The sequence below is a fragment of the Halovibrio variabilis genome (assembly GCF_007991175.1).
Classification (GTDB): Bacteria; Pseudomonadota; Gammaproteobacteria; order Pseudomonadales; family Halomonadaceae; genus Vreelandella; species Vreelandella variabilis.
The window spans coordinates 1-54,567 of sequence record NZ_BJXV01000003.1 but is presented as its reverse complement, the minus strand read 5'-3'; the positions used below and the strand labels follow the sequence as shown (position 1 = coordinate 54,567).

58 protein-coding genes, 5 tRNA genes and 1 pseudogene (1 of these 64 only partly in view) are annotated in these 54,567 nt (G+C 54.7%); 34 read left to right on the top strand and 30 right to left on the bottom strand.

The window, feature by feature from the left end:
• On the bottom strand, positions 1-675 hold the 5' portion of the coding sequence (locus tag HVA01_RS04145) for a DUF1499 domain-containing protein (protein ID WP_146873267.1). Its footprint begins 93 nt before the window's first position; 675 of the gene's 768 nt are visible here — the first part of the coding sequence; its start codon is at positions 673-675; its stop codon lies off the left edge, out of view.
• 76 nt (positions 676-751) lie between these two features.
• Here HVA01_RS04145 and HVA01_RS04140 point away from each other — a divergent pair, with 76 nt between their 5' ends.
• The gene (locus HVA01_RS04140) at positions 752-1,129 is read left to right on the top strand and encodes a hypothetical protein (RefSeq protein ID WP_146873266.1); all 378 of its coding nucleotides are present in this window, start codon (positions 752-754) and stop codon (positions 1,127-1,129) included.
• On the opposite strand, the gene HVA01_RS04135 is transcribed toward HVA01_RS04140, so the two are convergent.
• Positions 1,126-1,359, bottom strand: a complete 234-nt coding sequence (locus HVA01_RS04135) for a DUF3820 family protein (protein ID WP_146873265.1) — start codon at positions 1,357-1,359, stop codon at positions 1,126-1,128. The two genes, HVA01_RS04140 and HVA01_RS04135, sit on opposite strands and share 4 nt — an antisense overlap.
• Before the next feature lie 215 nt (positions 1,360-1,574).
• Between HVA01_RS04135 and HVA01_RS04130 the strand changes: the two genes are divergently transcribed.
• Positions 1,575-2,000 (top strand): VOC family protein, encoded by a 426-nt coding sequence (locus tag HVA01_RS04130; RefSeq protein ID WP_146873264.1) that lies wholly within the window; start codon positions 1,575-1,577, stop codon positions 1,998-2,000.
• 189 nt (positions 2,001-2,189) lie between these two features.
• On the opposite strand, the gene HVA01_RS04125 is transcribed toward HVA01_RS04130, so the two are convergent.
• On the bottom strand, positions 2,190-3,083 hold the full coding sequence (locus HVA01_RS04125) for an AraC family transcriptional regulator (RefSeq protein ID WP_146873263.1): 894 nt from the start codon (positions 3,081-3,083) through the stop codon (positions 2,190-2,192).
• Positions 3,084-3,359: 276 nt separating this feature from the next.
• Here HVA01_RS04125 and HVA01_RS04120 point away from each other — a divergent pair, with 276 nt between their 5' ends.
• Positions 3,360-4,421, top strand: a complete 1,062-nt coding sequence (locus HVA01_RS04120) for an NAD(P)-dependent alcohol dehydrogenase (protein ID WP_146873262.1) — start codon at positions 3,360-3,362, stop codon at positions 4,419-4,421.
• A gap of 165 nt (positions 4,422-4,586) precedes the next feature.
• Here HVA01_RS04120 and lnt read toward each other — a convergent pair whose 3' ends face one another.
• From lnt to miaB, 5 genes are all read right to left on the bottom strand, one after another.
• Positions 4,587-6,068 carry an apolipoprotein N-acyltransferase gene (gene lnt / locus HVA01_RS04115; protein ID WP_146873261.1) on the bottom strand — a complete coding sequence of 494 codons (1,482 nt, stop codon included), beginning with the start codon at positions 6,066-6,068 and terminating at the stop codon, positions 4,587-4,589.
• Positions 6,069-6,127: 59 nt separating this feature from the next.
• Positions 6,128-7,027, bottom strand: a complete 900-nt coding sequence (locus HVA01_RS04110) for a CorC family transporter (protein WP_146873260.1) — start codon at positions 7,025-7,027, stop codon at positions 6,128-6,130.
• A gap of 249 nt (positions 7,028-7,276) precedes the next feature.
• On the bottom strand, positions 7,277-7,753 hold the full coding sequence (ybeY, locus tag HVA01_RS04105; RefSeq protein WP_246129451.1) for an rRNA maturation RNase YbeY: 477 nt from the start codon (positions 7,751-7,753) through the stop codon (positions 7,277-7,279).
• A 23-nt stretch (positions 7,754-7,776) separates the two neighbouring features.
• Positions 7,777-8,847, bottom strand: coding sequence for a PhoH family protein (locus HVA01_RS04100; protein ID WP_146873259.1), 1,071 nt, complete (start codon positions 8,845-8,847; stop codon positions 7,777-7,779).
• 85 nt (positions 8,848-8,932) lie between these two features.
• A complete protein-coding gene (gene miaB / locus HVA01_RS04095) occupies positions 8,933-10,276 on the bottom strand; it encodes a tRNA (N6-isopentenyl adenosine(37)-C2)-methylthiotransferase MiaB (protein ID WP_146873258.1) in 1,344 nt (447 codons plus the stop codon).
• Positions 10,277-10,469: 193 nt separating this feature from the next.
• Here miaB and HVA01_RS04090 point away from each other — a divergent pair.
• The 4 genes from HVA01_RS04090 to HVA01_RS04075 all read left to right on the top strand — a co-directional run bounded on the left by HVA01_RS04090 (position 10,470) and on the right by HVA01_RS04075 (position 11,495).
• A tRNA-Asn gene (locus HVA01_RS04090) sits at positions 10,470-10,545 on the top strand.
• 93 nt (positions 10,546-10,638) lie between these two features.
• Positions 10,639-10,714: transfer RNA gene (locus HVA01_RS04085), tRNA-Asn, on the top strand.
• Positions 10,715-10,782: 68 nt separating this feature from the next.
• Positions 10,783-10,858, top strand: a tRNA-Asn gene (locus HVA01_RS04080).
• A 274-nt stretch (positions 10,859-11,132) separates the two neighbouring features.
• On the top strand, positions 11,133-11,495 hold the full coding sequence (locus tag HVA01_RS04075; RefSeq protein WP_146873257.1) for a metalloregulator ArsR/SmtB family transcription factor: 363 nt from the start codon (positions 11,133-11,135) through the stop codon (positions 11,493-11,495).
• Between the two features lie 70 nt (positions 11,496-11,565).
• Here the strand turns inward: HVA01_RS04075 and HVA01_RS04070 are convergent, their stop codons facing one another.
• Entirely contained in the window at positions 11,566-13,689 is a 2,124-nt protein-coding gene (locus HVA01_RS04070) for a carboxy terminal-processing peptidase (protein WP_146873256.1), read from the bottom strand.
• A 138-nt stretch (positions 13,690-13,827) separates the two neighbouring features.
• Between HVA01_RS04070 and HVA01_RS04065 the strand changes: the two genes are divergently transcribed.
• On the top strand, positions 13,828-15,144 hold the full coding sequence (locus tag HVA01_RS04065; RefSeq protein ID WP_146873255.1) for a M18 family aminopeptidase: 1,317 nt from the start codon (positions 13,828-13,830) through the stop codon (positions 15,142-15,144).
• Positions 15,145-15,209: 65 nt separating this feature from the next.
• Here the strand turns inward: HVA01_RS04065 and HVA01_RS04060 are convergent.
• The 10 genes from HVA01_RS04060 to HVA01_RS04015 form a co-directional block, all read right to left on the bottom strand.
• Positions 15,210-15,286 (bottom strand) — tRNA-Met (locus tag HVA01_RS04060).
• 146 nt (positions 15,287-15,432) lie between these two features.
• Positions 15,433-16,839 (bottom strand): membrane-bound lytic murein transglycosylase MltF, encoded by a 1,407-nt coding sequence (gene mltF, locus HVA01_RS04055; RefSeq protein WP_246129449.1) that lies wholly within the window; start codon positions 16,837-16,839, stop codon positions 15,433-15,435.
• A 101-nt stretch (positions 16,840-16,940) separates the two neighbouring features.
• Positions 16,941-18,032, bottom strand: coding sequence for a redox-regulated ATPase YchF (ychF, locus tag HVA01_RS04050; protein WP_146873254.1), 1,092 nt, complete (start codon positions 18,030-18,032; stop codon positions 16,941-16,943).
• Between the two features lie 145 nt (positions 18,033-18,177).
• Positions 18,178-18,762 carry an aminoacyl-tRNA hydrolase gene (gene pth / locus HVA01_RS04045; protein WP_146873253.1) on the bottom strand — a complete coding sequence of 195 codons (585 nt, stop codon included), beginning with the start codon at positions 18,760-18,762 and terminating at the stop codon, positions 18,178-18,180.
• Between the two features lie 157 nt (positions 18,763-18,919).
• Complete coding sequence (locus tag HVA01_RS04040) at positions 18,920-19,561, bottom strand: 50S ribosomal protein L25/general stress protein Ctc (RefSeq protein ID WP_146873252.1); 642 nt, start codon at positions 19,559-19,561, stop codon at positions 18,920-18,922.
• 96 nt (positions 19,562-19,657) lie between these two features.
• Complete coding sequence (locus HVA01_RS04035; RefSeq protein WP_174787756.1) at positions 19,658-20,599, bottom strand: ribose-phosphate pyrophosphokinase; 942 nt, start codon at positions 20,597-20,599, stop codon at positions 19,658-19,660.
• A gap of 58 nt (positions 20,600-20,657) precedes the next feature.
• A tRNA-Gln gene (locus HVA01_RS04030) sits at positions 20,658-20,732 on the bottom strand.
• A 147-nt stretch (positions 20,733-20,879) separates the two neighbouring features.
• A complete protein-coding gene (gene ispE, locus HVA01_RS04025; protein ID WP_146873251.1) occupies positions 20,880-21,734 on the bottom strand; it encodes a 4-(cytidine 5'-diphospho)-2-C-methyl-D-erythritol kinase in 855 nt (284 codons plus the stop codon).
• 14 nt (positions 21,735-21,748) lie between these two features.
• Entirely contained in the window at positions 21,749-22,426 is a 678-nt protein-coding gene (gene lolB / locus HVA01_RS04020; RefSeq protein WP_146873250.1) for a lipoprotein insertase outer membrane protein LolB, read from the bottom strand.
• A gap of 112 nt (positions 22,427-22,538) precedes the next feature.
• The gene (locus tag HVA01_RS04015) at positions 22,539-24,368 is read right to left on the bottom strand and encodes a tetratricopeptide repeat protein (protein ID WP_146873249.1); all 1,830 of its coding nucleotides are present in this window, start codon (positions 24,366-24,368) and stop codon (positions 22,539-22,541) included.
• 258 nt (positions 24,369-24,626) lie between these two features.
• On the opposite strand from HVA01_RS04015, the gene hemA reads away from it, so the two are divergent.
• From hemA to HVA01_RS03990, 5 genes are all read left to right on the top strand, one after another.
• A complete protein-coding gene (gene hemA, locus HVA01_RS04010; RefSeq protein WP_146873248.1) occupies positions 24,627-25,940 on the top strand; it encodes a glutamyl-tRNA reductase in 1,314 nt (437 codons plus the stop codon).
• The gene (gene prfA / locus HVA01_RS04005) at positions 25,937-27,025 is read left to right on the top strand and encodes a peptide chain release factor 1 (protein WP_146873247.1); all 1,089 of its coding nucleotides are present in this window, start codon (positions 25,937-25,939) and stop codon (positions 27,023-27,025) included. Before hemA ends, prfA begins: the two co-directional genes overlap by 4 nt.
• Complete coding sequence (prmC, locus tag HVA01_RS04000; protein WP_146873246.1) at positions 27,025-27,885, top strand: peptide chain release factor N(5)-glutamine methyltransferase; 861 nt, start codon at positions 27,025-27,027, stop codon at positions 27,883-27,885. The genes prfA and prmC overlap by 1 nt, the downstream gene beginning before the upstream one ends.
• 73 nt (positions 27,886-27,958) lie before the next feature.
• Positions 27,959-28,459, top strand: a complete 501-nt coding sequence (locus HVA01_RS03995) for an Lrp/AsnC ligand binding domain-containing protein (protein ID WP_146873245.1) — start codon at positions 27,959-27,961, stop codon at positions 28,457-28,459.
• 4 nt (positions 28,460-28,463) lie between these two features.
• Positions 28,464-29,219, top strand: coding sequence for a HesA/MoeB/ThiF family protein (locus HVA01_RS03990; RefSeq protein ID WP_146873244.1), 756 nt, complete (start codon positions 28,464-28,466; stop codon positions 29,217-29,219).
• 23 nt (positions 29,220-29,242) lie between these two features.
• Here the strand turns inward: HVA01_RS03990 and HVA01_RS03985 are convergent, their stop codons facing one another.
• Complete coding sequence (locus HVA01_RS03985) at positions 29,243-29,875, bottom strand: bactofilin family protein (protein WP_146873243.1); 633 nt, start codon at positions 29,873-29,875, stop codon at positions 29,243-29,245.
• A 185-nt stretch (positions 29,876-30,060) separates the two neighbouring features.
• On the opposite strand from HVA01_RS03985, the gene HVA01_RS03980 reads away from it, so the two are divergent.
• Positions 30,061-30,585, top strand: coding sequence for a bactofilin family protein (locus HVA01_RS03980; protein WP_146873242.1), 525 nt, complete (start codon positions 30,061-30,063; stop codon positions 30,583-30,585).
• Between the two features lie 74 nt (positions 30,586-30,659).
• On the top strand, positions 30,660-32,342 hold the full coding sequence (locus HVA01_RS03975) for a methyl-accepting chemotaxis protein (RefSeq protein WP_146873241.1): 1,683 nt from the start codon (positions 30,660-30,662) through the stop codon (positions 32,340-32,342).
• A 281-nt stretch (positions 32,343-32,623) separates the two neighbouring features.
• Here the strand turns inward: HVA01_RS03975 and HVA01_RS03970 are convergent, their stop codons facing one another.
• Positions 32,624-33,391, bottom strand: coding sequence for a class I SAM-dependent methyltransferase (locus tag HVA01_RS03970; RefSeq protein ID WP_146873240.1), 768 nt, complete (start codon positions 33,389-33,391; stop codon positions 32,624-32,626).
• Positions 33,392-33,688: 297 nt separating this feature from the next.
• On the opposite strand from HVA01_RS03970, the gene nfsA reads away from it, so the two are divergent.
• The 3 genes from nfsA (at position 33,689) to HVA01_RS03955 (ending at position 36,311) form a co-directional block, all read left to right on the top strand.
• Positions 33,689-34,420, top strand: a complete 732-nt coding sequence (gene nfsA, locus HVA01_RS03965) for an oxygen-insensitive NADPH nitroreductase (protein ID WP_146873239.1) — start codon at positions 33,689-33,691, stop codon at positions 34,418-34,420.
• 112 nt (positions 34,421-34,532) lie between these two features.
• Entirely contained in the window at positions 34,533-35,498 is a 966-nt protein-coding gene (locus HVA01_RS03960; protein WP_146873238.1) for a zinc-binding metallopeptidase family protein, read from the top strand.
• A 165-nt stretch (positions 35,499-35,663) separates the two neighbouring features.
• Positions 35,664-36,311 (top strand): hypothetical protein, encoded by a 648-nt coding sequence (locus tag HVA01_RS03955; protein ID WP_146873237.1) that lies wholly within the window; start codon positions 35,664-35,666, stop codon positions 36,309-36,311.
• Between the two features lie 70 nt (positions 36,312-36,381).
• On the opposite strand, the gene HVA01_RS03950 is transcribed toward HVA01_RS03955, so the two are convergent.
• The 3 genes from HVA01_RS03950 to HVA01_RS03940 form a co-directional block, all read right to left on the bottom strand.
• Entirely contained in the window at positions 36,382-37,317 is a 936-nt protein-coding gene (locus tag HVA01_RS03950; RefSeq protein WP_146873236.1) for a glycerophosphodiester phosphodiesterase family protein, read from the bottom strand.
• Between the two features lie 138 nt (positions 37,318-37,455).
• On the bottom strand, positions 37,456-39,312 hold the full coding sequence (locus tag HVA01_RS03945; protein WP_146873235.1) for an Lnb N-terminal periplasmic domain-containing protein: 1,857 nt from the start codon (positions 39,310-39,312) through the stop codon (positions 37,456-37,458).
• Between the two features lie 60 nt (positions 39,313-39,372).
• Complete coding sequence (locus HVA01_RS03940; protein ID WP_146873234.1) at positions 39,373-39,876, bottom strand: DUF3015 family protein; 504 nt, start codon at positions 39,874-39,876, stop codon at positions 39,373-39,375.
• Positions 39,877-40,265: 389 nt separating this feature from the next.
• Here HVA01_RS03940 and HVA01_RS03935 point away from each other — a divergent pair, with 389 nt between their 5' ends.
• Entirely contained in the window at positions 40,266-40,895 is a 630-nt protein-coding gene (locus tag HVA01_RS03935) for an SDR family oxidoreductase (RefSeq protein ID WP_146873233.1), read from the top strand.
• A 15-nt stretch (positions 40,896-40,910) separates the two neighbouring features.
• Here the strand turns inward: HVA01_RS03935 and HVA01_RS03930 are convergent, their stop codons facing one another.
• A complete protein-coding gene (locus HVA01_RS03930; protein ID WP_246129447.1) occupies positions 40,911-41,156 on the bottom strand; it encodes an aldo/keto reductase in 246 nt (81 codons plus the stop codon).
• A 6-nt stretch (positions 41,157-41,162) separates the two neighbouring features.
• Between HVA01_RS03930 and HVA01_RS03925 the strand changes: the two genes are divergently transcribed.
• Positions 41,163-41,993: a LysR family transcriptional regulator gene (locus tag HVA01_RS03925; RefSeq protein ID WP_246129445.1), complete on the top strand. Its 831-nt coding sequence runs from the start codon at positions 41,163-41,165 to the stop codon at positions 41,991-41,993.
• 51 nt (positions 41,994-42,044) lie between these two features.
• Here HVA01_RS03925 and HVA01_RS03920 read toward each other — a convergent pair whose 3' ends face one another.
• Positions 42,045-42,317 (bottom strand): Txe/YoeB family addiction module toxin, encoded by a 273-nt coding sequence (locus HVA01_RS03920; RefSeq protein ID WP_146873231.1) that lies wholly within the window; start codon positions 42,315-42,317, stop codon positions 42,045-42,047.
• Positions 42,298-42,570 (bottom strand): type II toxin-antitoxin system Phd/YefM family antitoxin, encoded by a 273-nt coding sequence (locus HVA01_RS03915; protein WP_146873230.1) that lies wholly within the window; start codon positions 42,568-42,570, stop codon positions 42,298-42,300. The genes HVA01_RS03920 and HVA01_RS03915 overlap by 20 nt, the downstream gene beginning before the upstream one ends.
• 180 nt (positions 42,571-42,750) lie before the next feature.
• On the opposite strand from HVA01_RS03915, the gene HVA01_RS03910 reads away from it, so the two are divergent.
• Both HVA01_RS03910 and brnA read left to right on the top strand, forming a co-directional pair.
• The gene (locus HVA01_RS03910; RefSeq protein WP_146873229.1) at positions 42,751-43,014 is read left to right on the top strand and encodes a BrnT family toxin; all 264 of its coding nucleotides are present in this window, start codon (positions 42,751-42,753) and stop codon (positions 43,012-43,014) included.
• On the top strand, positions 43,004-43,264 hold the full coding sequence (gene brnA, locus HVA01_RS03905; RefSeq protein WP_146873228.1) for a type II toxin-antitoxin system BrnA family antitoxin: 261 nt from the start codon (positions 43,004-43,006) through the stop codon (positions 43,262-43,264). Before HVA01_RS03910 ends, brnA begins: the two co-directional genes overlap by 11 nt.
• A gap of 10 nt (positions 43,265-43,274) precedes the next feature.
• Here the strand turns inward: brnA and HVA01_RS03900 are convergent, their stop codons facing one another.
• Entirely contained in the window at positions 43,275-44,180 is a 906-nt protein-coding gene (locus HVA01_RS03900; protein ID WP_146873227.1) for a LysR family transcriptional regulator, read from the bottom strand.
• 119 nt (positions 44,181-44,299) lie between these two features.
• On the opposite strand from HVA01_RS03900, the gene trpB reads away from it, so the two are divergent.
• The 7 genes from trpB to HVA01_RS03865 all read left to right on the top strand — a co-directional run bounded on the left by trpB (position 44,300) and on the right by HVA01_RS03865 (position 49,338).
• Positions 44,300-45,529 carry a tryptophan synthase subunit beta gene (gene trpB / locus HVA01_RS03895; RefSeq protein WP_146873226.1) on the top strand — a complete coding sequence of 410 codons (1,230 nt, stop codon included), beginning with the start codon at positions 44,300-44,302 and terminating at the stop codon, positions 45,527-45,529.
• Between the two features lie 44 nt (positions 45,530-45,573).
• Positions 45,574-46,425 carry a tryptophan synthase subunit alpha gene (trpA, locus tag HVA01_RS03890; RefSeq protein ID WP_146873358.1) on the top strand — a complete coding sequence of 284 codons (852 nt, stop codon included), beginning with the start codon at positions 45,574-45,576 and terminating at the stop codon, positions 46,423-46,425.
• A 372-nt stretch (positions 46,426-46,797) separates the two neighbouring features.
• On the top strand, positions 46,798-47,112 hold the full coding sequence (locus HVA01_RS03885; RefSeq protein ID WP_146873225.1) for a hypothetical protein: 315 nt from the start codon (positions 46,798-46,800) through the stop codon (positions 47,110-47,112).
• A 25-nt stretch (positions 47,113-47,137) separates the two neighbouring features.
• A complete protein-coding gene (locus HVA01_RS03880) occupies positions 47,138-47,788 on the top strand; it encodes a shikimate kinase (RefSeq protein ID WP_146873224.1) in 651 nt (216 codons plus the stop codon).
• Positions 47,789-47,841: 53 nt separating this feature from the next.
• A complete protein-coding gene (locus HVA01_RS03875; protein WP_146873223.1) occupies positions 47,842-48,408 on the top strand; it encodes a pyridoxamine 5'-phosphate oxidase family protein in 567 nt (188 codons plus the stop codon).
• 88 nt (positions 48,409-48,496) lie between these two features.
• Complete coding sequence (locus tag HVA01_RS03870) at positions 48,497-48,928, top strand: GNAT family N-acetyltransferase (RefSeq protein WP_146873222.1); 432 nt, start codon at positions 48,497-48,499, stop codon at positions 48,926-48,928.
• Between the two features lie 113 nt (positions 48,929-49,041).
• Positions 49,042-49,338: a GNAT family N-acetyltransferase gene (locus HVA01_RS03865; RefSeq protein ID WP_146873221.1), complete on the top strand. Its 297-nt coding sequence runs from the start codon at positions 49,042-49,044 to the stop codon at positions 49,336-49,338.
• 277 nt (positions 49,339-49,615) lie between these two features.
• On the opposite strand, the gene HVA01_RS03860 is transcribed toward HVA01_RS03865, so the two are convergent.
• A complete protein-coding gene (locus HVA01_RS03860) occupies positions 49,616-49,975 on the bottom strand; it encodes a hypothetical protein (protein WP_146873220.1) in 360 nt (119 codons plus the stop codon).
• A gap of 656 nt (positions 49,976-50,631) precedes the next feature.
• Between HVA01_RS03860 and HVA01_RS03855 the strand changes: the two genes are divergently transcribed.
• From HVA01_RS03855 to HVA01_RS17615, 4 genes and pseudogenes are all read left to right on the top strand, one after another.
• The gene (locus HVA01_RS03855; RefSeq protein ID WP_174787755.1) at positions 50,632-50,853 is read left to right on the top strand and encodes a hypothetical protein; all 222 of its coding nucleotides are present in this window, start codon (positions 50,632-50,634) and stop codon (positions 50,851-50,853) included.
• 135 nt (positions 50,854-50,988) lie between these two features.
• The gene (locus HVA01_RS03850; protein WP_146873219.1) at positions 50,989-52,038 is read left to right on the top strand and encodes a T6SS phospholipase effector Tle1-like catalytic domain-containing protein; all 1,050 of its coding nucleotides are present in this window, start codon (positions 50,989-50,991) and stop codon (positions 52,036-52,038) included.
• 135 nt (positions 52,039-52,173) lie between these two features.
• Complete coding sequence (locus HVA01_RS03845; protein WP_371860130.1) at positions 52,174-52,320, top strand: PhnA domain-containing protein; 147 nt, start codon at positions 52,174-52,176, stop codon at positions 52,318-52,320.
• Between the two features lie 288 nt (positions 52,321-52,608).
• A pseudogene (locus HVA01_RS17615) lies at positions 52,609-52,845 on the top strand (hypothetical protein); the annotation flags it as partial.
• 119 nt (positions 52,846-52,964) lie between these two features.
• Here the strand turns inward: HVA01_RS17615 and HVA01_RS03835 are convergent.
• Entirely contained in the window at positions 52,965-53,987 is a 1,023-nt protein-coding gene (locus HVA01_RS03835; protein WP_170243467.1) for a hypothetical protein, read from the bottom strand.
• Positions 53,988-54,439: 452 nt separating this feature from the next.
• Here HVA01_RS03835 and HVA01_RS03830 point away from each other — a divergent pair.
• On the top strand, positions 54,440-54,567 hold a 128-nt coding region (locus HVA01_RS03830), incomplete at its 3' end, for a transposase (RefSeq protein ID WP_146873217.1).

Sequence of the window (54,567 nt, the reverse complement as noted above, 5' to 3'; positions counted from 1 at the left end):
CATATCCACCTGCACGCCGTTCTCCAGTTCCGTTAAGCGAATGACCACGTCATCTTCAAAGCCAAACCAGAGCGTCGTCGCGGTGGCTTCTATGCGGTCATCACTAACCCTGGCAATTTGCCAACCATTTTCTTCGACTTGCGCCTGCGCTGCGGCCAGTACCCTGGGCGATGCGGCGTCTACGACCAGCGGCTCAATAGTGGGGTAGGCTGCCTGTTGCTGATCAGCGGTGGCAGTGCCGGGGTAGTCGACCGCATTAGGCGCTGCCTCACGGGCGTCGGCCAAGGCTTCAAAGGTGGGTGGGTTCTGCGTATCGGTGGTGATGTCGTGAATGGCGGGTACCTCTTGGGCGCGTTGCCAATGCTGCCAGGGCACATAAAGTAGCGCTGCGGCGCCCATTATGACTAGGCTCGCGAGCACTGCTGGTTTAAAGCGGCGAGTTAAGGCGCTGACCAACAGCGCTACCAGGCTCAACGCCACGGCGCCGCCAGCGGCATACACCCCGTTGCGCAGAAAATTAAACGCCTCGCCTAGCGAGATAAGCTCCCAACTATAAGCGGGCCCTGAGCCTGCCATCATCAGCGTTGCCGCCGCGAGTAGTAGTATACTCAGCCCCGCTAACAGCGCTGGCCAGAGGCCACCGCGGGGGCGCGTTGGGGTTGATCGGTTTGCCATGTTCGCTCCTTATCACAACGTATTCAGCTATTCTTAGCACACATATCCCGCCAACAGGTTTTTCTAACAGGTTTTTATGAATGATAACGCCATAGCGCTACGACAATTGCTGCTCAGCGCCCCGCGCGAGACACTGCCCATGACCTACCAACAGGTGGCCAGCACGCTTGGGCTTACGCCGCCACGCACTATTGCCCAGGTGACTCAGGCGTTAGAGCAGCTAATGCATGCAGACGCGGCCCAACATCAGCCCTTTATCGCCGCCTTGGTTGTCAGTCGGCGCGGTGAGCAGCTACCTGCTGCCGGTTTTTTTGAACTCGCCGTGGCACTGGGGCGTTTTCCCAAGGACCCGGCGTTACACGCTGAGGCTTATCAATGCGAGTTTCAGCGGGCCTTAAGCGTGCGCGACGACAGCGTCCCTGACGAAAGCGTGCGCGGCAAAGCTCAGCATTAAGCTTCGCCACGCTGGCCAGGTGGCTTTCGCAGCGGGTCCAGCAGTGAGCCTAGCCCGTTGTGATCAATTTCGTGCATTAAATGCAGCAAATGGCCAATCTCTCCGGCAGGAAACCCCTCACGCGCAAACCAGTTTAAGTAGGGGCCGGGAAGATCGGCGATAAGGCGCCCTTCGTACTTGCCAAAGGGCATAGTGCGAGTCACTAGCTTTTCCAAATCCTCTGGTTGCATGGCTGTTGCTCCTTTGATGTTGCCGTAACGCTGTAACACGATGACCAAATCGCCTACTGGCCAGTGCTGATAAGCTAAGCGATTGCTGGGCTCCAAGGCGGCGTCACCTATGTGTTGAACATAGCCCACCTATGCTGAACACAGCCTATGGCAAATACCGCGTGGTAGCATAAAATACTCACCACCTTATCAATTCAAGCAAGGAGAAGACCGATATGAGCCTTTCACCTTTCCATTTAGCGATTCCCGTTGACGATCTGGCCCTGGCACGGGCGTTTTATAACGATGTGTTTGGCTTGGAAGAGGGGCGTTCCAGTGAACAGTGGGTCGACTTCAATTTCTTCGGCCATCAGCTGGTGATTCATGAGCAACCAAAAACGCCTGGCCAGGCCAACGCCCACTCCAATCCTGTGGATGGGCACGACGTGCCTGTCCCGCACTTTGGCGTGATTTTAGCCTGGGAAGATTGGGAAGCGCTAGCCGAGCGTTTGAAAGCGCGGGACATACAGTTTGTCATTGAACCGTATGTTCGCTTTAAGGGCGAAGTTGGCGAGCAGGCCACTATGTTCCTACTCGACCCATGCGGGAATGCGTTGGAGTTCAAAGCGTTTAAAGGCATGGGCCAGGTGTTCGCAAAATAAGGCACTTAGTCGTTTCATGTGGATTTATTATTCATTCGCTATTTAGTGCCTCATGTTTCAGAGTGAAACCGCTAAGCTATCTATATGGTGGGAGGGAGCTTTAGTTATCTGCCTAGCGGAGATAACTCCACACTGAGTGACGAAGAGCCAAAAATAAACGCTGCGACATAAACGTTGCCAAGGAGTAGGTTAGGCCCGTAAGGCCTGCTCTTTACGCCGGTGCTGTAGCGGCGGCTCACCAAAGTAGCGTTTATAGTCGCGGCTAAACTGCGGCACGCTGCGGTAACCCACCGCTGCAGCGGCCTGATTGACGTTATGGTTATCCTGCAGCAGCAACTGCTGCGCTTTGATCAGGCGTAGCCGTTTTAAGTACTGGGCCGGCGAGGAGCGGGTGATCTGCTTAAAGTGCTGATGAAACGTAGACGCACTCATGTTCGCCTGTTGGGCGAGCTGTTCCACGCTAAAGTCATCGGCAAAGTTAGCATGCAGCTTAGAAAGCGCCTGCACGATGCGTGAGTAGTTACCGTGTCCCGTTACCAGCGCCTGTAACGCGGGGCCTTGCTCGCCTTTCAATGCTTCAAATACCACATCGCGAATACGCGCATTGCCCATGGTGCTGCACTCTACCGTATCGTGCAGCGAGTGGGCCAAACGCAGGACCGCGTCCTGCATGCCGTTGGTCATCGCCACTGCGGCCATCGGCAGAGGTGCCTGGGCGTGGTGGCCAAGATGACCCATTGCCGTGACCATCTCGCTTAACAGCGCCGGATCCAGCCGTATCGATATACCCAGCAGAGGGGCAGTGGGGGAGCCGTGAGTTTCGCACTCAAAGGGCAGCGGCAGCGTTTGGACCAGATAATGACCGGGGTCGTAATGAATTTCGCGATCACCCAGATAGCCTACTTTTTGCCCCTGCGCAATGATGATCAGGCTCGGTTCGTAGAGCAGTGGCGTACGTACCTGGTGGCGGCTTAAGCAAAGCAACGATACGCCATATAGCGGGGTTGGCGTCATGCCGTCGACCGCGACGCGGGATTTGATAACATCCGCCAGCGCATTGCCAGCCTGAGCAGTGGAAACCATGGTTGACTCTCTTAATAGCGAATAGCGAATAGCGAATAGCGAATGGCGAAGCAGCGTAACGGGTACTGCCTTGCTGGTTAGTTTACTATTTTAATCGTGATTACATAATTATGACGTTTTTATCGCTATTTTTGTTATTTTATTACATTGGTCTGGATTAATAGGCAAAAATATCGGAGCTTCGTTCATCGCTATCCCTGCCGATTAGGCCAATACTGTTGGCATACCTCGTACGCGGGGAATGATTGTTTATATTGAAGACAAGGAGCCCCATTGATGAGCCAAGCAAAATCCTACGCAGCCTTTGCCGGCGACAAGCCGTTAGCACCGTTTACCTTTGACCGTCGTCAGCCACGCCCCGATGACGTCGCCATTGAGATTCTCTACTGCGGCGTCTGCCACAGCGACCTTCACTTTGCGCGCAATGACTGGGGCATGAGCCGGTACCCGCTAGTGCCTGGCCATGAAATTGTCGGCCGGGTAACCGCTGTCGGTGACAAAGTATCGCGCTTTAAAGCCGGTGACATGGTAGGCGTTGGTTGCATGGTTGACTCATGCCGTACCTGTGCCGCCTGTAAAGATGGCGTAGAGCAGTACTGCCTGGAAGGTTTTACCATGACCTATGGCAGTGACGATCGCCAAGACGGCACCATGACCCAGGGCGGTTACTCCGACTCTATCGTGGTAAGCGAACACTTTGTGCTGCAGATGCCTGATGGCATCGATCTCGCCTCGGCAGCGCCGATTCTCTGCGCCGGTGTGACGACCTATTCGCCCCTCAAGCATCACGGCGTGGGTAAAGGCCATAAAGTGGGTGTGATCGGCATGGGCGGTCTAGGCCATATGGGCGTTAAACTGGCCAAAGCGCTGGGTGCCGAAGTCACGCTATTCACCCGCTCCGACGCCAAAGTTGAAGAAGCTAAGCGTAACGGTGCCGACCATGTCGTCGTTTCCAGCGATCAGGCGCAGATGGATGCAGTGGCTGAAACCTTCGACTTCATGCTCGACACGGTGCCCGTCCAACACGATCTTAACCCCTACCTAGCGTCGCTGAAGTATGACGGTACGCACATCATTGTCGGTCTGCTTGAGCCCATTGAGCCCGCCATTGAAGCGTTTAATCTGGTCTTCAAGCGTCGCGTAGTTGCCGGTTCGCTGATTGGTGGCATTGCTGAAACCGAAGAGCTGCTCAATCTCTGCGCTGATCAAGGCATTACCTGCGATATCGAGATGCTCGATATCAACAAGATCAATGAAGGCTTTGAGCGCATGGAGAAAGGCGATGTACGCTATCGCTTTGTGATTGATATGGCAACGCTGAAAGACACCGCTGCCTAAATGACGGATTGCTAGCTACCTAGCTAGCCACTCAGATAGGTGGCTAGCTTGAGTAAAACAAAACGGCCCGAGTCCTTTTCAGGACTCGGGCCGTTTTTCTAGCAGAATTGGGCCATTTTTCTAGGTAGTCGCTTTAGCACCTATGGCATTAGCACCTATGGCATTTCAGCTTCGCGCCTGGCGCGTAGTTTTGGCTGCCACCACCCCGGGCAATAGCATCAAGCCTGCCAGCAACCAAGCGGGCCAGCTACCCAAGCGGGTAAAAGGCGTTAAGCCGTCCATCGCATAGAATTCGCCGGTGAGCGTTGTGGTTGCAAACTGCGGCGCACGTTCAACAATGCGACCATTTGCATCAATAATCGCGGTAATGCCGTTGCTGGTGGCGCGGACCACATAGCGGCCGTTCTCTAGCGCGCGCAGGCGGGCCATCTGCAGATGCTGGTGGGGGCCAATTGAAGCCCCAAACCAGGTGTCGTTGGACACCGTAATGATAACGCCGCTATCTTGAGCGCGGCGGGCGACCAGCTGTGGGTAAATAATTTCGTAGCAGATCGCATTGCCAATGTTAACCCCGGCGGCTTGCATGGGCGTTTGCTCGTGCTCGCCTTGGGTAAAGGTCGACATGGGTAAATCAAAAAAATTAATCGCCCCGCGTAGCACGCTCTCTAGCGGCAGGTACTCACCAAAAGGCACCAGGTGTTCTTTTTGGTAGCTGCCCGTTACATTGCCCACGCCAATCATACTATTGAAGTAGCGTTCTTCTTCATCGCGCTGAACGATACCGGTTAGCAGGGCAACCTCGGGCGGCAGGTTAGCTTGCACGCGCTCAAGTACCGGGCGGGCTTGAGTTTCCATCATGGGCAGGGCGGTTTCTGGCCATACGATTAGGTCGACGTCATCGGCTACTTCGCGGGTGAGGTCGCTGTAGGTATTGGCGGCCTGGCGCTGGCCTTCCGGTGTCCACTTTGCCAGCTGCGGCAGGTTGCCTTGCAGTAGGGCGACGCGGGTGGGTTCATCCGCCGGCGTGGTCCACTGCTGGGGAAGCGCCAACGGAATCAGCCAAATAGCCGCGAGAGGGGCGAGCGCCCACCAGTGGCGGCGCAGCAATAGTTCAGCGCCGAGTGCGCCACTTAGCGCTACCAGCAGTGAGAGCAGGTAGACCCCGCCTAGGGGCGCCCAGGCGGCCAGTGGCGAGTCCACGTAACCAGACCCCAGCAGCAGCCAGGGAAAGCCGGTAAACAGGTAGGTGCGCAGCACCTCGCCCAATACCCAGGCGCCAGCAAAGCTGATAAACGCAAGCCGGGCAGAGGTGAAGCGCCGGTAAAGCCAAAAGGTGCCAGCAAAGAATAGCGCCAGAACGGTGACGAAAAGGGCGGTGAGAAAGACCGCTAATGGAACGCCGGTATAGCCATAGTCGTGAATGGACACATAGACCCAGGAAGCGCCACTGGCGAACAGCGCCACGCCATACAGCCAGCCTTTTAGCGCCGCTTGGGCGGGGGTTAACGTGTGCAGGCCAACATACAGCAAACCCATCGCCACCGGGCCCAGCCACCAAAGCTCAAACGGGGAGGCGGTTAAGGTGGTGAAGCCGCCTGCCACCAAAGCGGCAAGCAGCTGTAACAAAAACGCGGGGGGGGAACCCATAGCGATAACCTATTGACGGTAAGGAGCGAGGAAGTGGATAGCGCGGTGACAGCCAGCGGCTAGTCGGGCTTGTTCTCCTGATCGTCATCCTCTTCGTCATCACGACGACTGTCGCGATAGGCTTCGAGTAGCCGGATGCGGCGCGTATCGGCGTTGAGAATCACAAATCGCCAGCCGCCCAGCACGGTATGTTCGCCACGCCGAGGTAAGTGACCGAACTGCTGCATCACCAGGCCGCCAACGGTATCGAACTCATCATCAGAAAACTCGGTGTTAAAGCGTTCGTTGAAGTCTTCGATAGGGGTCAGCGCACGAATGGCGTAATGGTCATTCTCCATTTCGCGGATATCGTCTTCTTCGTCGGTATCGTGCTCGTCTTCGATGTCGCCGACGATTTGCTCAAGGATGTCTTCGATCGTAATAATGCCCGCGGTGCCGCCGTATTCATCGACGACAATGGCCATGTGGTTATGGGTATCGCGAAATTCTTTGAGCAGGCTGTTAAGACGTTTTGATTCAGGAATAAACATTGCCGGGCGCAGGATGTCATCGAGTTTAAAGGCATCGCGCTGGGCCTGGGTTTGGGAAAGCAGTGGGAGTAAATCTTTTACCAGTAGAATGCCTTTAATATCATCCAGGTTTTCGCCGATCACCGGGTAGCGCGAGTGGCCGGTTTCCTGAATAAGCGGCAGGTAGCCGTCGCTGGTTTGGTCTAGTGCGATGGCCGAGACCTGTGAGCGGGGAATCAGCACCTCCCGTACCTGCTGGTCGCTGATGTCCAGTGCGCCTTCGATGATCATGATGGCGTCCTGATCCAGCTTTAATTTCCCTGCGGTATGGCGTAAAAACGTCAGCAGCTCGTCCCGCGAGCTGGGTTCGTCATTGTCTCCGGAAAGGGCGCCAAAGAGTTTCTCGAGCCAGGATTTTTGATTAGGGTTGCTCGATCGGTCTTCGCTCATGCGTCAAATCTCTCGTTTGCGGGCGGACAGTTACCATCTTGTTGACTACGTCGTCAGGTAGCCGTTTTATCATTCAAGCAGTGGATGTTACCAGATTAGTTGCTACACGATTTAACGCACCCGTGATTAGATAATAAAGACGCTCAGCATTTAGTCATCATCGCTATTAGTCGCAGGCGTAGCGTTTGAGGTGCCAATGTTTTCAGCGTAATTGTCAGCATGATTTTAAGAATGATTTTAAGCATAACGTTAAGAATAGGGGTCGGGGATGTGCAGTTCGGCCAGCAGCTCGCGCTCGAACTGCTCCATCTCCTCGGCCTCCTGATCATCGATATGATCGTAGCCCATCAAATGCAAGATGCCATGCACGACCATATGGGCGTAGTGGTGCTCAAGCGGCTTGCCTTGCTCGCTGGCTTCCTTGGCGACAACGGCGTGGCAAATCACCAAATCACCGAGTAGCGGTAATTCAACACCCGGCGGGCTCTCAAAAGGAAAGGACAGCACGTTAGTGGTCTTGTCTTTGTCGCGGTAGTCGCGGTTGAGCGTCTGGCTCTCAAGCTCATCCACAAAGCGAATCGTCACTTCAAGGCGCTGATCATCAGGGTGATGCGCAAACACACAGCTCACCCAGTGGGTGAGCTGTGAAAGCGTGGGCAGCTGGGGTTCGTTGATCGCCGCCTGGCGATCAACGATGACCTCATTAACCATTCTTGAGTTAACCATGCTCGTATTAACCGTGCTCGCGTTCATCGGCTGCCTTCGCGTGCTTGCATGCGCGCATCACGCTCTTGCTGACGCGCTTCGCGCTGGGCGCGTTCTTCCACTTCTTGTTGAGACTCGAACATATCGTAAGCCTCGATAATGCGCTGAACTAACGGGTGGCGGACCACGTCTTTGGCGGCAAAGTGGGTGACGCCGATGCCTTGTGTGTCTTTCAACACGTCGAGCACTTGAATCAGCCCCGAACGCTGCCCTTTGGGTAGGTCGACCTGGGTGACGTCGCCGGTAATCACCGCGGTGGAGCCAAAGCCAATCCGGGTCAGGAACATTTTCATCTGCTCCGGGGTGGTGTTCTGGCTTTCATCCAAAATGATGTAGGAATTATTAAGCGTCCGGCCGCGCATATAGGCCAGCGGGGCGATCTCAATCACCTGGCGCTCAATCAGCTTTGCCACCTGCTCAAAACCGATCATCTCGTACAGGGCGTCGTAAAGCGGGCGCAGGTAGGGGTCGATTTTCTGGGCCAGGTCGCCGGGCAGGAAGCCAAGCTTTTCACCCGCTTCAACCGCCGGGCGCACGAGCAGAATGCGCCGCACTTCCTGCTGATTCAGCGCCTCGACCGCGGCCGCGACGGCGAGGTAGGTTTTACCCGTACCGGCGGGCCCAATGCCGAAATTGATGTCGTGCTCGCGGATGCTGGAAACATAGCGCTGCTGGTTGAGCCCGCGGGGTTTGATCATGGTGCGCGGGGTGCGCATGATCACTTCGTCACTGCCGCCGCCGCTGCCGTCGTCTTCCTCTTCCAGCGCTTCAAGCCCCGATTCCTGCAGGAAAAGGTGCACCGTATCGGCGTCAAGTTCACTCGCCGCGGTTTCGCGATAGAGGTGTTCCAACACGTTGGCGGCTGCTTTGATGCGGTTGGCAGGGCCGGCAAGCTGAAAGACATTGCCCCGGTTACGCAGCGTCACGTCCAGGCGGCTTTCAATCAGCTTCAAATGCTCGTCCTGCTGGCCGCAAAGGCTAGCAAGGCGCTGCGGATCATTCGGTTCAAGGCTTAAGGTGATGATGCGATTGGCCTGAGGTGTTGGCTGGCTCAAGAGTGGGGAACCCCGCGTTAGTGTGTGTATCGCTCAGCTTACTGCCCCACCTGAAGCGGGGCAATGATCTGTGATAAGTGAACGGTCAATAGCGTTCGGGTGAAGCAAGCTCACCGCGCAGCGAATTGGGAAATGCCTCGGTGATTTCCACATCGACAAAGTAGCCGATCAGCTCGGTGGGATTAGCCGCACGGAAGTTAACCACCCGGTTATTTTCGGTGCGCCCGGAGAGCTGGCCGGGGTCACGCGGCGAAAAGCCGTTAACCAGTACGCGTTGCGTGCTACCCACCATGCGGCGGCTAATTTGCGCGGTTTGCTGGATGATCCGCTCTTGTAAAATCGCCAGGCGCTGCTTTTTGACACTTTCCGGCGTTTCATCCGGCAGGCCAGAGGCGGGGGTGCCGGGGCGTGCGGAGTAAACGAAGCTAAACGAATGATCGAAGCCGATCTGATGAATCAGGTCCATCGTCGCCTCAAAATCCTCTTCAGTCTCGCCTGGGAAGCCGATAATGAAGTCGGAAGAGAAGCTGATATCCGGGCGATTGGCGCGAATGCGCTCCATCTTTTCGATGTACTCGGCCGCGGTATGCCCCCGCTTCATGGCGGTTAAAATGCGGTCTGAACCCGATTGCACCGGCAGGTGCAGGTGGCTCACCAGCTCGGGAATATCCGCGAAGGCGTCGACCAGGCTATCGGTAAATTCCACCGGGTGGGACGTGGTGAAACGAACACGATCAATCCCTTCGACCGCCGCCACGCAGGCAATCAGTTCGGCCAAATCAATCTCATCGCCTAGCTGGTTCTCACCACGGTAGGCGTTGACGTTCTGGCCGAGCAGGTTGACTTCACGCACGCCCTGGTCGGAAAGGTGGATGACTTCATCCATCACTGCCTCAAAGGGACGCGACACCTCTTCGCCACGGGTATACGGCACCACACAGAACGTGCAGTACTTGGAGCAGCCTTCCATAATCGACACGAACGCCGTCGCGCCATCGGAAGTGGGCTTGGGCAAGTGGTCGAACTTTTCGATTTCAGGAAACGTAACATCCACGGCGGCAATCTGGTTATTGCTACGGGCATCCAGCATGGAGGGCACGCGGTGGAGGGTTTGCGGCCCGAATACCATGTCCACATGGGGCGCTCGCTTGCGTATGGCTTCGCCTTCCTGGCTGGCCACGCAGCCACCTACGCCAATCACCAGGTTGGGGTTGGCGTCCTTGAGTTTTTTCCAGCGTCCCAGCTGATGAAACACTTTTTCCTGCGCCTTTTCGCGAATCGAGCAGGTGTTTAACAGAATAACATCGGCTTCACGCTCATTATCAGTGAGTTCGAGCTGGTGAGATTCGCCGAGCAGATCCGCCATGCGAGAGGAGTCGTACTCGTTCATTTGGCAGCCGTGCGTTTTGATGAAGAGCTTCTTCGCCATCGGTACCTGTCATCTATGAGTCGTCTGGGGGGACGAGGATGAATGTAATAGTGTCGAGCGGCTAGGCCATCGGCCGCTCTATCGTGAATAGCCGCATTATACGGACACAACCAACAGGCGGCTAGCATTGACGCGGAATCGATACTTGACCGCCACATTTCTATGAGTATACTACGCACCGTGTTTGAGCAGTTCCTCGATAGCTCAGTTGGTAGAGCAAATGACTGTTAATCATTGGGTCGCAGGTTCGAGTCCTGCTCGAGGAGCCAACCGCTAAAAGCGTTTTAGTGGCTCCATCTCATACACAGCAGCAAATGAGTGCTATCCTAATTTAGCATTGCGTCGATTTAGTATTGCGTTGTTCCTCGATAGCTCAGTTGGTAGAGCAAATGACTGTTAATCATTGGGTCGCAGGTTCGAGTCCTGCTCGAGGAGCCAAATTGCTGTTCTGCTTTTTATAGTGACCGCATAGCTCGGTAATGCAGTGCGGTAAATGTAGTTAACGTTCCCCGATAGCTCAGTTGGTAGAGCAAATGACTGTTAATCATTGGGTCGCAGGTTCGAGTCCTGCTCGGGGAGCCACTATATTTTCTACATACTAAGCTTCTACATGCTAAGCTTTTACATACCAAGTTTTTCTTCCTACCAGCTTTCAGTAGCCTGCATCAGTAAATTTTTCCTGTCTATTGCTGTTCAATGTCTGCCTTTATCTACCCGCTGCCATTAGGTACCTTGGGTGATTTTGCGTGCCCGATTGATGTATAGCTGCTTACGGTTGGCGCCTTGAGTGGCGTAAACTAGCTAGCTCATAATGCAATAACGATGTAGAAAATGACTCATTTTAGGAAGGCTATCCGTGGGCAAAGCAAACACACCCCAAGCACTTCAGGTGTTTAAGTGTTTAAGCGATGAAACGCGTTTGATGCTGGTGCTCTTGATCGCTCAAGAGCAGGAGCTGTGCGTGTGTGAAATGACCTACGCGCTGCAGGAGTCGCAGCCTAAGGTATCGCGTCACTTGGCTCAGCTGCGCCAGTGCGGGCTGTTGAGTGACCAGCGCGAAGGGCAGTGGGTGTATTACCGGCTTGCGCCGCAGCTGCCGAGCTGGACTCAGGAAATTATTCGCGCGGGCAGTCAGGGCAGTGCGGTGCAGCTAGCGGCGCTCACGCAGCGTTTAACCAAAATGGGCGATCGACCGGCACGTCTTGCCGCGCTGTGCTGAAGACCAAAAACGCCGCCCCTTGTGAAGTAGGGCGGCGTGAAGAGGGCGGCGTTTTTTTAGCTCAGCGTGTTTAGCGCTTTGCGGCTAGCCGTTGGGTCTCTTGCAAATGGGCGTAATCGAGCAGGATTTCAGCCGATTCAAGCACGTAGGCACGATCCACTTCCAGTGCCTCATCGACTTCACTGTCGCCTTCATTAGCTTGTGAGGCATCGTCGTCCTCTATGCCTTCCGCTACGCCCGCGGTGGGATCTGTCCGGGCATCCATCCACTCGTCAAGCTCTTCCATACCCAGTGCACGGCGGCGCTGGTTTTCCAGCGAGAGTTGCTCGGCTTCCCGGGCTTCCATCTCACGCTGCCGCTGCTCGCGATTTAAGCTGACGCTGGTGTGTTCCTCGCGAAGCTGACGGGCGAGGGTGGACTGGCGCTCCAGGTAGCGGAAGTTCGGGTTGTCCTCGGCGCGCGCGTCGTGCTGAGTAATTAGCCTATCCAGCACGTTTTCCGGCTCGCCATAGCGACGATACTGGACGTTCTGAACGGTGTCCCATTTCAGCGCGTTGTCGAGGCTGCTTTCGCCAATGCGTTCGGGGTCGATCAGGCTGGGGAAGGCGATATCCGGTTCAACGCCGCGGTTCTGGGTGCTAGCGCCGGAAATGCGATAAAACTTGGCACGGGTTAGCTTAATTTGCCCATGGCTCAGTTCATTAAGCGTTTGCACGGTACCTTTGCCAAACGTCTGCGTACCCAGCACCAGGCCGCGGCCATAATCCTGAATCGCGCCGGCAAAAATCTCTGAAGCGGAGGCGGATAGGCGGTTTACCAGCACGCCAAGCGGGCCGTCGTAGAGCGTGCCTGCTTCGCTGTCGCCATACAGTTGGATGCGGCCTTGTGCGTCGCGTACTTGAACAGTGGGGCCGCGATCAATAAACAGGCCGATAAGCGAGTTGGCTTCCTGCAGCGCACCGCCGCCGTTGTTGCGCAGATCGAGCACAATGCCTTCCACGCCTTCTTCTTTCAGGCGTTCAACTTCTTTAGCGACATCGCGGGTGGTACTGCGGTAGTCATCGTCACCGGCTTGCCAAGCGTCAAAGTCGACGTAGAAAGTGGGCACTTCGATAACCCCAAGACGGTGCGATTCGCCGTTGCGTTCGACTTCAATTACTTCGCTCTGAGCGGCCTGGTCTTCAAGATTTACGGTATCGCGGGTGATTTCGACGACTTGCGAGCGAGTCATATCGACCGCCTGTGCCGGTACCACGTCAAGACGTACCACCGAGCCTTTAGGACCGCGAATCAGGTCGACCACGTTGTCCAGGCGCATGCCGATCACATTAACCATCTCGCCATCTTCCTGACCAACCGCGATGATGCGATCAGCCGGTTCCAGAACACCCGCACGCTCTGCCGGGCCGCCCGGGACAAGGCTTGAGACTTTAACGTACTCACCATCTGATTGGAGCAGTGCACCAATGCCTTCTAGCGAAAGGCTCATTTGAATATCAAACGACTCGCTTTGGCGCGGGGAGAGGTAGCCAGTATGCGGGTCGATGGTGCCAGTGACCCCTGCCATCAGCACGCCAAACACGTCTTCAGGCTCGGTTTGCTCTATCCGAGTTAGCTGACCTTCATAGCGCTGGCGTAAATTGGTTTCAATCTGTTCTTCATCCTGGTCGGTTAGGGCGAGCGTCAGCGCATCGTTTTTGAGACGTTTGCGCCATAGCTCATCCAGTTCGCTTTGCCGGGTAGCCCATTGCGCATCTTCTCGGTCAATTTCTAAGCGCTCGTTGTTATCAAAGTCAAAGTCGAGTCCTTCATCAAGCTGAGCCAATGACCACTCGGTACGATTACGCTGGCGCTCACTGAAGGTGTTATACAGTGCGAATAGTTCATCCAAATCACCGTCGAAGATAGCGTCTGCCATGCCGGATTCTAAGTGACGGTAGGGTTCGATATCGCTGCGTAACAGGTAGGCGCGTTGACCATCAAGAATATCCAGATAGCGTTGGAAGGCATCCTGCGACCAAGCGTCATCAAAATTAATATCAGCATAGTGGCCATAGCGGAGTGAATCCGCAATTTCCACTGACGCCTGGCGTTGTTCGTTAGTCGGCTCAAGTTGCGCTAGTGCTGCTGGGCTGGTAATGACCAGCATCACAGCCAGGGCGACCGAACGCGAAAGCGTTGCAAACAAGCTCATCAGTCAAGCTCTCCCGGTTTTGTGTACACTCATTCTTCCCTAGACCCGCATTTGAACCATGAGTTGCGTAGGCCGAGGAAGTATTGTAGCAGGTCACCTGCGCTATGAGACTCAATCATTACTGTTACGAGGATTTCCATGTCCGAGATTTTTAACGCAGAGCGTTTAACGCGTCTATGCGATTTTCTACGCCAATCCCCGACCCCATGGCATGCCGCACATAATATGGCCGCGCGATTGGAGCAAGCCGGTTTTCAGCGCTTGGAAGAGACGGCAAATTGGCAGCTAACGCCGGGCAAGCGCTACTACGTTACGCGTAATGACTCGGCGTTGATCGCCTTTCAGCTGCCGGCATCTGAATTAACCGGGCTGCGTATGATCGGTGCCCATACCGATAGCCCTGGGCTGCATCTAAAACCCAATGCGACGCAGCGCTCAGCTGGCTGGTTGCAGCTCGGTGTGCAGGTATACGGCGGCGTGATGCTAGCGCCGTGGTTTGACCGCGACCTTGGCTTGGCCGGCCGAGTGCATGTGCGCCATGGCGATGGGAGCTTGGAAAGCGTATTGCTCAATGTTGACCGACCCATCGCGATGGTGCCGAGCCTGGCTATTCACCTTGACCGTGACGTGAACAATGGGCGGGAGATTAACCCGCAGACCCAGATGGCGCCGGTGCTGATGCAGAGCGAGTCGGCGACGTTAAACGAGCTGGTGGCCCAGTGGCTACAAGAGCAGCACGGCCTGCGGGCGGTGGACGTGGTCGACTTTGAATTAGGGTTTTACGATGTTCAGCCGCCATCGCTGGTCGGTGTTAAGCAAGAGCTGGTGGCCAGTGCCCGGCTGGATAACCTGCTCTCCTGCTTTATTGGCTTAGAGGCGCTGCTGGATTGCGATGGTAGTCAAGGCGCTTTGCTGGTCGCCAATGACCACGAAGAGGTGGGCAGCGCCAGCGCCTGTGGCGCCCAAGGTCCGTTCTTGGCGGACGTGCTAACGCGTATTAATGGCCAAGTAGGCAAGGGGGGCGAAAAGGGTAGTGAGGAGTCGCTGATTCAGTTGATTCAGTCATCGCTGATGATTTCTTGCGATAATGCCCACGCCTTGCACCCTAACTTCCGCGATAAGCACGATGAGCAACATGGCCCGGCGCTTAACGGCGGCCCGGTGATCAAAGTGAATGCGAGCCAGCGCTACGCCACTAATAGCGTCACCGGCGCCCTGTTTCGCGATGTATGTCGCGAGGCAGACGTGCCAGTGCAGTCGTTTGTCACCCGCGCGGACATGGGTTGCGGAAGCACCATAGGCCCCATCACCAGCACGGAAGTTGGCGTACCCACCATTGATGTCGGCGTGCCCCAGTGGGCGATGCACTCGATTCGGGAGACCGCAGGTACTAACGATGTGGAGTATCTAACCCGCGCGCTGGTGGGATTCTTAAACCGTGAAAGGTTAAGCTGATTCCGCACACAAGCAAAAAGCCCGCTGACGAATCAGCGGGCTTTTCTGTACTGCTTGAATGCGCTTGGTGGCTACGCCCTGATTTGAACAGGGGACCCCATCATTATGAGTGATGTGCTCTAACCAGCTGAGCTACGTAGCCTTTAACGGAAGCGCATAATACGCATCCGCTATTGCGTCGTCAAGCCTGCCGCTGACGTTATCCGGGCGCCATTTGAAGGACATTGCCTTGAAGGACACTGCCTTGAAGGAGATTGCCTTGAAGGACGCTGTCTTTAGTATTCTTGATCAGCGCTCTTCCAGTGGTAACCATTCGATGGCTGGCCTAATCACGTCCTGGTAATTGCGGATTCGCTGTACGTAGTGCACTGGCTCGTAGCCCCGGGCATAGCCATAGCGGGTCTGCGGGTAATAGCGCTTGTCGGCTTTGAGCGGCAGCACCTCTTTCATGTCTTCCCAGGAGTTGGGGTCTTTGCCCAGCTCGCGGGCCAGCTGCTGGGCGTCCAGCACGTGACCGCGGCCAATGTTGTAGCTTGCCAGGGCCAGGTAGGTGCGATCCGGTTCGGGCAGTGTGTCGGGCAGGCGCTCATGGCGATCGGCAAGATAGCGGGCGCCGCCGTCAATGGCCGCTGCGGGGTCAAGACGATTATCCACCCCCAGCGATTGGGCGGTGTTCTGGGTCAGCATCATAATGCCGCGCACGCCGGTCGGTGAAACCGCCTGCGGGTCCCAATGCGACTCCTGGTAGGCGAGAGAGGCTAAAAGATCGGCGGGCATGCCCGTCTCGTCCTCGGCCTGCAAAAAGAGTTGGAGGTAGGCAGGCAGGCGCTCGTCGATGCGTTGGTTGAGCGCACGTAGGTCAACAAAATCGAACTCGCTGATATAGGCGTAGTAACGCTGGTTGACTGCCGTGATGCTGGCCTGCCCCTCGGTGCTGGCCATCCATTGGTCGGCCCTCTCGGCGAGTGGCCGTTGTCCGGCGGGTAAATACCAGCCGAGGCGATCACCGCTGGTGAGGTTCATAGCGACTTCGAGATGCGGGAAATGGCGGCGCACTGTGCGCACTATATTGGAGTCGGCCAAGGTACAGTCGATACGCTTTTCGGCCACTTCGGTCAGCAGCATCTCAGTGGTGCGAGAATCCTCCTCGAAGGCGATGCCGGTGTACTGGTTGACCAGGCTCTGGAGCTTTGCTGCGTAGCTAGAGTCTGCTGTGACGTGGATGTCGATCCCAGCCATTTCCTCTACTTGGCGTGGCAGCGGGCGCATGTCGCGGTGGCAGACTAATTGCTCGACGATATCGGTATGGGTAGGCCCACGGTGGAAGTGTTCATCGCGGGAAGGGAGGTGGGTTAAGCCGGCGGCGGCGAGCTGTACCTTGCCCGCCTTCAAGGCTTGAAGCACCTCGGCAGTCGACGCTAGCAGTGTCCATTCGACCTGCCAGTCGTGGGCGTCGGCGAAGGCTTCAACCAAGTCATGCTCCGGTCCGGCTGGCTCACCATCTCGATCGAGAAAATAAGTGGTGGCGCTGTTGCGGGTAGCCACCTGGAGCGTCCCACCCGGTTCGGGCGGGTCGACCTGGGTAGCGGTCGATTCGCTGGAGTCGCAGCCCGAGAGCATGGTTAGCGCCAACAGCATAACGGCGAGCTTCAGGCGGGATCGGGACACTAGGCGATAGGGTTGAAATAAAGGCATTTATTAACCTTAGCAGGCTTTTACGCTGCCAGTAAGGCAGCGTTTAAACGCTCTAGGGACGCCTGTAGGTTGCCAAGCCTGGTTAGTGACGCATCGACTAGTTACACATTGAAACGGAAGTGCACGACATCGCCATCTTTGACAATGTAGTCCTTGCCTTCCAAGCGCCACTTGCCGGCATCTTTGGCGCCTTGTTCACCGCCGAGCGATACAAAGTCGTCATAGGCGACCACTTCGGCACGGATAAAACCTTTTTGGAAGTCGGTGTGGATCACGCCCGCCGCTTCCGGGGCCGTAGCGCCCTGTTTCACGGTCCAGGCGCGCACTTCTTTTACGCCGGCGGTGAAGTAGGTTTGCAGGCCCAGTAGCGAGTAACCGGCGCGAATGACGCGATCCAGGCCTGGCTCGTCCATGCCCATTTCGCTTAGGAACATGGCGCGTTCTTCGTCATCCAGCTCGGCGATTTCTGCTTCCAGCTGGTTGCAGACGGGCACCACCAGCGCGCCTTCCTCGGCGGCAATTTCATTGACAATATCCAGGTAAGGATTGTTCTCAAAACCGTCTTCATTGACGTTGGCAATGTACATGGTCGGCTTTAGGGTTAAAAAGCCAAAGCTTTTCACCTGGCGCTGCTCTTCTTCGCTCAAGCCAAAGCTACGCAGCGGCATGCCTTCCGCCACGTGGGGCTGAATGCGATCGAGAATCGCCTTGGTTGCAATCGCCTCTTTGTCACCGCCTTTCACCGAGCGAACCAGACGTTGGCTGGCTTTTTCGACAGTGTCCAGGTCGACCAGCGCCAGCTCGATGTTGATTGTTTCGATGTCCGCCCGGGGGTCGATCTGGTTAGCCACGTGGATAACGTTGTCGTTGTCAAAGCAGCGCACCACATGGGCGATGGCTTGGGTCTCGCGAATGTTGGCCAGAAACTTATTGCCCAAGCCTTCGCCTTTGGAAGCGCCGGCGACCAAGCCAGCAATATCGACAAACTCCATGGTGGTCGGCAGTACTTTTTGCGGCTTGACGATCTCGGCGAGCTTCTCAAGCCGTGGATCCGGCATCGGTACGATACCTACGTTCGGCTCAATGGTGCAGAACGGGAAGTTTTCTGCATCGATGCCTGACTTGGTCAGGGCATTAAATAACGTGGACTTGCCGACGTTGGGCAGACCGACAATGCCGCAATTGAAACCCATAAAAATGTTCCTGAAGATAAGTTGCTAAGAAAAGTGCTCAATAATACGTGTTTGAAAATAGCGCGTGAGGCGTAAAAGTAGCAACCATTCTACGAGATGCGCTTGCGGCCAGCCACCGGCTGGCGGCGCCAGTTTTCAAAATAGCTTATTCCGGCTTAAGGCTGTGTAACTGATTCATGGCTTTGGCCCAGTCGCCCGCGAGCGCCAGCGGCAGTGTGGCGATGCATTCATCCAGGGCGCGGACAATGACTTCTAGCTCGGTTTTGCCGGGCCGTCCCAGTACGTAATTGGTGACTTGGCGAGCTTCGCCGGGGTGGCCAATGCCGAGCCGTAAACGGTGAAAGGTCTGATCGCCTAGCGCACTGATGATGTCGCGCAGGCCATTGTGGCCGCCGTGCCCGCCGCCGGTTTTATAGCGTGCCTGGCCGGGTGGCAGGTCGAGTTCATCGTGGGCCACGAGTAGATTGTCGGGGCTAAGCTTGAAGAACTGGGTCAGCGCGGCTACCGCTGCGCCACTACGGTTCATAAAGGTGGCGGGGTTAAGCAAGTGCAGCTCATGGTCGCCGATACGCACTTTTGCGTAGTGGCCGAAAAATTTCTTTTCTGGTCGCAGCTCTGCATGGGCGCTACGCGCAATCGCGTCTACCAGCCAAAAGCCCGCATTATGGCGTGTGGCTTGGTACTCTGCGCCGGGGTTACCTAGTCCAATAATGGCTTTTACCTGGCTCATCTTCCCACCTCATACAAAATTTCCAGGAGAAATAACGTCCTCCTATCAGCGTCGGCCACAAAAAAAATCAAGCGCCGAAGCGCTTGATTTTAACCTCATACTAGCATCACAAGGGGCATGCGACCATGGCCCGAGTAGAGTGCTATATATAGGGTGCTTACTCGGCGCTACCGCCTTCTTCGCCTTCGCTTTCGCCTTCTTCGTCTTCATCAACACGTACTTTTACTTTCGTGATGCTGAGCACGGCGTTGTCGTGTTCTTCACCATGGGCCAGGTCAACCGAGGTGACGCCGGCTGGCAGGGTAAGATCGGACAAGTGCAGCGTAGTACTGAGTTCGACCGCGCTGATATCGATTTCCAGATAGTCAGGCAGGTCTTTCGGCAAGCAGCTGATCGCCACTTCGTTGGCCATTACGTGTAGCTCGCCGCCCTGGTCTTTAATGCCGACACACGCTTCTTCGCCTGTTACGTGCAGGGGCACGCTCATGTTGATTTCGTGCGTTGCATCAACGCGCAAGAAATCAGCGTGAATCAGTAACGGCTTGAACGGGTGGCGCTGAAGGTCACGCACAACCACTTGCTCTTCTTTGCCTTCGATCATCAGTTTGATGACAGAAGAGAAGAAAGACTCGTCTTCAATCGCTTTGTAGAAAGCGGTTTTTTCGACAGAGATAGACTGCGCGCCTTTTTCACCACCGTATACAACGGCGGGTACTTGCTGGTTCGCACGACGCAGGCGGCGGCTCGCACCTTTCCCCAGGTCATTACGAACGATGGCGTTTAGAATAAAATCAGACATGGAATTGCCTCTTAGTTTAAGTAAGGAAGACGCCGCCGACCGCGACCAGACGACGACGTTTCCGTGGCCCCAAAAGGGGGCTGTATCGTCAGCGAATTAGTGGAACATTGCGCTAACTGATTCTTCGTTGCTGACCCGGCGAATCGCTTCTGCGATCAGGCCAGCAACGCTCAACTGACGAATTTTGCCGCTACGGCGTGCCGTGTCGGAAAGCGGGATGGTGTCGGTCACCACCACTTCGTCAAGTACAGAGTTAGTAATATTATCGACGGCCGGGCCGGATAAAATCGGGTGGGTGGCGTAAGCCACCACACGTTTGGCGCCGTGCGCTTTGAGTGCTTCACCCGCTTTGCAAAGGGTGCCTGCGGTGTCGATCATGTCGTCGACCACCACGCAGGTACGGCCTTCAATCTCGCCAATGATGTGCATTACCTGGGCTTGGTTAGCCTGGGGGCGACGCTTGTCGATAATGGCGAGATCGGCATTTAGCTGTTTAGCAATTGCGCGGGCGCGCACAACGCCCCCCACATCAGGCGACACTACTACGAGGTCGCTGTAATTCTGACGTTCGATATCGTCCAGCAGAATGGGCGAGCCGTAGACGTTGTCGACCGGGACATCAAAGAAGCCCTGGATCTGATCGGCGTGTAGATCCATGGTCATCACTCGGTCAACGCCTGCCTTGACCATCATGTCCGCGACCACTTTGGCGGAAATCGGCACGCGGGCGGAGCGCACGCGGCGATCCTGACGGGCGTAGCCAAAGTAGGGCAGCACCGCGGTAATGCGAGTTGCCGAGGCACGACGCAGCGCGTCGACCATCAGAATCAACTCCATCAAATTGTCATTTGTCGGTGCACAGGTGGATTGCAGAATGAACACATCCTTACCGCGCACGTTCTCATTGATCTCGACTGCGATTTCACCGTCGCTGAATTGACCCACCGTCGCGTTACCCATACGGCTGTCTAAGCTCTCGGCAATTTTTTGAGCGAGTGCGGGATTAGCATTCCCGGCGAAAACCATCAATTTTGACACGCGCAGCCACCTTTGCAGTGTTGGGAATCAGGGGGAAAAACGCAGGCCATTGTTGGGTTGGCTGGGGTACCAGGATTCGAACCTGGGAATGCCGCTACCAAAAAGCGGTGCCTTACCACTTGGCGATACCCCAGCAATAACCTAACGCACTGACCGGACGTTTTTAACTGCCCAGAGCGGGGCTTATAAAATAATAGCCCAGAGCGGGACTTATAAAATAATAGCCCAGAGTTGGACTATAAACTGCCCGGAGCTGGACTATAAACTGCCCAGAGCGGAACTATAAATAGCCCAGAGCATCATGTAGGGGAGAGGTGTTGAGCCCGCGTGCTACCCATGTCGGCCAGCGTTGACGCGCTAACGACGCGGTTGCCTGTGCTGCTTGCCGTGTTTCAAACTCAGCAAACAAACAAGCCCCCGTGCCGGTTAGCCGACTAGGTGCGTGCTGTGTGAGCCAGTTCAGGGCTTCCGCAATGGGCGGATAGCGTTCCTTTACTACGGCTTCACAGTCATTGCGCCACTCCGGCGCTCCCCCCTGCAGTGCGCGCGCCATAGTAATGGGGCGGCTGTCACGTGTCAATTGCGGGTCTTGAAAGACGCTGGGCGTAGAAACGCTGATGCCCGGGTGAATAATCACAAACCAAGGGGTATCAAGCGTGACGGTGGTGAGCTGTTCGCCCACGCCTTCGGCCCAGGCGCTATGGCCGTGCACAAAGACCGGCACATCGGCCCCCAGCTGTAGCCCGAGGTGGGCTAAGTCATGCTGCGATAGATCGAGCTGCCAAAGCTGATTAAGTCCCACCAAAACGGTGGCTGCGTTGGAGCTGCCACCCCCCAGGCCGCCGCCCATCGGCAGTTGCTTTTCGATGCTCAGTGTCGCGCCTAAAGGCGTGCCGCTGTGGCGCTGAAGTAAGCGGGCCGCGCGTACGATCAGGTTGTCATCGTGGCTAACGCCGCTTACCTCGTCAGTTAGGTAAATCTTGCCGTCATTCCTGGATGCCAGGGTAAGCTGATCGCTTAGATCGATAAACTGAAACAGTGTTTGCAGACAATGGAAGCCGTCTTCACGACGGCCCACAATATGCAGCATACGGTTAAGCTTGGCCGGGGCGGGGAGTATCAACGGCGCGTTCATTTAAGCAGCCACCTTTACTCTTCGCTGGCTTGCCACTGGTTGACGACCAGCGTAATGCGGACATCGTCGTAGTGCATCACCATCCGGCGGGGTAGCCACAAATCGTCGGCTTTTTCCCAATCCCGGTAGTCGATTTTCCAGCCGTTTTGGGCAAGATGGCTGGGGAAGCCCAGTTCATCGGTTTCCAGCTGGTAGCCGCTGTTCTGATCCTTGGTAGGGTCGCCAGGCAGGCCGCGTACCCAGTTGGGCATGGCGCTAACCGGCAGCGCCCAGCCAAGCTGTTCTTCCATCAACGCTTCTGGGGTTTCGGCTTCAAAACGTCCGTCGCTATTGGAGAGGGAGAAACGCCCGTCGCGGCCTTCAAGCACGTTACGCCCGCCGCCAAACGGCCCGCTGATCAGCATGCGGAAATAGTAAGGGGTTTGCTTCCAATCCAGGTTGGCGCTGACGTTCTCTTCAGGGGTACGCAGCCCCGCTTTACCGACCAGCGTCCAGGTGTCAAATGCTTCTACTGCCGCCTGCTGACGCTCCCATTGGCCTGCCTGGCGGCCGCTTTCATCCATCGGTGCTTGGGATGCACACCCGGCGAGTAAGAGTAGCGCCAGGCCGGCAAGCCAGAGGCGCGAAGCTGACAGAGATAAAGCTGGCAGTGATACAGGTTGGCGCGATAAACAGGACGTCAGTGTCGGCATATAACGGGCTCCATGCTAAGTAGGAATTACAATCGGGATGACAGCTGGGATTGCCACCATAGGCGCTAGGGTAGCATGAGTGCTCGCTACCCTTGTGCTTAAGGCGACCCTTTTAGGGTGTATCCGATGGCGTTCGTTCAGGGCGCATCCCAGGGCTTAGTTCAGGATGGCGCTCAAGCAACTCATCAATCTGCGGATGCTGGTCAGTCCGCTGCATAATGCGCTGGAGTAACTGGCGCGCTTCGTCGATGCGCCCTAACGACTGCAACACTTCAGCGAGATGCGCGGCGACTTCCGGGTCAGGTAGCTGGGCGTAGGCGCGCTCTAGCCAGGGAAGTGCTTTTTGCGGTTCGCCGAGGCGATAGTACACCCAGCCCATGCTATCAAGCACAGCGGGGTTGCCGGGGTCGGCCTGGTAAGCGCGTTCAATCAGTGCCAACGCTTCGTCTAAACGCCCGGGGACGTTTAAGTCGGCCAGGGTGTAGCCCAGTGCGTTAAGCGCTTCGGCATTGTCAGGGTCGCTGCGCAGTATCTGGCGTAAATCCTGCTCCATGCCCGCTATGTCGCCCGCTGCCCAGCGGCGCATAGCACGCATATAAAGCAGTGAAGCGTCATCAGGCGTACGGCTAATTTCGCGGTCTAGTAGCGCATTTGCCTCTTCAGTCTGGTCGATTTCATCCAATAGCTGCACTTCAAGCATCACCAGCTCGGTAAAGTAACGGTCGAAGCGCATTCGCTCAATGCGCAGGAAGGCGCGGGCGTCAAGCAGGCGATCTGCCTCAATCAGCATCTCTGCCGCCGCGGCACGAGCGGGTAAAAATTCATCGCCCTCGCTGACTTGGCGATAGTAAAGGAGGGCATTGTCGGTGTCGCCTTGCGCCTGAGTAATCTCACCCAGTAAGTAATAGGCGAGATTGGGCACTTCAGGTTGACCAATCAGCGGTTGCAACAGGCGCTGCGCAGGTGCTGGGTGGCCTTCTTCTAAATACAGCTGAGCTAGCGATAAGCGCAGATCCTCATTGCCGCTATGGCTTTCCAGCAAGGCGTCGGTTTGCACCTCGGCGGCACGAATGTTGTTGAGGCGAATTTCCGCCTGCGCCAGCAGCAGGATAAAGCGCACGTCGTCAGGGGCAAGCTCAAGCCCCTGCTGAGCGGCACGCTGAGCGGCCGGGTAATCCTCAACCTCCAGTGCCAGGCGCGCTTTTACCAACCATAATGAAGCGGATTCGGGGTCGAGTGCCTCGACGTGATCAAGCCGCGGCTGAGCCAGTGCGGTGTCGCCAAGAGTGGCCTCGATCAGGGCCGTGCCCAGCAATACATCGCTATGGTGCGGTAATTGGTCAGCGTTAGGGCGGGCTAAATGCTCACGCAGCTGCTGGGCGATTAACCTCAACGGCGCCTCTTCAGCCACGGCGATTTCGGCAAACGCCGCCACGTCACCGTGGCCACCTGCCTCGACAATGGCCAGTCGTTGCTCAAGGCTGTCGAGCCAGTCGCCGCGTTGCAGTGAAAATGCCGCGAGCAAGCGGTTGGGCGCCTCGGCTTGAGGCGCAAGCTCGCGCCAGCGTCGTGCAGCAGCCTCTATCAACGCGGCTTCATTGCCAAAGCGTGCCGCGAAGGTGGCGCGTTCGGCTAACGCGGGGTCGTTATAGCGTTGCGCGGCTTCTAAATAGCCTTGGCTGGCGTAGCGATAGTCGCCGCGCTGGCCGGCAAGCTCAGCGCTGAGCAGGGTGCTTAATCCGGCAGCGTCCAGCCCCTGTGTGATCGGTGGCGCTCCATGCATCGGGTCTTCTGACCAAGCGCCCATGGGACCGTCTTGCTGGCCCGGCGAGGATTGGCAGCCGCTCAGCAGCAGGGCGGTAGCGGCCATTGGCAACAGGGATGAGCCCCGTAAAATTGAGCCCATGAATATAGAGCCGAGTAATGTAGAGCGAGGTTGCATGCGTCTCTCAACTAGGTGGCCGAATGCCCAGCATAGCGGCTTGCCTGCCTGCGGCAAAGTGGTGTGGGCCAGATGATTGCCTGCTGTGATAGAATGTTCCTCCTTGAAAAAGTGGTTAGCAATCTTTATGCATACGCTACGTACAGCATTGCCGCCACGCCAAAGACTTACTTTAGCAAGCCCTAATTGACGCTATCGCCACTTGTTTACCCCGGTGGTTGGCGAAAAGTCCGACACACTAGCGAAGACGCATAACGCATGACGCTTCTTGCCCTGGGAATAAATCATCGTACCGCCAGCGTGGCCGTACGTGAGCAGGTCGCCTTTACGCCAGCGCAGCTTGAAACCGCGTTGGCCGAACTGCGTAACCTGCCACAAATTAGTGAAGCGGCGGTGCTCTCTACGTGCAACCGTACAGAGCTTTACTGCGTCACCGATGCGGCTGGCGAACAGGCGGTACTCAATTGGCTCGGACGCTTTCACAATTTGCGCGTCGACGAGCTGATGCACTGTGCCTATCATTATTTAGACAACGATGCGGCGCGCCATTTGATGCGCGTCGCGGTTGGCCTGGATTCGATGGTGCTGGGCGAACCCCAGATTTTGGGCCAGTTAAAAGAGGCTTATCAACAGGCGCGCGAGTCAAAGGGCCTGGGTGGCGAGCTTGAACGGCTATTCCAGCATACCTTCGCGGTGGCTAAGCAGGTGCGCACCGAGACCGGTATTGGCAAAAACCCCGTTTCCGTCGCCTACGCTGCGGTGAGCATGGCCAGCCGTATTTTTGATGATTTCAGCCAATCCCGAGCGCTGTTGATTGGCGCTGGTGAAACCATCGAACTGGTGGCGCGTCACCTGCACGAAGCGGGCGTCCGCCAGTTGACCGTGGCTAATCGAACCCGCGAGCGCGCCGAACGCGTGGCAGGCCCCATCGGCGGAACGGCGATTACCCTGCAAGAAATCCCCGAAGCCCTTGAATCGGCGGATATTGTGATTTCCTCTACTGCCGCGCCCCTGCCGATTCTGGGTAAAGGTATGGTCGAGCGCGCACTGAAAAAACGCCGCCACCGGCCGGTGTTTATGGTGGATATTGCGGTGCCCCGCGATATCGAGCCCGAAGTCGGCGAGCTGGCGGATGTGTTTCTGTATACCGTGGACGATTTGGAAGAGGTGATTCAAGAGAATCGCCGCCACCGCCAAGTCGCCGCCGACCAGGCCGAGTCGTTAATCGAGCACGGTGTGAGCAGTTGGCAGCACGAGCGGCGTATTCGCAACGGCGGCGAGTTGATTCGCGATTACCGTCAGCATGGCGAAGCGCTGCGCGATCAAGCGCGTGACCAAGCGTTGGAACGGCTGGCGCGTGGCGAAGACCCGGCTAAAGTCATTGAGCGTTTGGCGCATCAGTTAACCAACCGTCTGCTCCACCAGCCTACTCAGGCCATACGCGACGCCGCCTCTGAAGAGCAGCACGAGCTATTGAATGCCGCTCCGCGGCTACTGCTACCCATCAAGCCAGCATTCGAGACTGCCCCCGCGCCCAAGGTTAACCGTCAGAAGGATGATACGCCCGCATGAAAGAGACTTTGCGCCAACGCCTAGACAGCTTTACCGAACGCTTTGAAGAGCTGGCGATGCTGCTGTCGGATCCCGAAGTGATCAATAACCAGCAGCGTTTTCGCGACTATTCCCGTGAGTACGCCGAGTTAGAGGAGCTGGTGGCGGCCTGGCAGCGCTATCGTGACGTTGAAACCAACATGCACGAAGCTGAGCAGCTAAGCCGCGATAGCGACGCGGACATGCGCGAACTGGCGGAAATGGAGCTGAGTGAAGGGCGCGAGCGATTAGCCGAGCTGGATCTCGAGCTGAAGCGGCTGCTGGTGCCCAAAGACCCTGACGATGGGCGTGGGGTGTATTTGGAAGTGCGCGCAGGCACCGGTGGTGACGAGGCGGCTATTTTTGCCGGTGACCTGTTTCGCATGTACTCCCGGTACGCGGAAAAGCGTGGCTGGCGGGTCGAAGTGGTTAGCGCCAGTCACGGCGAGCAGGGCGGCTACAAAGAGATTATTTCCCGGGTCAAAGGCGACGGCGTTTACGCTCAGTTAAAATTTGAATCCGGCGCTCACCGGGTACAGCGCGTCCCGGCGACCGAATCCCAGGGTCGCATTCACACCTCTGCCTGTACGGTAGCGGTGATGCCCGAAGTTGACGATGTCGGCGATGTGGATATTAACGCCTCGGATCTACGCGTCGACACCTATCGCTCTAGCGGTGCCGGTGGTCAGCACGTTAATACCACCGATTCTGCTATCCGCATTACCCACCTGCCGACCGGCGTGGTGGTGGAGTGTCAGGAAGAGCGCAGCCAGCATAAAAACCGCGCTAAAGCGATGTCGCTGCTGGCCGCAAAGCTGAAGCGCAACGCCGTCGATAGCCAGCGCCAGACCCAGGCGGATGCGCGCCGTTCACTGGTGGGCTCGGGGGATCGTAGCGAGCGTATTCGCACTTACAATTTCCCCCAAGGGCGGATTACCGATCACCGCATTAATTTGACGCTCTACAAGCTCAATGAAGTGGTCAGTGGCGAGCAGCTGGACGACGTGATTAATCCGTTGATTCATGAGTATCAAGCGGAACAGCTGTCTGCCCTTCAGGAAGGCTAATGTCGCTTGATGCGCTGCTAAAAAAGGCGGCTCAGCGCCTACAGGCGGCAGGTTCCAGCTCGCCCCGGGTCGACGCTGAAGTGCTGTTAAGCTACGTCCTTGGGCGCAACCGTACCTGGCTATATACCTGGGGCGATAGACAGTGTCCGCCCTGGGAGCATGCCCGTTTTGATGCGCTAATCGCCGCACGGGCGCAAGGCACCCCGGTTGCCTATCTCACCGGCGAGCGCGAATTTTGGGGGCTGCGCTTGGCGACCTCTGCCGATACGCTGATCCCCCGGCCTGATACGGAAACCTTGGTTGAGTGCGCCCTGGGCCGCGTGACCAGCCCGACAGGTCGCCTGCTCGACCTGGGGACGGGCACCGGCGCGATTGCGCTGGCGTTTGCGAGCGAACAGCCCGGCTGGCAGGTGATAGGCGTCGATGTGCGTGCCGAGGCGGTGGCATTAGCGACGCGTAATGCGCAGGCGCTGGATATCACCCACGCGCGGTTTTTGCAGAGTGATTGGTTTGCTGCATTGGCAGCGGATGAGACGACGGGTAAGTCTTTCGATATTATCGTCAGTAACCCGCCTTATATCGCCGCCGACGATCCCCATTTAGACCAAGGCGATGTGCGCTTTGAGCCACGCTCAGCGCTGATTGCTGACGCCAATGGCATGGCCGACTTACTGTATTTAGTTAATGTTGCGAAGGGCTATTTAGCCCCGTCAGGGTGGCTATTGCTTGAGCACGGCTATAACCAAGCTGATAAAGTGCGCGAGGCGCTTAGCAATGTGGGTTATCAAAACGTTGAAAGTGTTTGTGACCTGGGTGGGCAGGAGCGGATTACCCTGGGGCGCTTAATGACAGGCGCTTAGGCCCTGGCGTTATGTGCATAGAGGGTCCACTTGGTCAGTACCATTTGTTGCACCTTTAGCAAGGGATTCTGGCATGAAACCTAAACATAGAACACTGGACCGTATCGACCTTAAAATCCTGCGTTGCCTGCAAGAAAACGCGCGCATTTCCTACGTGGATTTAGCTTCCGAAGTGGGCTTATCCACAACCCCTTGCCTCGAGCGCGTTAAGCGCCTGGAGAAAGCGGGGGTGATTCTGGGCTATCAAGCGATTCTTGACCCGCATGCCTTAAAAGCGAATTTATTGGTATTCGTAGAAATCAGTTTAGAAACCCAATCGCCCGCCGTATTTGATGAATTCCGCCGCGCCGTTGAGAAGCTGCCCCAGATTCAAGAGTGTCACCTTGTATCAGGGCAGTTTGACTATATCTTAAAGTGCCGTATTCCCGAAATGGCGGCCTATCGCCAGCTGCTAGGCGACGTCGTGTTAACGCTGCCGGGCGTCAAAGAGTCTAAGAGCTATGTGGTAATGGAGGAGGTTAAAGAGAGCTTTAGCCTTCATATACCGGCTTTTGAGGAATTTGAGGACAGCTAAGCCCATGATGGATGATCAGGCGCTGTTGCGCTATAGCCGCCAGATACTGCTGCCCGAAGTGGATATTGAGGGCCAGGAGCGTTTACAAACCGCTCACGCGCTGATTATCGGTGCGGGCGGTTTGGGCTCTCCGGTAGCGCTCTATCTAGCCGCTGCTGGCGTAGGGCGCATCACGATCGCCGACGCAGACCAGGTCGAGCTTTCCAACCTGCAGCGCCAAATCGCTCACCAACAGGCGAGTATTGGGCTCAATAAAGCGCACTCTGCCCAGGCCAGCATGCTGGCGCTCAACCCGCACTGCCAGGTTAATGCCCTAGCGCAGCATGTTGAGGGGCACGCCCTTGAGCAACTGGTCGCCTCGGTGGACGTGGTGCTGGACTGTACGGATCGTTTTTCAAGCCGCTATGCGGTCAATGCGGCTGCGCAAAAGGCTGGGGTGCCGCTGGTGTCTGGCGCAGCGATTCGCTTTTCGGGGCAATTAGCGGTATTCGATCCCCGCGCGCCTGATTGCCCTTGCTATGCCTGCCTTTACCCACCCGACGACAGCGGCGACGAAGCGCTTAGCTGCGCTGAGAGTGGCGTAATGGCGCCGCTGGTGGGCTTGATCGGCTGCTTTCAGGCGGTAGAAGCCTTTAAGCTGCTGAGTGGCGCAGGTTCTGCCCATCAGGGGCTCTCCACCTTTGATGGCTTAAGCGGACAATGGCGGCACTTTCAAGTACCCCGCGATCCCGCTTGCCCGGTTTGCGCTCAGCGCCGTTGATGCCTTCAGGCGCTGAAAAACGCTTACGCATCCGTTTTCGCAGATGTTGCGTCGCGCTCTGCGGCGTTATGCTGGGGTTTTTCTGGGGTAGCTTTTCGAGCGTTGGCGTTTTGAGAGGTGGCTTTTTGAGAAGTGGCTTTTTGAGAGGTAGCTTCCGAGGCGCTATCAAGGTTTGACGCTTGTGTAGCGCTTTTGGGCGCATCGTTAAAGGCGCTTTTCAACACGTCGTTGTCGGGGTCCATATCGATACTGCCATGGAAAACGCTGCCATCTTCCAGCACCAGGCACGGTGCAACGATGGTGCCAGAGACCTGCGCGCCTTTATGGATAGTGGCCCGGTGCAATGCCACCAGGTTACCGATTACTTCGCCGGACACATGCAATGTATGGGCAAATACATCGCCGTTAATATAACTATTGACGCCTAGCGTTACGGTATTTTGCTTGCAGGTAATCATCCCACTAACGCGGCCTTCCACCGTTAGGTCTTCATCGCTATTGATATCGCCTTCTACTTGGGTGTGACCGCCAATCACGCAGATGCTGGGCCGCGCGCTGCTGGTAGGCGCCGTTGGCGAGGAGGTTGAGCGTGTTTCAGGCGTGACGGGCGTCGCGGCTTTATCGTCAGGTGGGGTGTGCTTGGCTTTATTGAACATAGCTTGACTCCTTGTGAATGGCGCCAGAGTGGCTGATAAAAATATCATCAAGCAGCTTAATCTGCTTGTACCTTCAATAAAGGCTGGAGTTAAGCTGAGTTAGGGGGCTTATTCTTGCTGTCGCAAAACCCCAGAGCGCGTATAACGTTAACAGGGTAATGACATTTAGCCAGCAGGGCAGAGGCATGGGTATTCAAGTATGGTTTATCGTACTGGGCGTTGGCGTGATGACGTTAATTGTATGGGATGGTAAGCGGCGTAAATTAAAGCAGCGAGCTTCCCTAATGCCCGATGGCTCGGGCGAAGATATAGCATCATTTGCAACCAGCGCCGCTCCTGTGGTCATTCCCCCTGGCGAATACAGACGCGAGGGCAGTCGAATTGGCGTGGCCACGCAAATTGTAGGCAAAGTCATTGCCGATGAACCTGTGCTCATCAAGGGGCTTATTGAGGGCACGGTCATCGCTCCCAATCACCCCATTACGGTGACCGCTACCGGCCATGTAGCATCCTACATTGAAGGAAGTTGTGTTTATATTGACGGCTATGTGGCGGGGGCGCTTAGAGCTAATACTAAGGCCACGCTGCTATCGCGGGCGCGAATAAAAGGGGTGATTGAGGCGCCTCGCTTAGAGTGCGTGGCAGGTGCTTGGCTTCATGCCGATGTGGCGCGTAACGCAAGCCGAAAAAAAATTGCCATGGTGTCTTAAGGCTCTGCTTCAGTTAGTTTTGGCCTAGCCGATACCTAATTGAGTGACTTATAAATGAAAAAGGGATCAACAGGATGAAGCACCTCTCTATTAAATGGAGCCTGACTGCCGCGTTAGCCTTGCTGGTGCTTATGATCGGGTTGATAAGTGGGCTTGGGTTCTATGCAAATCACAATAGCTCTCAAGCACTTGAAGAGCTGACAAACACTAACGTACGACTCACGAACTTAGCTAATCGGACACAAGTTCATTCGCTGAGAGCGCAAACCTTTCTAGACCGTTCGGCGAGTTATAGTACCCAAGGTAATCCAGAAAAAGGGCAAGCGAGCCTTGCCATGGCAGTGGAGGCAGTTGCTGCCGCAGAAGCGCGTTTTAACGAGTTTCGTGCTGTGCCCATTGATCCCGAAGGCGCGCTTGCGCCATACCGAGAGGCGATTATCAGCGCTTATGCAGCTTTTGTAACAGAGGGTATTGCCCCACTGCTAGAGGCGGCTCCTTTTCAAATTCAGCGTAGGCAGGAAGAGCTGGGAGTATTAAGTGCCGATCTGGATGCGGCAATGAGTGGATTTATTGCCTATACCGAAGGGCGAGGTGCTAGCGTCCTTCAACAAGTGAACCGCTTGGCCACTGTTATTGGTGTCATTGCTATGACCCTGCTAGTTATTTCACTCATGGCAGCGCTGATCATTAGGTGGGCAATGATGCGTAACGTGGTAAGGCCACTACGTGATGCCAGTGCGCATTTCGCTCGGATTGCCGATGGTGATCTTACGGGTCATATTGAAGATCGTGGTAGTAACGAAATTGGTCAGTTGTTCAATGGACTGGCAGCGATGCAGGAGAAGTTAAAGCAGTTGGTTGTTTCCTTGCGTGGCAGTAGTGAACGAGTTTTCAGTGGGGCAGGTGATATTTCTGCAGGAAGCCAGGATCTCTCTTCAAGAACCGAACAGCAGGCTTCCGCACTCCAGCAAACCGCTTCCAGCATGGAGGAGATGTCGACGACCGTGAGCAAGAATGCTGAAACGGCACAAGAAGCCGATCAGCTTTCGGTCGCGGCGTCACAGTCTGCGGAGGCAGGTGGTGAAGAGGTGGGGCGTACGGTTCAACTCATGCGTGAGATTGCCGCCAGCGCCAGCCAGGTAAACGATATTATTGGCGTCATTGATTCAATTGCTTTCCAAACCAACATTTTGGCGCTTAATGCTTCGGTTGAGGCAGCGCGTGCCGGTGAACAGGGCCGCGGCTTTGCGGTGGTAGCCAGCGAAGTCCGTTTATTAGCGACGCGCAGTGCTGACTCTGCCAAAGAGATACGTAGCTTGATTGAGCAAACCACCACGAAAATTAATGGTGGCGCCGAACAAGCAGAGCGCAGTGGACAGACGATTCATAAAACGGTAGATGCCATTCACCAAGTGACTACCCTGATGGGCGAAATTTCGACCGCGACACGGGAGCAGAATAGCGGAATTGAGCAGATTAATGCCGCCCTTACCGAAATGGACTCTGTCACTCAGCAAAATGCTGCGCTCGTTCAACAAACCAGCTCCGCCGCTAACGCTTTAGAAGGCCAGGCCCGTGAACTAGCCGACTTGATGTCTACTTTCCGCATTGATGAGAGTGCCGCCAGCAGTGTTGCGCTAACTCACAAACCTGCCACGCAAAAGCAAGATGCTGACCGACGTAGTGAACCAGCGCCACGCCAGCAAACGACGCAAAGCCAAAAGGCCGCCAGCGTTGACGAATGGGATGAGTTTTAAATCTTAGCTATTTTGTGACTCATGTTTCAGGTTGAAACCACTAAGCTATCTATATTGTGGCTATCTATATGGTGGGAGGGAGCTTTAGCTTGGGAATATTCAGGCACCTAGCCAGCTGAACCTAAGGGGTGCTTTCAGCACCCTTCGCCGAAGTGTCGGACCACCGAAGTGTCGGACCACCGAGGTGTCGGACCATGCTGAAGCTCCCTCACAGGTTTAGTTATCTGCCAGCGGGGATAATGTCACACTGAGTGACGAAGAGCCTGAGAAGGTTGGTTAATTTATGCGCGAGCTGAAACGCGCAGGCGTACATAATCGGCTGTCCAGTTGCCTTGCTCATCTTTTAGGCTGTGGCCTAACAGCGTCAACGTATTTTCCAACACGGCTTCACGCACGTCTTCGTCAAGTCCGTGCAAGAAAGGGCTGGCAAACGTTTCTAACCACCCCATCATGCCGGTAGGCAGTGGCGTAGGGCGAGGGATTAGCTCAATACTGTCTACCTTAAAACCCACAGTTGTCAGTATCTGGCCGTACTCGTGGGGCGTGGGGAAATACCAGGGATGGCGGCCGCGGGCGCTAATGCCGCGAAATTGAAGCGCTGCAATCAGTGCCGTGCAAATAGCGGCCACATTGCCATGCCCGCCAAATTCGGCCACAAACCTTCCGCCGGGTTTTAAGGTCCGTTTTACGCCTGCTAGCACCGCCTGCGGGTCAAGCATCCAATGCAGAGCCGCATTGCTGAATACCGCGTCAAACTCATGGTCAAAAGACAGCTGATGGCCATCAATGACGCGTGCGGTAATACCTCGCTCACGCGCCGCGTTAACCATATCCTCCGAGGCATCTACGCCCAGCACATCGGCACCGAGCTGGACGAGACGCTCAGTCAACGAGCCGTCGCCACAGCCAAGATCCAAAATTCGCTCGCCGGGTTGAGGTGACAACAGCTTGACTACTTCGCTGCCTAGCTTGGGGACAAAGTTAGCATGTTGAGCATAGCCGCTGGCGTTCCACTCTTGCCCGGGTGCATTTTGAGAATTATTGGTCATATCGGCTTCCTGGCGTGGTTATTATTTCCATCAAGGGTCAGTCGCATAAAGTATCGCCACAACAGCAGTATAGCGGGCTGTTGGCTAACTTATCAGATAAACAATGAAAAGCTAATCAATACGGCGTGTCGTACGTGCCCACTAACATCACTATCGGCTGAAGTGGGTAAATATTTAACAGCGATCTATCAATAAATCCCAGCATGGCGCTTCGTACAATCCTGCCATGCTGTGTGATTCTGTTACCCTATACCCAGTTGTTAACTAGCTAAGTGTTACCCAGAAAAGTGAGGCACCATGAACGACGTTATTGAATTGTTAAAATCCCACCGTTCGATTCGTAAATTCAGCGATCGCCCAATTCCCCGCGAAACATTGCTGGAGCTCATTAAAGCCGGGCAGGGCGCCGCCACGTCCAGTCATGTCCAGGCTTACACCGTTATTCATGTAAAGAATCAAGCCAACCGTGAACAGATAGCAGAACTGGCCGGTGGGCAAGGTTATATTGCGACTTGCGCCGATTTCTTAGTGTTCTGTGCTGATATGAAACGCCCTACTGAAGCGTCTGAGCGTACCGGGGCAAATGTTGTCCGGGGTATGACCGAGCAATTGTTGGTAGCGACCGTTGATACGGCCTTGATGGCGCAAAACGTGGTGGTGGCGGCGGAATCCGAAGGGCTGGGTATTTGCTATATCGGCGGCATTCGCAATAACCCCCAAGCGGTCAGCGATCTACTGCGTCTTCCCGCGCACGTCTACCCAGTGTTTGGTCTGTGCCTTGGCTACCCAGAGGATGAGCCGGAAGTGAAGCCCCGCCTGCCGGTGGAGGCGGTTCTCAAGGAAGACTACTACACTGAAGACAGTGAGCAGGTCAAAGCCTTCGACACTACCATGCAGGCCTATTATCAGGCGCGGAGTAACAGCAATAAAGACACCGACTGGTCGCACAACCTTACCCCGCTGTTCGATAACAAGCTGCGCCCCCATATGCGTGATTTTCTGATCAAGCGCGGTTTTGAAATGAAATAGTTTTGAGATGAAATAAGGGTGCGCTGCACATTTTTGATAGGATTTTTGACAAAGTAAACGCTCAGTAGGATAAGTAGGGTTTGCTTTGTCTCGTTTTCAGGAGCTTCACCGCATGCGCGTATTTTCAAATCCCGTCGGTCCCGGCTCTCTTTGGTTCGACAACCTCGCGACAGCTGAGGGCACGCCCGTCGCCTATGACCCCCAGGCGCGTGCTTTTGTCCCCATGCCGCCTTTCTGTATTAACCGCGATGTTATCGGCTGCAACTGGATTGCCCCCAAAGAGGGGGCTTTTTGCCGCTCTTGTGCCATGACCGCGCTGGCGCCTGACCCCAGTCTTCCCAATGCGATTCCCAACTGGGCACAAACCGAAGCGGCCAAACGCTGGGTGTTGGATAACCTGGGCCGTTGGCACTGGTTCCGCCCGGAAGACCCCGGTGCACCGCCGGTGTTTCATCTGCTTGCTGAGGGCCCGACGCCGGTGCCGATGGGACATATCGAAGGGGTGGTAACCATCAGCGTGGCCGAGGTTGACCCCGTGCTGGTGACCACGCGCCGAGAAGCATTAGAAGAGCCCTATCGGACGATGATTGGCCATATGCGCCACGAAATATCGCACATGCTTTGGTGGCGGCTAAGCCTGCGGGCGGATTTTCTTGATGCTTTTCGTGAGATGTTTGGCGATGAACGTCAGGATTATCAGGCCGCTCTCCAGCGCCACTATCAATATGGGCCGCCGCCTGACTGGAAAGCGCGTTTTCTAACCACCTACGCCTCCGCCCACCCCCACGAAGATTGGGCAGAAACGGCCGCGCATTTGCTGCATTTAACCGATATTGCCGATAGCTTTGCAGCAGCAAACTTGTCTTCTCCCGAGCTGCCTGGCCCTCAGTGGGAGCCTTATGCGGAGCCAGACGCCGAGCGTCTGATCTATGTGGCTGCCGAGCTTACCGTGGGGGTCAATCATGTTAACCGCTCCATGGGGCTGCCTGACCTGTATCCGTTTGTGCTCTCAGAGACTGCTCGGCGTAAGCTTACGTTTGTGCACGACTGGTTACGCCGCGGCGCGCAGGGGCTTTAAAATTAGCGCAGGTGAATCGAGGGCTGAGCGTGAATAAACGCCGCGATTGCCTATACTGAGTTTTATACTGTTCAGCAACACCGTATACAGGTGATCCGCACGACGATAATAAAAAAGGCCGATGTTTCACCGCTGATGTCGGCCATCCCGCATGGAGACTGACTGATGAACTTAGACCGCGCTTACCGTCTTCTGGCGGCTTTTTATACTTTAATGCTGGTGATTGGCGTCATTGCTATCGTGGCTGGCGGTGGAACGCTTCTTGCTCCTGTGCATCTGCTTTTAGGAGCGCTGGCAGTGGTCGGGCTATGGGGCTATATCCTCAAACGCGGGTTTATGAACCCACGTATGTGGCGGCCATTGGCGGTTATTCTGGCCGTTGGCATTGTAGTGCAGATGGGCATCGTACTGACAATGCCGCTCTCGAGCGTTTTGCTGACCTGGATGCTGACTAGTAGCATCTTCTCCGTCATGCTAGTGATCATGTTATATCGCTACGGCGATCGTGATCAGCCGCTGTGGGCATCTGCTCAGGAAAGAGCCGCTGCGCGTCAGCTAGAGGCATTGCTAAACGGGGATTCTCCATTAACCGCCGTCAAACGTGACGCGGAGCGCGAGAATAAAGTGCAGGTGACAAAATCAAACGGTGGCTACAAAGCGAGCGTGACCCGGCGAATGCAAGATGGCCAAGAGCGCTTTGAAGAGCGCTTTCGCTACCCGGAAACGCTGGTGTTTTTCTTAGAGAAATTTACCAGTGTGTCGGTCGATGATTTTAGGCGTTCTACTGAAGATCATGGCCATGCTGCTGTATAAGCTTCGTGGTGTTGTGCACGCTAAGCGGTAGAATCAAATGATGCCCCGGCATACGCCGGGGCAATCGATTTTACTCAACAAGCTCAAGCAAACGATCCGGGTAGTTGGTGAACAGGCCGTTGACGCCCATTTCCATCAGGCGCTCCATGTCATCGGTCTCATTGACGGTATACACATGTACCGGCAGGCCGTTTTCCTGGGCTTGCTTAACAAAGTCAGCGTCAATGACCTCTCGGCCGTCATAGAGGTAGTTGGTGCCAAGGCCCACGGCGTATTCGGCGACTTCCTGAAAGTCTTCATCGGTAATCTCGGCGGACCCCGGCGTCACACCCGTCCACTCGACCAGGCGTGAGTCGTCTTCCTCGCTGGGGGAGTACCACACTAGCTGGATCAGCGGCACGTCATCGTTTAACGCCTGCACTTTCAACAGGCTGTCCTGCTCGAAAGACTGCACCAGCACGCGGCCACTCTCGACCATATCGTACTCTTCCAGTGTTTCGACCAGGGCTTCTTCCAAACCAGGGTTCAATTGCGGCGACTTGGTTTCAATGTAGTAGCGGGCATCGTGGCCAAAGCGATCAAAGAGTGCATCCAGCGTGAGCATCGGCGCGCCTGCAAAGGCCGCGTCGGCGCTATCGGGATTTGCCTCGTTAAACCAGGTGCCGGTGTCCAGGGTTCTTAGTTCTTCCAGGGTGTAATCGTTAATCTTGCCTTCACCGTCGCTGGTACGTTCAATGGTGTCATCGTGAAACACCACCAGTTCCCCGTCGGAGGTGATTTGCACGTCCAGCTCCAGGTAATCGACTTCCCATTCATGAGCCAGCTCGTAGGCCGCCATGGTGCTTTCCGGCGCATGGCCGCTGGCACCCCGATGGGCGATCACTTGAAATGATTGCAGATCTTTTAGCTGCTGCTCTAAAGGCGATGTGTCGGACATCGCCGGGGTGGCGGCAGCACCAGCGAAAAGACCCAGCGATACAGCGGTTACGAGTGGAAGACGTTGCATAGAGGTTTCCTTGATTGAATGCTTGTTCAATAAGCGTACATGGCTTGCTGCGTTAAAGCCAAAGGGCAGGCGTTGTCCAAGGCTGCATCATGAGCAAATTAACCGCTATACCTATTCATCTTGTCAGATGGGTAGTCCTTAAAAGTAGCGAGAGATACCAAGGCTTGCTTGCGTTGCCGTGCGGTCTTGTTGCAGTCCCATGCGTATATCCCATTCGGTAGTCAAGGCAATACGGTGCTGCACCTGCCACTGGGTGTGGTGGCCTTTATTATCTATATTCCGGCGATGTGCCAGCTCTAGATGAGTGCGCTGGCTTGGTGACCAGCTGCTGACGATCCCTGCTTTAACCATTGGAGCCAGCATACCGTCGTAGTGGCGCTGGGTGCGTAATTGAGCACCGGCTAGGGCGTAAGCTAGGTGTGTCTCGCTTGACCAAGATTTCCCCCCTAGCACGTTGGCAACGCCATCAAAACATCGCCGACAGCTTAATCGGCTTCTCTGAATACTCGAAGAAATTTGCCAGGCAGTTTGGGGGAGTGTAGGCAACGTAATAGCATCCGTATGCAGGTTAGTGACCCTAAACAGGTCAAGCCTATTCAATGACAGCCCATCGCTATTAACGTCAACTTCCAGATTGCCGATTTCGACAGCCGAGTTAGGCATTCTGGCTTGATTGGTGTCCAGCAAATCGTACTGTAGAGGTCGAAAAGCCAGCCGGAAGCCATTCCCTAAGCGGCTGTTATGCACACTGCTTATGCGAACCAGTGCAGGAGGCGTTACCTCGTGTATCGCTGGCGTTGCCTTGACACTTGAGGAGGAGTTGCCCTCGGGCAAGCGTAAGCGCGTTTGTAAAAGTTGCCGTTCTATTTCTGACAGGTGGTTATTGTCGCTTGTCTGGCGTAAAAAAGCGGCATGGCTGAGCAGTGTATTGACGACATCTATACGTTGCTCTTCTGGGAGTGCTGTAAACAGCCCCGCATCTAATAGTAACGTCTCTTCGGTTGGCCAAACGGCGTTAGCGGCTTGCTGCTGCTCGACGTTCATCTCAGCAAATAAGCGTTGCGTTACAAGCCTTCTTGACGGTATTTGATGCGTTTCGGATAACAGTGGCTTGCCATTGTGCACGCTATTATCGAGTGCGCGTAAAAGCTCTTCGGGTGCTACCCAGGGTGCCGCGCCAGGTGTTAAATCAGCATCTATCACTAGCTCAAGACTTCTAGCGATCCGAGAGGCGCAGTTTTGAGATAAGAATAAATACTCATAGTCTTTACCGATAATCTCATAGAGATGCGCGGTGAATAGTGCCGCTTCATCGTCAGTAAGATTGAGCTGATAATGCCATAAATCACGCATTTCACGCTCTGAGTAGAGCGTTGCATTACGGTAAAAGGAAGCATTGGAAAACTTTGCATCATAGCCGCCAAAGAGCCCTTTGGCCATATAGGTGATTAATCCTTCATCGCTTGGTACATCAGCGCCAAAATTCAGGCTGTTGTCGAGCAAGTACTGAGCACCAGACGCTACCCCGGGATCGTTTGGCGGGGTGGAGTGCAGCATGATGTGTCCAAAAAAGGAAGCCGGATTGCCTAGGTAGCCTGTGGCAAACATCAGCCCTATCGTTGACCCTTGATGTTTTGACTGCCACTCATTGAACTCAGGGCACTCTGCACTAGGCCAGCTTTCCCCCGTTTTGGCGGAGAGCCACATTGCCCGCGCTGGGAAGCGGCAGCGTGCATGAGTTCCCGGCTCGCCAGGTGGCGCGCGTAAGGCGGCAAGCGTTGCTTCTAACTCAGCTTTAAGGTCATAGCGCCCCTGTTCGGCAACAAAAAAGGCATCATCAATTACCGCACTTCGGGGTGAAGAAAAAAGGCTCTGGCGGTCGAAATGCAGCAATGAGCGCCACTGAGGATCTTGGGATAGAGAGGCGATATCTGCGTGGAGGAAATTACTATAGAGCGAGCAAAAAGAAAGGATTGTCAGCCAAAGCCGCCACATGCGAAATGTATCCTGCGGGAAAACGAAGTGGGCCAGCGCTTGGCCAGCCCACAGAAAGGCTTAGCTAGCTGAGCAGTTTACAGCGGCTTGATTAAGGCTGGTGTAGAAACTGTAAGCTTTATCGCTATGGCTCATAGAGGTGTAGTTAGCATTGGCGCTAACAGTACTCAAGTCGTCACGAAGCTGAGAAATGCTGGTAGCGTCACTCGCTTCACAGCCAACAAGGCCAAGAGCAGCGGATAGGTGGTTACCTTCACCCATAGCGGCTTCCATGGCGAGTTGGTCGTAGGTTTCATCGATAAACTGAGCGACTTTAACCTCTTCACTTTCACAAGTATCAGGCGAGATAGTGGCTGACGTTACTGCCGTGGTGCCTGAGTCCCAAATCACATTGGAAATGGCGGCGGCGGTGGTGTTGTCGTCAAAAATAGCAGCACCGATACCACAGTGTTGCCACGGATTGATGTCGCCTTGGTGATTGTCGGCGAACGTAGTGGCACTCAAAGTGAGTGCTGCTGTAGAGCCTAACAATGCAACAGTAGCGGAAATAGAACGTTTAAACATGGGATCCCTTAATGATTTGTGTGACGGTTTGAATTTTTATATCCGAGGGCACCGACAACCCTCTAGATTCGATGAAACGCTATCAATGCGTTAATTTTTTTTCATATTATCAGATTTTTCATACTATCCGTGTAAGCCATGTCTTACATTTTTGTAAGACATGGCTTACAAAAATAAGAGGTTCTGCCGCTATATTTCATCGTGGGGCTGCTTGCTTTGCTGGCAACAGCGGATACCGCTGGCGGGGCACCGACAGCTCGGCAGGCAGGCTACAGCGGGTAATGCCGCGAGAGCCTGGCAGTTAAGGGGTCCGCTTAGCAGGGTTGAATTACGCCGGAGTGCCTACACTTACTAAAAGGTAAGCAGTTCACAAGGAAATAGGAGTCGTTATGACAACGTTAGTGATTGGTGCCAACGGACAAATTGGCAAACAGTTTTGCGAGCTGGCCCAGCAAGCGGGCACGCCTGTTAAGGCAATGATCCGCAGCGAGGAGCAGGCTCCCTGGTTTAAAGAACGCGGTATCAATACCGTGATTGGTGACCTGGAAGGTGACTTCGAGCACGCGTTTGAAGGGTGCGATCAAGTGGTCTTTACGGCGGGCTCTGGCCCTCATACCGGGCCGGATAAAACCCTGATGATTGATCTTTTTGGGGCCATTCGCACGGCCGATGTCGCCAAGAAAAAAGGTCTCTCGCGCTACATCATGATTAGCGCCATGCGTTCGGAAGCTCCTTTGGAAGCGCCCGAGAAAATGCGCCCCTATATGGCCGCCAAGTTTGCCGCTGATGTCCACTTGCGCAACAGCGGTCTTTCCTATGTCATTCTTAAACCGGGACGGTTAACCGACGAGGCGGCCAGCCAGCAGTTTGCCAACTCCTTTGATGAGGCAGGCGATAATCAGATATCCCGCGCCAATGTCGCCTATGCGCTACTGCACACCGTAAAAACGCCAAGCGTGATCAATCAGGAGTATTTGCTGCTGGATGGCCAGCGCCCGATTGGCGATATTATTCAGTAGGCAGTCTGCGGCCACTTATGAATTTACCCCCTTCATGCCTTCCGGTGTATAGCGCTCGCCGATGACTGGAAGGCGTGCGGTGGCCGCTTCAAGCTGTTGCTGCTCATCATCCGTCAGGGTTATGGATGCGGCTCCGGCGTTCTCTTCAAGGTAGCGCAGCCGCTTGGTGCCTGGAATGGGCACGATGTTGTCGCCTTTGGATAGCAGCCAAGCCAGCGACAGCTGCGCCGGGGTGCAGCCTTTCTGGCGGTGGCCCGTCATGGCACTTTGAGTGGCGCAGCGGCGGAACTCCACCTGGGTATCGCAACGCTTTCCCGGCGCATTGAACGGCTTGAAAGCGCCTTGAAGCTGCCGCTGTTTGTGCGTCAGCAGTCGGGCTACCAGCTTACCGAGGAAGGGGCAGGGCTGATCGAAAAAGCCGAAGCCTTTGAAGCCGCAGCGGCGGCCTTTACCAGCGGGGTTTCTAGCGCTACCCAGCTTAGCGGACGGGTGCGTTTGGCTACCGCTGAAAACCTGGCCACGGCGCTGATTCTGCCCGCATTGCCAGAATTTTATGCGCAGTACCCTGGCATCAGTCTTGAGCTGGTGACCGATATCACCACTGCTAACCTGCACCGCCGCGACGCCGATTTAGCGCTTAGAATGGTCAAGCCGGAGCGGGGCAACGTCACCCTTCGACGCTTGGGCACCCTGGGTTTCGGGCTTTACGCGAGCCCCGGCTATGTGGCCCAGCGTGAGGCTCATCATAATACTGGCGATTACGATACGGATGCCTTTATCACCTGGGGCGAAATGCAAGCACACTTGCCTGCCGCCCAGTGGGTTGAACGGGTTCTACGAAGTCATGAACCGGCGCTGACCACCACATCATTGGCGACTCAGCTAGCGGGGGCAAAAGCGGGACTGGGAATCGCGGTATTACCGCATTTTCTGGCCAGGGAAGCTGGGCTGGTCTGTATCGCAGCGGATATCGGCGTGGATCAGCCTATCTACCTCGTCATCCAGACCGATCTCACTCAATCCGGGCGTATCCGGGCAGTGGGGGATTTTCTGACGGGGCTGGTGGCCAATAACCGCGAGCGCTTGAGTGGACGATAGTCACGAAGCTGTTTTTTAGTTTTCATTTTTCCCTTCATCAACTACATAGTATCAGGACTGATCGTAGTGGCCGCCGATGGCAAGAACATAAATAGCGTTGTCATCAAACCGGTAGATCAGTCGGTCTTTGTGTGAAATGCGCCTTGACCACAAACCAGAAAGATTATGTTTGAGTGGCTCGGGTTTTCCGATGCCAGCCGTTGGATCGTCAGAGCGGAGCATCTCTTTCAAGAGTCTGCAGAGCGCTTTATGCAGCTTCTTATCTGCTTCACGCATTTTTTCATAGGCTTCCCACGTACGGCCCTCAAAGACCAGTGATCTCATTCATCTGCTCATTATCAGGTTGGTATCCTTGACCGCGGCTATGGGTATCGAGAGACGCCGCAATTTGCTCCATGAGGTCTCGGTTCTGAAGAACATAGAGCGTTTCTTGCTCTCTTTCCCAATCCTCGGCGCTAATCACCACGAACGCTTCTCCGGCACGACGAGTTACCTTTAAAGGCTCGTGTGTACTAATTACTTGTTCCACTACGCTTTTCAGGTTGTCCCTGAATTTGTTAACACTAATAATATCCATAACGTCACCAAAAGTACGGAAATATCGTACGACTATAGCTCACGCGCTTTGCTATTACCAAGGTAAGCAACTGCTATTTATTCTGCGCCTCCAACTCCCGCTTAAGCCACTCTGACAACGGTTCGCTGGGTTTGGCTGGGCCATCTTGCGGGTTGAGTAGAAAAGGGATAATTTATACTCATGAGCGACTTTGAGTATGATGATGACAAAAGCGTAGCCAATCGGGTAAAGCATGGAATTGACTTTCTAGATGCTCAGGCGCTTTGGAACGATCCTGATTTGCTGGAAATCCAAGCCAAATCTGATGATGAGCCGCGTTTTCTGATGATAGGGCTGATTAACGATAAGCATTGGTCTGCCGTCATCACCTACCGAAAGGAAAAAATTCGACTCATTTCGGTAAGGCGCTCGCGCAAAAGAGAGGTAGAACGCTATGAAAGCTAATGAATTTGACCAAAAATTTGACCAGGATAGTGAAGATATCGTCGACGATCTTGATTTATCCACGGCACATCGTGTTAATCAGGATTCGAAGCGTATCAATGTCGACTTTCCCGCTTGGGTGGTTGAATCCCTGGATCGAGAGGCGGCCCGTATCGGTGTTACGCGGCAATCGATCATCAAAGTTTGGCTGGTTGAGCGGTTGAAAGCCGAAGCGAGTCACAAGCTTCCAGATAACACGCAGCCTCACTAATTTTTTAGATTTATCTCCCAAGCTCCCCCTTAAGCCATTCTGCCAGCGGCTCGCTTCGGCGAGGGTGGGTGAGTAAGTCGGTTTGGCTGGGCAGCCACAGGCAGAGGCGGGCGGGTGTTTCGATACTGCCCCATGGCGCCACCAGTCGCCCGCTCCTCAGGTCGTCTTCCACCAATAGCTTGGGGGCAATCGCCACGCCCAACCCCGCCACGGCCGCTTCCATCAGGTAGTAAAGGTGCTCAAACCCCTGGCCTTTATCCAGAGCTTCTTCAAGCTGCGTTAACTCAAGCCCTTGGGCGTTGGCCCAATGCGGCCATGCCTGGGGGCGCGAGGCGGTATATAGCAGCGTGTGGTCGAATAGCGTTGCCGGGTTGGCGGGGTCGCACTGCGCGGCCAGTTGCGGGCTCGCCACCGCGCAGATCTGCTCTGGGATGAGCTCAACGACATCCACATCGTCGGGCCAGGGGGGCTCTGAAAACGCCAGGGTGGCGCTGGCGTCACTCTGTTTGCCGGGCTGCTCGGTGTCACTCACCACGACTTTTAACTTCAATTCGGGCAGTTCGTGGTGCAGCCGGTCCAGCCGGGGTATCAGCCAGCGCGCCAACAGGCTGCCAGGGCAAGCCAGGGTAAAGGGCGCTTCTTCCACATCACGCTTGAGCACGGCGCAACTTTCGCGCAGGCGAAAGAACGCATCGCCCACGCCGCTTTGCAGCCGCTCGCCGTGGTGGGTAAGCACCAATCCACGCCCGGCTTTGGCAAACAGCGCGACGCCAAAATACGCATCCAGGCTTTTAAGTTGACGGCTCACTGCGCCGTGGGTAACGCTTAGCTCATCTGCCGCAGCGGTCACGCTGCCCAGCCGGGCGGTGGCTTCAAAAGCGCGTAAGGCGCTAAGGGGTGGCATACTGTTATGCATTGAGCGTCCGGTCTTATAGTTGATTAAAACTCACCGATAACTGATATCTTATCGATTTTTCTTCCCGCCTGCTTGCGCTACTTTGACTGCATCGTTTGATAACGCACTCAGAGGTCATAATGAATCAACCTGTAGACCTATCCAAGAGCCTGCCCGATGCCAATGGCCTGTTTGGCAGCTTCGGCGGTCGCTTTGTCGCCGAAACGCTCATGCCGCTGATTTTAGAGCTGCAAGACGAATATACCACCGCCAAGAACGACCCCGAGTTCCAGCGCCAGTTAGCCTACTTTCAGGGCGACTACGTTGGGCGCCCCAGCCCGCTTTACTTCGCCGAACGGCTGACCGAGCACTTTGGCGGGGCCAGCATTTATCTAAAGCGTGAAGAGCTCAACCATACCGGCGCGCACAAGATCAATAACTGCATTGGCCAGGTGCTGCTGGCCAAGCAGATGGGTAAAAAACGCATTATTGCCGAAACTGGCGCCGGTATGCACGGCGTGGCGACCGCCACGGTGGCGGCACGGTTTGGCCTGCCGTGTGTGATCTACATGGGCACTACCGACATCGAGCGCCAGCAGACCAACGTATTTCGCATGAAGCTGCTGGGCGCAGAGATTATCCCCGTTACCTCCGGCACCGGCACGCTCAAAGACGCCATGAACGAAGCCCTGCGCGACTGGGTGACGAACGTCGATGATACCTTCTACATCATTGGTACCGTGGCCGGGCCGCATCCGTACCCCGCCATGGTGCGCGACTTCCAGGCGGTGATCGGCCATGAAACCCGCAGCCAAATGCTTGAAAAGAAGGGCCGTTTGCCGGATTCGCTGGTGGCCTGCGTGGGCGGCGGCTCCAATGCTATCGGGCTATTTTACCCGTTCCTCGATGACCCGGACGTTCAAATGATTGGCGTGGAAGCGGGCGGCAAGGGTGTGAAAAGCGGCTTGCATGCGGCCAGCCTAAACGGCGGCACGCCAGGTGTACTGCACGGCAACCGCACCTATCTGCTGCAAAACGAGGACGGCCAGATTACCGATGCCCACTCGATTTCAGCGGGGTTGGACTACCCCGGCATCGGGCCGGAACACGCATGGTTGCACGAGCAGAAGCGGGTCGAGTATGTTTCCGCCACCGATGACGAAGCGCTGGAAGCGTTCCAGGTCTGCTGCCGTCAGGAAGGCATCATTCCTGCTTTGGAAACCGCCCATGCGCTGGCCGAAGTCGCCAAACGTGCCCCGACACTGCCCCGCGAGCACTTGATGGTGATCAACCTGAGCGGCCGTGGCGACAAGGACATGACCAGCGTTGCCCATCACCTTGGCGATAAATTCGGAGTGAAAAACCTATGAGCATAGTCCACAGCAACACCATGCCCGATACCGTCAATCAGGCCATGAATCACTCGCCGCGTATTGAGCAGTGCTTTGCCGCGCTCAAGCAGCAAAACCGCCCGGCGCTGGTAAGCTACCTGACCGCTGGCGACCCGGACGCCGATACCTCCCGCCGCCTGCTGCACGGGCTGCCGAGCGCAGGAGTAGACATCATCGAGCTGGGAATGCCGTTCAGCGACCCCATGGCCGATGGCCCTGCTATTCAAAAAGCCGCACTGCGCGCCCTGAATAACGGCCAAACCCAGGCTAAAACGCTGGAGATGGTGCGCCACTTCCGCGAAGAAAACAGCACCACACCAATCGTGCTGATGGGCTATTACAACCCGATCTTCTGCTACGGCGTAGAGCGCTTTCTGGCCGATGCCGCCCGCGCTGGCGTAGACGGCCTGATTGTAGTGGACCTACCTCCCGAACACGACGAAGAGCTCTGCACGCCCGCGGCCCAGCACAGCATTGATTTTATCCGCTTGGCGACACCGACCACCGATGCCAAACGCTTGCCGAAAGTACTGGCGAACGCTTCCGGGTTTATCTACTACGTCTCAGTGGCAGGCGTTACCGGCGGCAGCGCACCCACTTCAGAACGGTTGGAAAGCTCGGTGGCCAAGCTGCGGGAACATACCGAGCTGCCCATTGCCGTGGGCTTCGGCATTCGCACCGCCGAACAAGCGGCCACCATTGGCCGCTTTAGCGATGCGGTCGTCGTTGGCTCTGCGCTTGTTGACTGTATCGAAAACGCCAACACGCCTGATGAAGCCGTTGAGCGGGTACACGGCCTGGTGAGCGAACTGGCTGAGAGTGTCAGGGCGTGCAGAGAGGTTGAAGAGAGAATGGAGGAGCAGTTAAGCGTATAAATGGAGTAGCGGCAAAAGAGCAGGCGAGAGACGCCTGCTGTCCGTTATCAAAAGGTAGGTGAGCTCCACCCAACATCAGACCGGGAAGCCGTGATGGCTTCCATCCGGCCGTTCAATATCCAAACGAACGCGCTCACCGCGGCAAAAGCGGCGGCTGGAGTGCACATAGTGAACGGAAGATAGTTGCCCATGGTATCGAGAGTTGTCTGGTGCTGTGTCATGTGAAGAAAAACCGACCGACTGTTTACAACCCTCCGCAGCCTGTTCATTTCTCCCCGCTTGTGCGCCCTGCTAGATGCAGGCATTATCGCCGCTCGCAGCAAATTGTCGATACCGGCAACCCGCTAGGATTGCGTAACCAAGAGAGACACCATGGGAAAGCTTTTTTCACTGATTGTACTGGTAGCGATTGGCTACGCTGGTATTTATTTCTATTACGGCGTTGCTATTAAACAAGAAGTTGAACAACAGTTAGATGATCGCGGCCTGTCCGATGTCAGTGTTGATAACGTTGATTATGGGCTTATGGCGCCGATCAATACGTCAGCTAATATCGCCATAACCCTCACGTACCGCGGTGCTCAAGCGACCGTTGATATGTCGGTACAAGGGCATCCCGTGTTTTCAGACGAGGTAAGTGTTCAGTTCGATGGCCTGCAGGCGCTGCGTCTAGGCATTGGCTTTTAAATTTATTTCGGCTTGATGAGTAACGTTGGACAACAACGCGCTGTTATCACTGAGCCAGTACCATCCCGTTATCATTGAGGGCATGGGGAGCTACGACTCCAGGGACCCCGAGGTGGTTGCATCACGGGTTTCGGCGCAACTCAAGTCGCACTGGGACAGCAACCGTCTCCACAAACCCAAGCTTATCGTGACACAGGGTGACCCACTGGAAGCGCGCGGCATTTCGGCTATTACCCCGCGCATAGCATCGGCGCTGGGTATATCGCGTGGTCTTGTTTGCCTTGACGAAGAAATCGCCGATTATCACTCCCTCCATGCCGACCGAGACAATGTGATCGTGGAACTGCGTTACTCACAGCTTGCGCAAGTATTGAACGAACGCCAGCCGGGCGCCATACAACAGCTTGAAGCGGTCGTGGGGCGGAGCATTGAACAAAAAAATCATCAACGTCGCGGGCTAGGCAAGGCACCGCTAAAAGCCTACTTCCGTGATTTTGCCCTGCTGCAAGAAGTCACCAAGGCTGCCTGCCGCCAGCTATGCGGCGGCATTACCGTGGCCCATACGACGCGCGATATTCACGAATTTTCAGTCACCAGTTTTTATACGGTGGGGCTTGAGCTTGGCTGGATAGCACCAGAAGATATTGTCACTTACGCACCGTCAGTACGCGCCTGAAAGAACACAACGGTACGAATTCTTTAGAGTCATTCAAAAAAAGGGGCACGACAGTGTCGAATCCTTACGCTTGGGCGACGGACCTGGGTCCGCTCCACGAGCACATCTGGTCACAGCTAACCCGTGGTGTGCATGACCGCCGCGCGCCGGCTCGCCACCCGACGCTTGCGACCGTTAGCCCCAACGGCATGCCGCAAGCCCGCACCGTTGTGCTGCGCGCCGCCGACAAAGCATCAGCAACGCTGACGGTCTACACCGACTTGCAGGCCGCCAAGGTTACCGCGCTGCGTGCTACGCCCTTTGCGGCGCTGCATGTGTGGGACGCCTCGGCTCACCTGCAAACACGCATAGAAGCAGAAGCCACTATCCTGAGCGGCGCCGAGGTTGCTGAAATATGGCAACGCCTTCCCGAGCGCGCTCGTAGCGCCTACAGCAGTGGCCCCGCACCGGGAACAGCCATTGTAGATTCTCTCGCCTATACCAAAACACCAGACGCAACGGCCTTCGCAGTGTTACGACTCAATATTCACACGATAGACTCGCTGCACCTGGGGCCAGATCACCGCCGCGCTAGATTCACACGCAGCGACGAGTGGACCGGGCAATGGCTAGTGCCGTGATAAAGTAGCAGGCGGTGATTGCATGAACCTGCCAGGAAAGATAAACCAATAGTAACGAACCAAACGGCTACTCAACGAGAACGCTTTCATGTACTACCGCACCATGACCATCAACGACTATGACGCCGCTATTGCGCTGTGGGGAGAGAGTGAAGGCGTTCGCTTGCGCGACGCTGATTCCCGAGAAGGCATCGAGAAATACCTGCTGCGTAACCCCGGCCTGAGCTTTGTAGCAGAAGTGGAAGGGGGACTGGTGGGAACGATCATGGCGGGGCATGACGGCAAGCGCGGCTATATCCAGCATCTATCGGTGGCAAACTCTCATCGGCGAGCGGGCATCGCGACACAGCTGGTAAACCTTTGCCTGGAAGCGCTCAAAAACGAAGGGATACTAAAATCACACCTGATGATTCTGCCCGAGAACGAAGCCGCCAAAAAATTCTGGGCCAACCAGGGCTGGGCGTGCCGATCAGATATTCAGCTATATTCGTTTATCAATGGGGACGATCAAAACGTTTAGCGCGTATTGACAACCTCGCCGCCGTCATTGCCGAAATCGGGGAAGTCAGCCAGCCCTGCTTTCCCCAGCCGCTAATACCGCTTCGGCGAGATGAGGGGCGTCTACGAGATCTGATGAAATCAACGATATTTGTTTATGATGATAAGGGCATTCGCGGGTATGGAGCGGTCTATGAGAATGAGATTCTCACACTGCTTGTTAACCCGCTCTTTCGCCGCCAAGGTGTCGGTAGTCAACTGCTTGAGCACGTGATTGCCTGGATCGAAAGCCCCGCTACGCTTTGCGTCGCGAAAAGTAACGTGACGGCAAAAGCGCTTTATCAACACTATGGCTTTAGAGTGATCGGGGAATTTGACGCCTGCTACAACGGTGAGCCGGTCTTAGCCAACAAGATGGAGCGCTCGTATTGATCGTCAATCGGGGAGGTTTTTAATATCTGGTGATAAAGAAATTAAGGTTTTTCCACTGAGCCTATCGCAACAAGCACCCATCATTTTAAGCTTTCTTAGCAAGCCCGCCTTTCCTTTTCTGCAAGGGATGTGGCTTGCTCTACACTCTAATGCATTGACCACTTTAGCGTATAAACGCTGAATCAGTTTAAGTACTGCTTTAGTGGCCTTTATCACTGCTGACTGTCAGTTCTAATAAGCTATTGATAGTTAAAAGTATTGCTGTTTTGGTTGCTTTTCATATTTCGCTCCAAATTAGCTCCTCAACGTCTTCGGTCAATTCTGACACTTTCTGCATGCGTTTTATCGCAGCGTCACCCATTTCATCAGCTGCGTTCTGGTAACAAGACGCCAACGATGAAGGTGTCTGCAGCCCTTGGAGACCAAGCATACAGCTTGTTAGCTTGCTATAAGAGGCCGCCATGGCTGCAAAGAACTCGAGTTCGAGGCGCATGGTATCGTTGCATGCTTCAAACAAAATGTGCTGTATTTTGATTGTCGAGCTGCTGGTTGCCACCCAAGGCTGATGCCACCATATAGAGGCAATATCATAATGGGGAGCGTTCCAGGCTTTAGTGGGCGATTCTGCAGTTGTCATTATCTTGGCCCTCCACTGGTAAAATTAAAGCAGTATAGCCGTCTTTGGCTTAACTACCTTGTTGATCAGCTAGCGCACTGAATCTTTCCGTGCTCTACGTCTCTCTTTAGTATCAATGCCCATGCAATGGTCGCATACCCGATTAACCCTGGATTCGCCGCACGCACCGTTACGCTTGAACGACTACGCCGTAGAAGGCTTTTCAATAGGTAATGATCAATAGGTAATGAGGAGTCATCATCGTTCTCACGGGGAGCGGTACCCCAGCCAGTTTAGCTTTACAGTATCGGTATTGACTTCGTAAGAGCGCATTTCAGGAAGTCGTCACTATGAAAGCAATGAATTATGAGCCGATAGCCTCCTGATCTTTGGCTACAAAAATTGAGCTATGTCTTTTTGAGGTTAGCCCATTAATGGTGATTTTCAACCCATTGCTTCTATGGCTACATCTACATTATCGACGAGCTGCATGATGTCAGCGACCGGTTTGATTCTGAGGGTTTTTATGGCACGAACTGGTGGCCACAACCAACTGATTCTTTTCAGGATCAACCAGGTCACGGTTGTCTAAAAGGCGTTAATCCGCGTTATTCATCACACCCACAGCAGCACCACTATTTAGCGCCTTGCAAACGGTTCGCTCCCAGGTCGTTAATGTGATCGTTAGCTGTGCACCGCTGGCCACCAGTTTGCTATTCGCATGGTGGGGCGTAGAACTGCTTACCCCAATGAAACTGCTCGGTGCCGCGCTGGGGTTAGTGGGGGTGGTGGTCATCTCAAGCGTTGCTAGCGGCATGCCAGTGGATATCTGGGGCGTGCTGATGGCAACCGCTTGCGGGCCACTGCTGCGGATTGGCTATAAACGGGTGTTGGAATGAATTTACGACTAACATTGGTTAAGTAATGTTGAGGCCGACGGTGGCGCTATGCCCAAGGATACATAGCGCATCCGCTGTCCCGCCGTCAGCGGTAATGAGCACTGTTCAAGGGTGCGCATCATCATGGGGAACACAATGACAAAACAAAAATTGATTCTGCTATTTGATGGGACCTGGAACGACCCTGAAGACCAAACGAATGTTTATCGTATTACGCGTCGTATCCATGATTACGATGGTGGTGTTAGACAACGGTTCTATTACGACCCCGGTGTGGGTACCTCCAGGTTTCAGCGCTTCAGGGGAGGTGCCTTCGGTTTCGGGCTGAACAAACATTTACTGAAAGGCTATGACTGGCTTTCAAGGCGCTACAAAGAGGGCGATGAGATCTGGATATTCGGGTTCAGCCGCGGTGCCTACACGGCCAGAAGCCTGGTTGGGCTGATACGAAAATGTGGGTTAATGCATGTGGTCACGCCAGGGTTACTCGATAAGGCCGAAAGTATTTATCGGGACAAGGAACTGCACCCCGACGATGACGCTTGCAAGGATTTCAAGAAAAGCTTCAGCCGCCAGCCGAGGATTCATTTCATTGGCATCTGGGATACCGTTGGCGCGCTGGGTGTGCCCGGCACCAACCTGTTTAAAAGCAAATACGATTGGCACGATACGGCGCTTTCCAGCATTGTCGATCATGCCTATCAAGCGGTGGCGCTGGACGAGCACAGAGCCACCTACAACGTCTCGCTCTGGACCAGCAAGGATGGCAAGAAAAAACCGGGTAACCGCGACGTAGAGCAGCGCTGGTTTATCGGCGCCCACGCCAATGTAGGCGGCGGCTATGGCGCTGACGACACACTGGCCGACATACCGCTGAACTGGATGTTAGGCAAGGCGGAAAAGGCTGGCCTGAAAGTGGATCAATACGACGTTGCCGAGGATGCCTGGAAGACAGCACCCAAAGATTCTTTCGCCGAGTTTCTGTGGGGGATGTACGGCAAATTCAAACGCATCGTAAAGGCAGAAGACGGCCGATTCTACCGACAATATTCGCAAGGCATGCAGGGAAAACCGGCGGTCAATATTTCAATCGATGACAGTGTCTGGAAGCGCTGGGGCGATAAAACCTGTGATTACCGGCCGCGCACCTTGACCGATGCCCACCTGTCCCCACCGGATCAATAGCAGGGCAGGCTGCCTTCATTGGCGTTGACACCATTCGCCACAGCCGCCTCAGGGCGCAGTATCATAGTCTGCTAATCAAACCACCGAAGCCATTAATTATGTCGTGCCCGCCTTGCCCCAATTGCCAGTTTTAATTTGTTTATCAGGACCAAAGACCTCCGAGTGAAAAGCAGTTCTCTCGTGATCAAACAGCTCAAGGAAGGCAAAGATCACCATCTAGAACTGAAAGTCGACGGCTCAGGCGACATGATATTCAAAGCTCAGTTTGTCAAGAAGGTCTGACTGTGGAAGGTGGCGGGGTGTGGCACTGTGGGAGGTGGCTTTTTGCCCGCGACCGTTCCAGCACCCGGCCAACTAAATGTTCAAAATCTAAAAACTTAGAGCGCCGCCTTAGCCGCCGGAGGCAGGGTGATGGTTAAGCTATGCGCATCCTTCTTCTCACCACGGGATGTCATCATGTAACTCTACCTGAACGCGACATCACCCTATGCGCGCCTGGCGCGGATCGTATTACTTGAAAAGGCTTAGCAGAAGCCGTCACGCTGAAGTGGTGCAGACGATGCCGATTTATTTAAGGCCAACCCCGCAGGGCGTATTCCGGCGTTGATAACGGAGGAGGGGATCACGTTAGGCGAGTCACTACTGATTGCCGTTTACCTGGATGGCGTTAGCCCCAACAAGCCGATGATTCCCATGGCTGGTTTAGGTGAGGTGCTGCACTTATTGCTTGAATTCAGGTTCTCTGACGATGTAAGCGTCGAGTTCGAAAGCTTGCAAGCAATGCATTTAAACATCTGTTTTAGCTAATAAAAAACGATAAAAGCTCCAGTAGCTAGCTTAGCTACCGAGGCTTCTCTATAGAAATTATCTTAATCAATCACGATTTATCGGATCACCTATGTACATAATCCCTAATTTTAGGAAGGTTAAAGTGGTTTTGAAAGTAAATTTACCAAACTTTCAATATCTGTCATGGTCGAGTAGAAAATTTGTTGACTCGGGCTATCCGAATGGTAGGCAGCGAGGCTGAAATAATTTTTTACCTCAGGTGCAGAAAAGTTTCCTTGATTTTCTTGGGCTCTTCCGATGGCAGCATAGGCACTGAGAGCAATTTGTGTTTCAGGAGATAAATTTTGAGATAAGTTCTCGACGTTCCCCTCAAATTTACCCGACAGAGCAGCGCTTAGATCAGTGCCAGTGAAATAAATTAAATTTTCAGCTCCCATGGTTAGAGTAGCAATTTTGGCTCCTCGAGGGTACTTTCCCAATACAGATGAATAGTCAGTTAGTCCCAATAAAAGCTGCGATACAGTCAATCCACCAATGATGACTAACCCTCTTTCAGAGCTTTTTTCAGCTCCAAGGGCAGATAGTATGGTGCCAAATTCGCCTTCTGAATTTGCTTGATTTTCTGATCGCCATCGAAAGATGAAGACATTTTCATTAACAATTTCGCTAGCGAGATTTTTTGCACTTTCGGTAACAGCCTGAGCTTTGCTAACGATCGTTTGTGGTGTTGTGGCAGTATTTTTATTTTGTGAGCTTAAAAATACATCTTCGGCAATTAACTCAGCAATATCTAATTGTATCTCGGATAGGTCTCTTTGGAGTTCAAATAAATTATTCCTATCGCCTTCATATGGGAAGTGTCTAACCTGAAACTGCGTACTTCCAGATTCGCTGAAGCAGATAATTGAGTTCGCGGGGCGAAAGCTGCTTGCAAGACAGGAACTACCAGGTGCTGGCACAGGCAATTGACCGTTAACTGACAAGAAGCGAGTTTGTAAAGGATAATGAAGATTGATTGGGTTTGACAAAATACCGTCATTTTGTACGCTAATTGTTAGAGCGTCTAATGTATTAACACCTTGTCCTTTTGAAAAAGCGCATGCGCTTAAGCTTAAGTAGGTTAAAATAATACACCAGATTTTTAGATAAAAAATCATCATCAATCTCCTAAATTTTTTACATTGATGTTCTCCTAGGATTTTCGTATTTGCTTCCTGCTGTAGAAGTATAGAAGATTAATTTGGCGATATATAAAATATTTTTCAAAATATCGGATGCGCTTAAACGTGGATGTAAGGGTAGATGGTAGGTACATCGTCAAGGTTTAGCCATCCACAGCATTCCAGGGGGAAACATGGAACACATTGCCTATAATCTTGAAGTCATTGAGCTTTTGATTGCCTTTGATTTTCCCGTTGTTGAGTTGCAGGTGGTTGGCGAGGTTTGCAATATGAAGGCGTGCTTTTAGTCGTTATTGGAAATGAATTTCGTAGTGATATTGGGCTGCTGCATTTTTTTGGTCAAAGGGCTTAGCGCAAAAAAAGCGATTCGCGGCTTAGAGCTCCTTTCAAAACCCTTGAAATAGCTCGCCTACATGCCTAGCTTAGCTAATATGGCTAAGAAGCTTGTACCTGATGAACTCTGGGAAATTGTCGAGCCGCTCTTGCCACCTGAACCACCCAAGCCTGATGGGGGCAGGCCACGTGTTTCTAACCGTGCCGCCTTGACCGGCATCCTATG

What these genes read in the sequence shown, in the direction of transcription:
- ispE (WP_146873251.1), bottom strand. Translation starts at nt 21,734, where the DNA reads ATGAACGCGCCGTTGATACTCCCCGCCCCGGCCAAGCTTAACCGTATG.
- HVA01_RS04070 (WP_146873256.1), bottom strand. Translation starts at nt 13,689, where the DNA reads ATGAGCTTGTTTGCAACGCTTTCGCGTTCGGTCGCCCTGGCTGTGATG.
- HVA01_RS03885 (WP_146873225.1), top strand. Translation starts at nt 46,798, where the DNA reads ATGGGAAAGCTTTTTTCACTGATTGTACTGGTAGCGATTGGCTACGCT.
- prmC (WP_146873246.1), top strand. Translation starts at nt 27,025, where the DNA reads ATGTCGCTTGATGCGCTGCTAAAAAAGGCGGCTCAGCGCCTACAGGCG.
- HVA01_RS04120 (WP_146873262.1), top strand. Translation starts at nt 3,360, where the DNA reads ATGAGCCAAGCAAAATCCTACGCAGCCTTTGCCGGCGACAAGCCGTTA.
- pth (WP_146873253.1), bottom strand. Translation starts at nt 18,762, where the DNA reads ATGAGCCAGGTAAAAGCCATTATTGGACTAGGTAACCCCGGCGCAGAG.
- HVA01_RS04040 (WP_146873252.1), bottom strand. Translation starts at nt 19,561, where the DNA reads ATGTCTGATTTTATTCTAAACGCCATCGTTCGTAATGACCTGGGGAAA.
- hemA (WP_146873248.1), top strand. Translation starts at nt 24,627, where the DNA reads ATGACGCTTCTTGCCCTGGGAATAAATCATCGTACCGCCAGCGTGGCC.
- HVA01_RS03955 (WP_146873237.1), top strand. Translation starts at nt 35,664, where the DNA reads ATGAACTTAGACCGCGCTTACCGTCTTCTGGCGGCTTTTTATACTTTA.
- HVA01_RS03980 (WP_146873242.1), top strand. Translation starts at nt 30,061, where the DNA reads ATGGGTATTCAAGTATGGTTTATCGTACTGGGCGTTGGCGTGATGACG.
- trpB (WP_146873226.1), top strand. Translation starts at nt 44,300, where the DNA reads ATGAATCAACCTGTAGACCTATCCAAGAGCCTGCCCGATGCCAATGGC.
- HVA01_RS03915 (WP_146873230.1), bottom strand. Translation starts at nt 42,570, where the DNA reads ATGGATATTATTAGTGTTAACAAATTCAGGGACAACCTGAAAAGCGTA.
- HVA01_RS04015 (WP_146873249.1), bottom strand. Translation starts at nt 24,368, where the DNA reads ATGCAACCTCGCTCTACATTACTCGGCTCTATATTCATGGGCTCAATT.
- HVA01_RS03960 (WP_146873238.1), top strand. Translation starts at nt 34,533, where the DNA reads ATGCGCGTATTTTCAAATCCCGTCGGTCCCGGCTCTCTTTGGTTCGAC.
- HVA01_RS03995 (WP_146873245.1), top strand. Translation starts at nt 27,959, where the DNA reads ATGAAACCTAAACATAGAACACTGGACCGTATCGACCTTAAAATCCTG.
- HVA01_RS04135 (WP_146873265.1), bottom strand. Translation starts at nt 1,359, where the DNA reads ATGCAACCAGAGGATTTGGAAAAGCTAGTGACTCGCACTATGCCCTTT.
- trpA (WP_146873358.1), top strand. Translation starts at nt 45,574, where the DNA reads ATGAATCACTCGCCGCGTATTGAGCAGTGCTTTGCCGCGCTCAAGCAG.
- HVA01_RS03910 (WP_146873229.1), top strand. Translation starts at nt 42,751, where the DNA reads ATGAGCGACTTTGAGTATGATGATGACAAAAGCGTAGCCAATCGGGTA.
- HVA01_RS03970 (WP_146873240.1), bottom strand. Translation starts at nt 33,391, where the DNA reads ATGACCAATAATTCTCAAAATGCACCCGGGCAAGAGTGGAACGCCAGC.
- HVA01_RS04125 (WP_146873263.1), bottom strand. Translation starts at nt 3,083, where the DNA reads ATGGTTTCCACTGCTCAGGCTGGCAATGCGCTGGCGGATGTTATCAAA.
- HVA01_RS04065 (WP_146873255.1), top strand. Translation starts at nt 13,828, where the DNA reads ATGTCCGAGATTTTTAACGCAGAGCGTTTAACGCGTCTATGCGATTTT.
- HVA01_RS03835 (WP_170243467.1), bottom strand. Translation starts at nt 53,987, where the DNA reads ATGATGATTTTTTATCTAAAAATCTGGTGTATTATTTTAACCTACTTA.
- lolB (WP_146873250.1), bottom strand. Translation starts at nt 22,426, where the DNA reads ATGCCGACACTGACGTCCTGTTTATCGCGCCAACCTGTATCACTGCCA.
- HVA01_RS03975 (WP_146873241.1), top strand. Translation starts at nt 30,660, where the DNA reads ATGAAGCACCTCTCTATTAAATGGAGCCTGACTGCCGCGTTAGCCTTG.
- HVA01_RS03935 (WP_146873233.1), top strand. Translation starts at nt 40,266, where the DNA reads ATGACAACGTTAGTGATTGGTGCCAACGGACAAATTGGCAAACAGTTT.
- prfA (WP_146873247.1), top strand. Translation starts at nt 25,937, where the DNA reads ATGAAAGAGACTTTGCGCCAACGCCTAGACAGCTTTACCGAACGCTTT.
- ybeY (WP_246129451.1), bottom strand. Translation starts at nt 7,753, where the DNA reads ATGGTTAACTCAAGAATGGTTAATGAGGTCATCGTTGATCGCCAGGCG.
- lnt (WP_146873261.1), bottom strand. Translation starts at nt 6,068, where the DNA reads ATGGGTTCCCCCCCCGCGTTTTTGTTACAGCTGCTTGCCGCTTTGGTG.
- HVA01_RS04130 (WP_146873264.1), top strand. Translation starts at nt 1,575, where the DNA reads ATGAGCCTTTCACCTTTCCATTTAGCGATTCCCGTTGACGATCTGGCC.
- miaB (WP_146873258.1), bottom strand. Translation starts at nt 10,276, where the DNA reads ATGGCGAAGAAGCTCTTCATCAAAACGCACGGCTGCCAAATGAACGAG.
- HVA01_RS03900 (WP_146873227.1), bottom strand. Translation starts at nt 44,180, where the DNA reads ATGCATAACAGTATGCCACCCCTTAGCGCCTTACGCGCTTTTGAAGCC.
- HVA01_RS03865 (WP_146873221.1), top strand. Translation starts at nt 49,042, where the DNA reads ATGAAATCAACGATATTTGTTTATGATGATAAGGGCATTCGCGGGTAT.
- HVA01_RS03990 (WP_146873244.1), top strand. Translation starts at nt 28,464, where the DNA reads ATGATGGATGATCAGGCGCTGTTGCGCTATAGCCGCCAGATACTGCTG.
- HVA01_RS03850 (WP_146873219.1), top strand. Translation starts at nt 50,989, where the DNA reads ATGACAAAACAAAAATTGATTCTGCTATTTGATGGGACCTGGAACGAC.
- HVA01_RS04110 (WP_146873260.1), bottom strand. Translation starts at nt 7,027, where the DNA reads ATGAGCGAAGACCGATCGAGCAACCCTAATCAAAAATCCTGGCTCGAG.
- ychF (WP_146873254.1), bottom strand. Translation starts at nt 18,032, where the DNA reads ATGGGTTTCAATTGCGGCATTGTCGGTCTGCCCAACGTCGGCAAGTCC.
- HVA01_RS03945 (WP_146873235.1), bottom strand. Translation starts at nt 39,312, where the DNA reads ATGTGGCGGCTTTGGCTGACAATCCTTTCTTTTTGCTCGCTCTATAGT.
- HVA01_RS03870 (WP_146873222.1), top strand. Translation starts at nt 48,497, where the DNA reads ATGTACTACCGCACCATGACCATCAACGACTATGACGCCGCTATTGCG.
- HVA01_RS03930 (WP_246129447.1), bottom strand. Translation starts at nt 41,156, where the DNA reads ATGACGGGCCACCGCCAGAAAGGCTGCACCCCGGCGCAGCTGTCGCTG.
- HVA01_RS03950 (WP_146873236.1), bottom strand. Translation starts at nt 37,317, where the DNA reads ATGCAACGTCTTCCACTCGTAACCGCTGTATCGCTGGGTCTTTTCGCT.
- HVA01_RS03860 (WP_146873220.1), bottom strand. Translation starts at nt 49,975, where the DNA reads ATGACAACTGCAGAATCGCCCACTAAAGCCTGGAACGCTCCCCATTAT.
- brnA (WP_146873228.1), top strand. Translation starts at nt 43,004, where the DNA reads ATGAAAGCTAATGAATTTGACCAAAAATTTGACCAGGATAGTGAAGAT.
- HVA01_RS03920 (WP_146873231.1), bottom strand. Translation starts at nt 42,317, where the DNA reads ATGAGATCACTGGTCTTTGAGGGCCGTACGTGGGAAGCCTATGAAAAA.
- nfsA (WP_146873239.1), top strand. Translation starts at nt 33,689, where the DNA reads ATGAACGACGTTATTGAATTGTTAAAATCCCACCGTTCGATTCGTAAA.
- HVA01_RS03985 (WP_146873243.1), bottom strand. Translation starts at nt 29,875, where the DNA reads ATGTTCAATAAAGCCAAGCACACCCCACCTGACGATAAAGCCGCGACG.
- mltF (WP_246129449.1), bottom strand. Translation starts at nt 16,839, where the DNA reads ATGCCTTTATTTCAACCCTATCGCCTAGTGTCCCGATCCCGCCTGAAG.
- HVA01_RS03940 (WP_146873234.1), bottom strand. Translation starts at nt 39,876, where the DNA reads ATGTTTAAACGTTCTATTTCCGCTACTGTTGCATTGTTAGGCTCTACA.
- HVA01_RS04140 (WP_146873266.1), top strand. Translation starts at nt 752, where the DNA reads ATGAATGATAACGCCATAGCGCTACGACAATTGCTGCTCAGCGCCCCG.